This window comes from Catenulispora pinisilvae, assembly GCF_015356865.1.
GTDB classification, from domain to species: domain Bacteria; phylum Actinomycetota; class Actinomycetes; order Streptomycetales; family Catenulisporaceae; genus Catenulispora; species Catenulispora pinisilvae.
This window is the reverse complement of the sequence record NZ_JAAFZA010000016.1, coordinates 1-57,671: the sequence shown is the minus strand read 5'-3', so window position 1 is coordinate 57,671 and position 57,671 is coordinate 1. Positions and strand designations below refer to the sequence as shown.

Here is a 57,671-nt window from a genome sequence, read left to right as displayed (position 1 = left end):
GGCTGCTGACGGAGCCGGTGGCGTGGCCGGCCGGGGAGCGGGTCCGCCGGGCCGGCGTGTCGGCGTTCGGGGTCGGCGGGACGAACGCGCACGTGATCTTGGAGGAGGCGCCGGACGACGTCTCGGTCGCCGGATCTCAGGACACCGCGTCGGCTGGCGGCGAGCAGGCCGTCGCGGAGGCTCAGCCCGCCGTCCCGGTGGTGTCGGGGACCGCGTCGTTGGTGGTGTCGGCGCGATCGGACGCCGCACTGCGCGCCCAGGCCGCCAAGCTGCGCGGCTTCCTGGCGGCCCGGCCGGAGACGGACCTGCGGGATGTGGCATGGTCGCTGGCCGCCACCCGGTCTGCGTTCGAGCACCGGGCGGTGGTGCGGACCACGGACGAACTGGCCGCACTGGCCGAGGGGCGGCTCTCGGCGGAGGCGCCGACGGGAGTGTCCCGGCCGGGGACCCGGGTGGGCTTTGTGTTCGCGGGTCAGGGTTCGCAGCGTGCTGGGATGGCCGCGGGTCTGTATGCGGCGTCTCCGGTGTTCGCCGCGGCCTTCGATGAGGCTTGTGGGTTGATCGAGGGGCATCTCGGTCTGCCGGTGCGTGAGGTGGCGCTGGGTACGGCCGCTGACGCCGAGGAGCTGGCGAATCAGACTGTTTATGCGCAGGCGGCTTTGTTCGCTTTGCAGGTCGGTGTGGTGGCGATGCTCGGCGCTGTCGGTGTTGCGCCTGCTGCTGTTGCCGGTCATTCGATCGGTGAGGTCGCGGCTGCGTATGCCGCCGGGGCGTTGTCTCTGGTCGATGCGTGCGCGTTGGTGGCGGCTCGTGGTCGGTTGATGCAGGCGCTGCCGACCGGCGGTGCGATGACGTCGATCGCGGCGCCGGAAGCGGAGGTCCTGGCGGCGCTCGACGGTGTCGAAGGGGTCTTCGTCGCCGCGGTGAACGGCCCGTCCGCGACCGTGATCTCCGGTGAGAAGGACGCGGTGGACGCCGTCGCGGCGAAGTTCGCCGATCGTGGCAGCCGGGTCCGGTCGCTGCGGGTCAGCCATGCCTTCCATTCACATCGGATGGATGCGGCGCTGCCCGAGCTGTCACAGGCTGCTGATGTCCTGGCCTGGAATGCCACGACCATTCCGTGGGTGAGCACCGCGACCGGCGCTGTCATCGAGTCCTGCGACGGCGCTTACTGGGCCGACCAGGCCCGTGGCGCGGTGCGGTTCGCCGACGCCGTCACGACGATGGCCGGCTTGGACGTCCAAGAGTTCATTGAGATCGGGCCGGACAGCACGCTGTGCGCGTTCGGTACGCAGACTTTGCCGGACGCCGGCTTCACGTCGCTTTTGCGTCCCGGGCACGAGGCTTCGGACACGGTCCTGAACGGTCTGGCGCGCGCCTGGACGTCCGGCGTGCCCGTCGACTGGACCGCGGTCCTCGGTTCCGGGCAGCGGGTGAACCTGCCGACCTATGCCTTCCAGCACCAGCATTACTGGCTCCAGACGTCGGGCTCCGATGAGTCCACGGACGGTGCCCGCGCCGGGTCGCCGGCCGAGGACCGGTTCTGGGCCGCCGTCGAGGACGGCGATCTGGACACCCTGACCGAGACCCTGGCGGTCGGCGAGCAGTGGCCGTTCGGCGATGTCGTGCCGGAGCTGGCCGCGTGGCGGCGCCGGGAGTCGGGCCGGACGGTGACGGACGGCTGGCGCTACCGGCTCGGCTGGTCGCCGGTTGCGGATCCGGAGGCGGCCGGGCTGGCCGGGAACTGGCTTCTGGTGGCCCCGGCCGGGGACGCCGAGGCGGCCGCGACGGTCTCATCGGTCGCGACCGCGTTGTCCGCCCGCGGTGTCCAGGTGGTTCAGGTCGCCGAGGTGGCCGGGGACACCGCGCGCGAGGCGCTGGCCGAGCGGCTGGGACGGGCCCGGGACGAGGCCGGCCAGGTGGCCGGGGTGCTGTCGCTGCTCGCCCTGGACTCCTCGCCGCTGGCGGGGAATCCGGAGGTGACCACGGGTCTGGCCGGGACCCTGAGCCTGGTGCAGGCGCTCGGCGACGCCGGTGTCGAGGCGCCGCTGTGGCTGCTGACCCAAGGGGCGGTCGCGGCCGGCTCCGCCGATGTCCTCTCCGCCCCGCTCCAGGCCCAGGCCTGGGGTCTGGGCCGGGTGGCCGCGCTGGAGCACCCGGACCGCTGGGGCGGTCTGATCGACCTGCCCGCGGTGCTGGACGACCGGGCCGCCGCACGGCTGTGCGGGGTGCTGGCCGGGTGCGGCGAGGACCAGGTCGCCGTGCGCGCCACGGGGATCATGGCCCGCAGGCTGAGCCGGGCCGCGGGGTCCGCCGATACTTCGTGGACGCCGCGCGGCACGGTCCTGATCACCGGCGGCACCGGGGCCGTCGCCGGCCACGTGGCCCGCTGGGCGGTCGACGAAGGGGCCTCGAAGCTGGTGCTGACCAGCCGGTCCGCGGCGGCCGCGGCCGGAGCCGCCGCGCTGGTCGCCGGGCTCGCCGACCGGGGCGCCGAGGTGGAGCTGGTCGCCGCCGACGTCGCCGACCGGGATCAGCTCTCTGAGCTTCTGGCCCGGACCGGCGCGCTGTCCGCGGTCCTGCACACCGCGGGCGTCGTCGACGACGGGCTCCTGGACGGTATGGATTCCGCGAAGCTGGCCCGGGTTCTGGCGGCGAAGGCCGTCGGCGCGGCGAACCTGGACGAGCTGACCGCGGATCAGGACCTGGACGCGTTCGTGTTGTTCTCGTCGTCGGTGGCGACGTTCGGTGGCCCCGGGCAGGGTAACTACGCGGCGGCCAACGCTTATCTGGACGCGCTGGCCCAGGCTCGCCGCGACCGCGGACTGCCGGCGACCTCCGTCGCCTGGGGCCCGTGGGCCGGCGACGGCATGGCGCAGGCCAGCGAGGCGGCACGTCAGCGGGTGCGGCGCAGCGGCCTGCCGGCGATGGCGCCGGACCTGGCGCTGGAAGCACTCGGCCGGGTGGCGGTCGGTCCGCAGGCGCTGGTCGCGGTCATGGACGTGGACTGGGACCGGTTCGGCGACAGCGCGCAGGCCCTGGCCTCCCCGCTGCTGCGTGAGCTCCCCGACATCGCCCGCGCGGCCCGGGTCGTCACCTCGGTCCCGGAGCCGGAGGGCGAACTCGCCCGGCAGCTGGCCGGCCTGTCGCCGGCCGAGCAGGTGCGCGAGCTCACCGACGTGGTGCGCTCGGCGGCGGCCGGGGTGCTCGGGCACGCCACCGCCGACGCCGTCGAGGCCGGGCGGGCCTTCAACGACCTCGGCTTCGACTCGCTGACCTCCCTGGAACTGCGCAACCGGCTGTCGGCGACCTGCGGTCTGAAACTGTCGGCCACCCTGGTCTTCGACTACCCCACCCCGATCCTGCTCGCCCAGCACCTGCGGGCCGAGCTGATCGGGCAACTGCCCTCGGACCCGGCGCGCCCTTCGTCCCGGGGCCCGGCGGCTGCCGACGAGCTGATCGCGATCGTCGGTATGGGCTGCCGGTTCCCCGGCGGCGTCCGCGACCCGCGCGGCCTGTGGGACCTGCTGGCCGCCGGCGGTGACGCCATCTCCGGCTTCCCGACCGACCGCGGCTGGGACATGGACGACATCTACGACCCGGACCCGGACCGGCCCGGGACGTCGTATGTGCGGGCCGGCGGCTTCATCCACGACGTGACCGAGTTCGATCCGGAGTTCTTCGGGATCAGCCCGCGTGAGGCGCTGGCGATGGACCCGCAGCAGCGGCTGCTGCTGGAGGTGTCCTGGGAAGCGCTGGAACAGGCGGGGATCGAACCGAAGACGCTTCAGGGCTCTGCGACCGGGATCTACGCCGGCGCGGCTTTCTCCGGCTACGGGATGAGCCTGGCCGGCGGCTCGACCGAGGGCTACCTGCTGACCGGGATCTCCACGAGTGTCCTGTCCGGCCGGGTCGCCTACACCCTGGGCCTGGAGGGCCCGGCGGTGACGATCGACACCGCGTGCTCGTCCTCGTTGGTGGCGCTGCACCTGGCCTGCCAGGCGCTGCGCACCGGGGAGTGCGACCTGGCGCTGGCCGGCGGCGTGTCGGTGACGGTCACCCCGGCGGTGTTCGTCGGTTTCTCCCGGCAGCGCGGCGTGTCGGAGGACGGCCGCTGCAAGTCCTTCGGCGCCGGGGCCGACGGCTCCGGCTGGGCCGAGGGCGCCGGCATGATCGTGGTGGAGCGGCTGTCGGACGCGGTGCGCAACGGTCACCGCGTGTTGGCTGTGGTGCGGGGCAGTGCGACGAACCAGGACGGTGCGTCGAATGGTCTGACGGCGCCGAACGGTCCCTCGCAGCAGCGGGTGATCCGGGCCGCGCTGCGCAACGCGGGTCTGGGCACCAGCGATGTGGACGTGGTCGAGGCGCACGGCTCTGGTACCTCGCTGGGCGACCCGATCGAAGCCGGCGCGGTGCTGGCGACCTATGGGCAGGGCCGGCCGGAGGATCGGCCGCTGTGGCTGGGTTCGGTGAAGTCGAACATCGGTCACGCCCAGGCCGCGGCCGGTGCCGCCGGTCTGATCAAGATGGTGATGGCGCTGCGCAATGGCGTGCTGCCGCAGACGCTGCACGCCGAGGAGCCGTCGCCGCTGGTCGACTGGTCGGCGGGCGATGTCAGGCTCCTGACCACCGCTATGCCGTGGGACGGGGACGGACGTCCGCGCCGGGCCGGGGTGTCCGGTTTCGGGATCTCCGGGACGAACGCGCACGTGATCTTGGAGGAGGCGCCGGCCGCGGTCGACGGGGCGGCGGATGGCGACGGTGACGGTGACGACGACAGTGACGGCTCGGCCGATGCCGTGGCTGCCATCGCGGCGGCATCGGTTCCGGTGGTGCTTGCCGACGGCGCGCTGCCGTGGGTGGTGTCGGGGCGTTCTGACGCGGCGCTGCGGGCGCAGGCCGGTCGGCTGCGGGAGTTCGTGCTGGCACAGCCGGGGCTGGATCCGGTTGACGTCGCCCATTCGCTGGCGGTCACCCGGTCGGTCTTCGAGCACCGGGCCGTGGTGGTCGGGTCGTATGCGGAGTCGTTGGCGGCGGTGGCGACCGGTCAGGCTGCTGACGCGGTGGTCTCGGGCCTGATGCCGGCAACCGGGACTGGCCGGACGGTGTTCGTCTTCCCGGGGCAGGGTGCGCAGTTCGCCGGTATGGGCCGCGAGCTGCTGAACACGTCCCCGATTTTCGCGGCGCGGATGGCTGAGTGCGGAGCTGCGTTGGCTCCGTTGGTGTCGTGGTCGTTGTTGGATGTGGTGGCCGGGGCCGATGGTGCGCCTTCGCTTGACGCGGCTGAGGTTTTCCAGCCGGTGCTGTGGGCGGTTCTGGTTTCGCTGGCTGCGGTGTGGCAGGCGGCCGGTGTCATACCGGATGCCGTGGTCGGTCATTCGCAGGGCGAGATCGCGGCTGCGACCGTGGCCGGGGCGTTGTCGTTGGAGGATGCGGCGCGGGTCGTCGTTATTCGCTCGCGCGCCCTGTCCTCCTTGAACGCCGCGGGCGCGATGGTGTCCGTCGTCATGCCCGAGGACCGCGTCAGGGAGCTGATTGCCGGTCGCGATGGGCTCGCGGTCGCGGCGGTGAATTCGCCTGCTGCGACGGTGGTGTCCGGTGACCCGGAATCGGTCGCGGCTTTTGAAGCAGAACTGGCCAAGCAGCGGGTGCTTCGGTGGCGGCTGCCGGTGGTGGATTACGTCGCGCATTCGGCTGGCGCCGACGCGCTGGAGAGCGTGCTGGCTGAAGGGCTGGCCGGGATCGAGCCGCAGGCGGCGCGCGTCCCGATGCTGTCGACTGTGACCGGTCAGTGGCTTGCGGGCACTGAGCTGGATGGCGGCTACTGGTTCGCGAACGTCCGGGACACCGTCCGCTTCGCCGACGCGGTCAGGGTTCTGGCTGCCGGAGGCTACGGCTCGTTCATCGAGGTCTCGCCGCAGCCGGTTCTCACCATGGCGATCACCGAGACCACCGAAGCGGCCGGACATGACCTCAACCTGGTCACCGGCACCGTCGAGCGCGAGAACCCCGGTGCCGAACGCCTGATCCGCGCCTTCGCGACCGCGTTCGTCGCCGGAATCGGGATCGACTGGCCGGCGGTGGTCGGCGCGGGCGAGACCGTGGAGCTCCCGACCTACGCCTTCCAGCGTCAGCGTTACTGGCCTGACACCAACCCCGCGATGCCTATGCAGGCCACGGCCGATCCGGCGGACGAGCGGTTCTGGACCGCGGTCGAGAACGAGGACTTCGAGGTCCTGGCCGACGCGCTGGAGATGGCGGACCACGGTCAGCTCAGCACGGTCCTCCCGGCGTTGGCCGCCTGGCGTCGTCGGGAGCGGGATCGCTCCGCGGGCGACGGCTGGCGCTACCGGGTGACGTGGTCGCCGTTCGGCGCGTCGGAGTCGGCGACGCTTTCGGGGACCTGGCTGCTGGTCGCGCCGGCGGATGTCCGGCCGGATCTGGTTGCCGCGACCGGTGCGGCGTTGGCGGGCCGTGGTGCGCAGGTGTCGTCGGTGGCCGTCGATGTGCTCGACGTCCTCGGTGGTGCGGACGCCGGTCGTGCGGCGCTGGGCGGTCTGATCGAGGCGGCGTTGGGCGATCGGTCAGAGGCGATCGCCGGTGTGGTCTCGCTGTTGGCGCTGGACGAGCGCGCGGTGCCGGGGCTGGAGGATGTTCCGGCCGGTCTGGCCGGCACGTTGGGCCTGTTGCAGGCGCTGGGCGATACCGGTGTGCCGGCCCCGCTGTGGGTTCTGACCAGCGGTGCGGTCGCCACGAACGTGGGCGATCAGCTGACCAACCCGGTGCAGGCGCAGGTCTGGGGTCTCGGCCTGGCCGCCGGACCGGAGTATCCGGACCGCTGGGGCGGTTTGGTCGACCTGCCGCCGGTGCTGGACGACCGGGCCGCCGCGCGGCTGTGCGGGGTGCTGGCCGCGACTGACACCGGATCAGGGGTCGAAGACCAGGTCGCCATCCGTGACGGCGTGGTCCTGGGCCGGCGTCTGGTCCGGGCGATGGGATCGCGCGAGCGCGGTCCCTGGGCACCGCGCGGCACCGTGCTGGTGACCGGCGGGTCCGGCGCCATCGCCGGACATCTGGCCGGGTGGCTCGCCGAACGCGAGGCGCCCCGGATCGTGCTGGCCAGCCGGGGCGGCCCCGCCGCCTTCGGCACCGCGGCCCAGGCCGCCGCGCTGGCCGAGGCCGGATCCCGGGTCGACGTCGTGGTCTGCGACGTCTCCCGGCGTGCGGACGCCGCCGGGCTGCTGGCCCGCATCGGCGCCGACGGCCCGGCGCTGTCCACGGTGCTGCACACCGCGGGCGTCCTGGACGACGGCCTGCTCGACGGCCTGGACCCCGGGCGGCTGGCCTCGGTGCTGGCCGCCAAGGCCACCGGCGCCGAGCACCTCGACGAGCTCACCGCCGAGGCGGACCTGGACGCCTTCGTGCTCTTCTCCTCGGCCGCGGCCACCCTCGGCGGCCCGGGGCAGGGCAACTACGGGGCCGCCAACGCCTACCTCGACGCCCTCGCCCGCCGCCGCGCGGCGCGCGGCCTGGCCGCCCTGTCGGTGGCGTGGGGCCCGTGGGCGGTCGGCATGGCCCAGTCCAACGAGGCGGTGCGGCAGCGCATGAGCCGCGGCCCGCTGCCGCCGATGGACCCGCGTCCGGCGCTGGCCGCGCTCGGCCGGGCGCTGGCGACCGGGGACGACCTGGTCGCGGTGATGGACGTGGACTGGACGCAGGTGGTCGCCGATCCGGCCGCCGCCCGGCACCCGTTCTTCCGGGACCTGCCCGACGTGCGCGAGATCGCCGCCCGCCCGGCCGCGGCCGCCGCGCCCGAGCCGCCGGCCGGCGACCTGGCCCGCCGGCTGGCCGTGCTCTCCCGCGCCGACCAGGAGCGGCAACTCGTCGGCCTGGTCCTCGCCGAGGTCATGGCGGTACTCGGACACGACCCGGCGGCCACCGCGATCGATCCCGGGCGGCCGTTCAGCGCCCTCGGCTTCGACTCGCTGACCTCGCTGGAGATGCGGCAGCGGCTCAGTGCCGCGACCGAGCTGCGGCTGACCGCGACCCTGCTGTTCGACTACCCGACCCCGCTGGCGCTGGCCGGCCACCTGCGCGAGGAACTGCTCGGCGCACTCGCCGACGACAGCTCCGGCGCCTCGGTGACCGTGGTCCAGGCGCCGGTGGACGAGCCCATCGCGATCGTCGGTATGGGCTGCCGGTTCCCCGGCGGCGCGGACGGCCCCGAGCGGCTGTGGGAGTTGCTGGCCCAGGGCCGGGACGCGATCGCCGAGTTCCCGACCGACCGCGGCTGGGACCTGGAATCCCTTTACGATCCGGACCCGGACCACGCCGGGACCTCGTACACGCGCTACGGCGGCTTCGTGAACGACGCCGGCGGTTTCGATCCGGCGTTCTTCGGGATCAGCCCGCGCGAGGCGCTGGCGATGGACCCGCAGCAGCGGCTGCTGCTGGAGGTCTGCTGGGAGGCGTTCGAGCACGCCGGCCTGGACCCGGAGGCGATGCGCGGCACCCGCACCGGCGTGTTCGCCGGCGCGACCACCTCGGGCTACGGCGGCCCGCTGGTCGGCGGTTCCTCGGAGGGCTACCTGCTCACCGGCACCGCGACGAGCGTGCTGTCCGGCCGTGTCTCCTACACCCTGGGCCTGGAGGGCCCGGCGGTGACGATCGACACCGCGTGCTCCTCCTCGCTGGTCGCCCTGCACCAAGCCGCGCAGGCGCTGCGTTCGGGCGAATGCACGATGGCACTGGCCGCGGGTGTGTCGATCATGGTGACCCCGGCGGTCTTCGTCGGGTTCTCGCGGCAGCGCGGGATGTCCGAGGACGGCCGCTGCAAGTCGTTCGGTGCGGAGGCGGACGGTTCGGGTTGGGCTGAGGGCGCGGGCGTCGTCGTCCTCGAACGGCTCTCCGAAGCCCGCCGCAACGGGCACCGGGTGCTGGCCGTGGTCGCCGGCAGCGCACTGAATCAGGATGGCGCGTCGAACGGTCTGACCGCGCCGAACGGACCCTCACAGCAGCGCGTCATCCGCGCGGCGTTGCAGAACGCGGGCGTGGACCCGGGCGACGTGGACGTGGTGGAGGCGCACGGTTCGGGCACCTCGCTGGGCGACCCGATCGAGGCACAGGCGCTGCTGGCCACCTACGGCCAGACCCGGACGCCGGAGCGGCCGCTGTGGCTGGGCTCGATCAAGTCGAACTTCGGGCACCCGCAGGCGGCGGCCGGGGTGGCCGGGATCATCAAGATGGTGCTCGCGTTGCAGAACGGCGTGCTGCCCAAGACGCTGCACGCCGAGGAGCAGTCGCCGCACGTGGACTGGACGCCGGGCACCGTCCGGGTCCTGACGGAGGCGCGGGCCTGGCCGGTCGGGGAGCGAGCCCGGCTGGCCGGGGTGTCGGCCTTCGGGATGAGCGGGACCAACGCGCACATCATCATCGGCGACGCGCCGGACGCCGCCGAAGTGGTCGCGGACCCCGCGCTGCCCGCCGACGACCCGGCGGAGCACGACACCGGTGCCAGTGCCGGTGCCGGTGCCTTGACTGCGGATTCCGTGGTTCCGGTGGTAGTCACCGAAGACGTGGTGCCGTGGGTGGTGTCGGGTCGCACCGATGGCGCGCTGCGGGCGCAGGCCGGTCGGTTGCGGGAGTTCGCGCTGGCGCGGCCGGAGCTGGATCCGCGGGACACGGGCCATTCGTTGGCGGTGACGCGGTCGGTGTTCGAGCACCGCGCTGTGGTGCTCGGGTCTTACGCCGAGTCGTTGGCGGCGTTGGCGACCGGTCAGGCTGCTGATGCAGTGGTCTCCGGTGTGGTCTCGGACGCTGGTACGGGTCGGTCGGTGTTCGTGTTCCCGGGTCAGGGTGCGCAGTTCGCCGGTATGGGTCGCGAGTTGTTGGAGTCGTCTCCGGTGTTCGCGGCGCGGATGGCGGAGTGCGGAGCGGCGTTGGCTCCGTTGGTGTCATGGTCGCTGCTGGATGTGGTGCGTGGCGGCCAGGGTGCGCCTTCGCTTGATGCGGCTGAGGTTTTCCAGCCGGTGCTGTGGGCGGTTCTGGTGTCCCTCGCAGCGGTGTGGGAAGCCGCCGGTGTCATACCGGATGCGGTGGTCGGTCATTCGCAGGGCGAGATCGCTGCTGCGACGGTCGCCGGGGCGTTGTCGTTGGAGGACGCGGCACGGGTCGTTGTCATCCGGTCGCGGGCTCTGTCTTCGCTGAACGCGGCAGGCGCGATGGTGTCGGTGGTCATGCCCGAGGATCGTGTCAGGGAACTGATCGCCGGTCGCGAGGGTCTTGCCATCGCAGCGGTGAACTCTCCTGCCGCGACTGTTGTCTCGGGTGATCCGGCGTCGGTGGACGCTTTCGAGGCGGAGCTGGCTAAGAAGCGCGTGCTGCGGTGGCGGCTGCCGGTGGTGGACTACGTCGCGCACTCGGCAGGAGCCGACGCGCTTGAAAGTGTGCTGGCTGAAGGGCTGGCCGGGATCGACCCGCAGGCGGCTCGGATCCCGATGTTGTCGACGGTGACCGGTCAGTGGCTTGCGGGTACTGAGTTGGATGGCGGCTACTGGTTCGCGAACGTCCGCGACACGGTCCGCTTCGCCGACGCGATCAGGGAGCTGACCGCAGACGGCTACGGCTCGTTCATCGAGGTCTCTGCGCAGCCGGTCCTCACCATGGCGATCACTGAGACCGCCGAGGAAGCGGGCCACGACCTCAACCTGGTGACCGGCACCGTCGAGCGCGAGAACCCGGGGGCCGAGCGGCTGATCCGGGCCTTCGCGACCGCGTACGCCGCCGGAATCGGGATCGACTGGCCGGCGGTGATCGGCACCGGCCACAGCATCGACCTCCCGACCTACGCCTTCCAGCGCCAGCGTTACTGGCCGGACGAGGTCGCCGCCGTGGCGCCCGCCGACAGCGCGAACGCGACCGACGATCAGTTCTGGGCGGCCGTGGAGGCCATGGACCTGGAGACGTTGGCCGACACGCTGGCCATCGAAGACTCCGAACGGCTCGGTGCGGTCGTGCCGGCGTTGGCCGCGTGGCGGCGCCGGGAGAACGACCGGTCGGCGACGGCCGGCTGGCGCTATCGGGCCGACTGGGTCGCGGTGCCCGAGCCGCAGGCGTCGGTGCTGTCCGGGACCTGGCTGCTGATCGCCGCGGCGAGCGCCGACCGCGCTCTGGTCGAGGCGACGGCGGCGACCTTGGCCGACCGCGGTGCGCGGGTCGTGCCGCTGGACGTCGACACCGACGGTGTGGACCGCGCGGCGCTGGCCGAGCGGATCAGTGCCCTGCGCGACGCCGCGGACGGACCGCTGTCCGGCGTCCTGTCGCTGCTCGCGCTCGACGAGGGCGACCTGCCGGGCCGGCCCGGTGTGGGCTTCGGGATCGCGGCGTCGCAGGCGCTGGTGCAGGCCCTCGGGGACAGCGCGGTCGAGGCGCCCCTGTGGTTCCTGACGTCCGGCGCCGTCGCGGTCAGCGGCGGCGAGGCACTTACCCGTCCGACGCAGGCCCAGGTCTGGGGTCTGGGCCGGGTCGTGGCGCTGGAGCACCCCGAGCGCTGGGGCGGCGTCATCGACCTGCCCGCGGCGCTCGACGACCGCACCTCCGCGCGGCTGTGCGCGGTGCTGGCCGCGGCCGATCCGGGATCCGGCTTTGAAGACCAGGTCGCGATCCGGGCCGGCGGGACCTACGCGCGCCGGCTGATCCGGGCCGCCCGGCTTCGGGGCGGCCACGCCTGGCAGCCCCGCGGCAGCGTCCTGATCACCGGCGGCACCGGCGCGGCGGCTCAGCACGTCGCGGCCTGGCTCGCCGAGCGCGGCGCCCCGCGGATCGTGTTGGCCGGCCGCACCGGCCCGGCGGCCGGCGCCCTGGCCGGCCCGGTGGCCCGGCTGGCCGCCGCCGGCTCCGGCGTCACCGTCGTGGCCTGCGACACCGCCGACCGGGACCGGGTGTCGGGTCTGCTGGACCGGATCGACGCCGACGGCCCGGAGCTGCGTGCCGTCGTCCACACCGCGGGCGTCGGTCAGGGCACCGCGACCGCCGACACCACCGTCGATGAACTGGCCGCCGTCCTGGGCGGCAAGGCCGCCGGGGCGCGGCATCTGGACGAGCTGACCGCCGACCGCGAGCTGGACGCCTTCATCCTCTTCTCCTCGATCGCCGCCACGTGGGGCAGCGGTTTGCAGCCCGGCTACTCGGCGGCCAACACGTACCTGGACGCCCTCGCCGAGAACCGCCGATCGCGCGGTCTGTCCGCCACCTCGGTGGCCTGGGGTCCGTGGGGCGGCGGCGGGATGACCGACGCCGACGCCGGTCAGCAGCTGGAGCGCCGCGGCCTGCGGACGATGGACCCGCAGCTGCTGGTCCGGGCGCTGGCCGAGGCGGTCGACGGCGGCGAGGGCCCGATCACGGTCGCCGACGTGGACTGGGACCGCTTCGCCCCGCCCTACACGCTGCGCCGGCCCAGCCCGCTGCTGGCCGACCTGCCCGAGGCCCGCCGCGCGCTGGCCGGGGAAGCGGAGCAGGCAGACGGCGCCTCGGACGCCGCCTCGGCGCTGACCGGGCGGCTGGCCGACCTGCCCGCCGCCGAACGCGAACGGCACCTGGTCAACCTGGTCCGCACCGAGGCCGCGGCCGTCCTCGGCCACGACTCGGCCGACGCGGTCGAGGCCGCCCGGGCGTTCAGCGAGCTCGGCTTCGACTCGCTCACGTCGGTGGAGCTGCGCAACCGGGTGAGCGCGGCCACCGGGCTGCGGCTGCCGGCCACGTTGTTGTTCGACTACCCGACGCCGGCCGCGGTCGCGGACTTCGTGCGGGACCAGCTCGGCGGGTCGGCGGCTACCGACGACACGGCCGGGACGGTCGTGGTGGCCGCGGCCGCGGTGCAGGACGACCCGATCGTCATCGTCGCCATGGGCTGCCGGTTCCCCGGCGGGGTGAGCAGCCCGGAAGACCTGTGGGAGCTGGTCGCCTCCGGCTCCGACGCGGTGGGCGAGATCCCGGCCGATCGCGGCTGGGATCTGGACAGCCTCTTCGATCCGGATCCCGACCAGCCCGGCACCATGAACGTGCGGCAGGGGTCGTTCGTCGCCGACGCGGCGGGCTTCGATCCGGCGTTCTTCGGGATCAGCCCGCGTGAGGCGCTGGCGATGGACCCGCAGCAGCGGTTGCTGTTGGAGGTCGCCTGGGAATCGTTGGAGCGGGCCGGTATCGATCCGGATTCGCTGCGCGGCTCGGCTACCGGTGTCTTCGTCGGCGCCTCGCCGTCCGGGTACGGATACGGTCTCCAGGGCGGCCCGGCCGAGGGCTACTTGATGACCGGTACCGCGACCAGCGTGGTCTCCGGCCGGGTGTCCTACGCCCTGGGCCTGGAAGGCCCGGCGGTGACCGTGGACACCGCCTGTTCCTCCTCGCTGGTCGCGCTGCATCAGGCCGCGCAGGCGCTGCGGGCCGGGGAGTGCGAGCTGGCTCTGGTCGGCGGTGCGTGGGTGACCGCGACCCCGGGCGTGTTCCTGGGCTTCGGCCGACAGCACGGCCTCGCCCTCGACGGGCGCAGCAAGGCGTTCGGCGAATCGGCCGACGGCATGGGCGTCGGCGAGGGCGCCGGGATGATTGTGGTGGAGCGGCTGTCCGACGCGCGCCGCAACGGGCATCAGGTCCTTGCGGTGGTGCGGGGCAGCGCGATCAACCAGGACGGTGCGTCCAACGGTCTGACCGCGCCCAACGGTCCCTCGCAGCAGCGGGTGATCCGGGCCGCGCTGGCCAACGCCGGTCTGACCGCCGCCGACATCGACGCCGTGGAGGCACACGGCACCGGGACCCGGCTCGGCGACCCGATCGAGGCACAGGCTCTGCTGGCCACCTATGGACAGCACCGGCCCGAGGACGGCCGTCCGCTGTGGCTGGGGTCGCTGAAGTCGAACATCGGGCACGCCCAGGCCGCCGCCGGGGTGGCCGGCGTGATCAAGATGGTGATGGCGCTGCAACGCCAGGAGCTGCCACGCACGCTGCACTCCGCCGAACCGTCGTCGCACGTGGACTGGACGGCCGGGAACGTCCGGCTCTTGGCGGAGCCGGTGGCGTGGCCGACCGGATCGGAGCGGGTCCGGCGGGCCGGGGTGTCGTCCTTCGGGATGAGCGGCACCAACGTCCACACGATCCTTGAGGAGGCCCCGGTCTTCGGCCCGGAGGCCGATGCCGACGCCGAGGTGGCCACCCCGGACGAAGCCCAGGAGGCGCTACGGCTGCCGGTGCTGTCCGGCGCCGCGACGCCGTGGGTGGTGTCCGGCCGGGGCGCCGACGCGCTGCGGGCGCAGGCCGAGCGCCTGCGGGCGTTCCTGACGGCCGGGCCCGACCTCGACCCGGGCGACGTGGCGTGGTCGCTGGCGACCACCCGCTCCGCGCTCGAAGACCGCGCGGTGGTCTTCGACCTCGACGGCCTGGCCGCGGTGATGGAGGGTCGCACCACGCCGGGTGTTCCGGTGGGCACGGCCCGGCCCGGGACGCGGGTTGGCTTCGTGTTCGCTGGTCAGGGTTCGCAGCGGGCTGGGATGGCGGCCGGGTTGTATGCGGCGTCTCCGGTGTTCGCGGCGGCCTTCGACGAGGCATGCGAGTCGATCGAGGGGCATCTCGGTCTGCCGGTGCGTGAAGTTGCGCTGGGCACGGCCGCCGATGCCGAGGAGCTGGCGAATCAGACTGTTTATGCGCAGTCTGCTTTGTTCGCGCTGCAAGTCGGTGTGGTGGCGATGCTGGCGGCTGTCGGTGTCGCGCCGTCCGCGGTGGCCGGCCATTCGGTGGGTGAGGTCGCCGCGGCGCACGCGGCCGGGGTGTTGTCTCTGGCCGATGCGTCTGCGCTGGTCGCGGCTCGCGGTCGGTTGATGCAGGCGCTGCCGACCGGTGGTGCCATGACGTCGATCGCGGCGCCGGAAGCGGAGGTCCTGACAGCGCTTGATGGCGTCGAAGGCATCTGGATCGCCGCGGTGAACGGTCCTTCGGCGACCGTGATCTCTGGCGAGAAGGACGCGGTGGACGCGGTCGCGGCGGTGTTCGCCGAACGAGGTGTCCGGGTCCGGTCGCTGCGCGTCAGCCATGCCTTCCACTCACATCGGATGGATCCGATGCTGGCCGAGCTGTCACAGGTTGCTGATTCTGTTGACTTCGCCCGGGCTGACGTCTCGTGGGTGAGTACGGCCACCGGCGCCGTCGTCGAGTCCTGCGACGGTTCGTACTGGGCCGACCAGGCCCGGAGTGCGGTGCGCTATGCCGATGCCGTGACGACGATGGCCGGTCTGGACATCGACCTGTTCATCGAGATCGGCCCCGACGGCACGCTGTCCGTCCTCGGGACGGCGACCGCACCGGATGCCGAGTTCGTTCCCTTGCTCCGTCCCGACCACGACGCCGCGACCACCGCCCTGACCGGCCTCGCGCGGGCCTGGGTGCACGGCGCCCCGGTCGACTGGGCCGCGGTCCTGGGCTTCGGCAACCGGGTCGAGCTGCCCACCTACGCCTTCCAGCGTCAGCGCTACTGGCCCTCGGTGACGCTCTCCCGTTCGCTGCTGCTCGGCACCGGGACCCCGAGTGCCGACGACAGCACCCAGTCGGCGATCGACGCCCGGTTCTGGGCCGCCGTCGAGGACGGCGACCTGGGCGCGCTGGCGGAGGGATTCGCCGCCGACGGTGAGCGGCCGTTCGGCGAAGTGCTGGGCGAGTTGGCCACCTGGCGCCGGCGCGAGCGGGACAACGCGCTGACCGACGCCTGGCGCTACCGGGTGACCTGGCCGCTGGTCGCCGAGCCCGCCGCTCCGGCGCTGGCCGGGGACTGGCTGGTGGTGGCGCCCGCGCCCGGTCCGGACGACGCCGGCTCCGACGTGGCCGCCGTCGTCGCGGCCCTGACCGAGCACGGCGCGCAGGTGAGGACCGTCGAGGCCGCCGCCGGGCAGACTTCCCGCGAGGACCTGGCGCGGCTGATCGGTGACCGCTTGCCGTCGGGCGGCCCGGCCGGTGTGGTGTCGCTGCTGGCGTTCGACGAGGGCCCGGTCCCCGGCGCGCCCGAGGTGCCCCGCGGTCTGGCCGCCACCCTGGGCCTGATCCAGGCGCTGGGCGACGTCCGGACGACGGCGCCGCTGTGGGTCCTGACCCGCGGCGCGATCGGCGCGGCCGCCGGCGAGACCGCGAGCCGGCCGCTCCAGGCACAGGCCTGGGGTCTGGGCCGGGTCGCAGCCCTGGAACATCCGGATCGCTGGGGCGGTCTGGTCGACCTGCCGCCGGTGTTGGACGGGCCGGCCGCCGCGCGGCTGTGCGGCGTGCTGGCCGGCCGCGGGGAGAACGAGGTCGCGGTCCGCGCCGACGGCAACCACGCCCGCCGCCTGGAGCACGCCCCGGCCGGGGCCGGGACGCCCTGGACGCCGCACGGCACGGTCCTGGTCACCGGCGGCACCGGCGCCATCGCCGGGCAGGTGGCCGACTGGCTGGCCGGCGGCGGCGCGGACCGGCTGGTGCTGACCAGCCGGTCCGGACCGGACGCGGCCGGCGTCGGACGGCTGGCCGCCGACCTGGCGGCCGGCGGCGCGGAGGTCGACGTCGTGGCCGCCGACATCGTGGACCGGGACCAGACCGCCGGGCTGCTGGCCCGCATCGGCGCGGCCGGGGCGGCGCTGTCCGCGGTCATGCACACCGCCGGGGTGCTGGACGACGGCGTCCTGGACGGCCTGGACACCGGGCGGCTGCGGACCGTGCTTGCGGCGAAGGCTGTGGGCGCGGCGAACCTGGACGAGCTGACCGCGGATCAGGACCTGGACGCGTTCGTGTTGTTCTCCTCGGCGGCGGCGACCTTCGGCGGCCCCGGGCAGGGCAACTACGCGGCGGCCAACGCCTATCTGGACGCGCTGGCCGAGGCCCGCCGCGGCCGCGGACTGCCGGGCCTGTCAGTGGCCTGGGGTCCGTGGGCCGGAGCGGGACTGGCGGCGGCCAGCGATGCGGTGCGGCAGCGGGTGCGGCGCGGCGGGCTGCCGGCGATGGAGCCGGAGCCGGCGGTGCGGGTGCTGAGCCGGGTGGCGGCCGGACCGGACGCGACGGTCGCGGTGATGGACGTGGACTGGACGCACTTCGCGTCCTCGTCGGCACCGTTCCTGCGCGGGGTCCCCGAGATCCGGCAGCTGGCCCCGGAGACCGAGGATGGTGCGGCGCCGGCCGGCGACCGTCTAACCGGTGAGATGGAACGCCGCCTGGCCGGGGTTCCGGCGGCGATGCGGCTGACGGTGCTGACCGATCTGGTCCGGACCGCCGCGGCCGCCGTGCTCGGCTACCCGTCCGTGGACGCGGTCGGCGCCGACCGGGCGTTCAGCGACCTCGGTTTCGACTCACTCACCTCGCTGGAGTTGCGCAACAACCTGGCGGTCGCCTCCGGGCTGCCGCTGTCGGCGACGCTCGTGTTCGACTACCCGACCCCGGCGATCCTCGCCGAGCACCTGCGCTCCGAGGCCTTCGCCGCGGACGAGCCGGACCACCAGCCGATCCTGACCAGCCTCGAGGAGCTGGCCGAGACGCTGGCCGCGGCCGGGCTCGACGGCGCCGGGCGCGGTGACGTACTGGCCCGGCTGGAGGCACTGGCCCGGGACCTGCGGAGCGCGCAGAGCGCCGAGCCGGTCCCCGACCGGGAGCTCCAGACCGCGACCGACGCCGAGATGTTCGAGCTCCTGGAGCGCGAACTCCAAGACCCTGACTTCGACTAGCCGCAGATCCAACACGGTCACACAGAATGGCGATGCAAAGTGACGGATGAGGAAAAACTTCGCGATTACCTCAAGCAGGTGACCGCCAAGCTGCGGCAGACTCGTCAGCGGCTTCGTGAGGAGAAGGAGCGCGCGGCCGAGCCGATCGCGATCGTCTCCATGGGCTGCCGGTACCCCGGCGGGGTGCGCAGCCCGGAGGACCTGTGGCAGCTGCTGTCCGCGGGCGGCGACGCCATCGTGCCGTTCCCCACGGACCGGGGCTGGGACGTCGAGGGACTGTTCGACCCGGACCCCGACAAGCCCGGCACCTCCTACGTCGCCTCAGGCGGCTTCTTGCAGGGCGTTGCGGACTTCGATCCGGCGTTCTTCGGGATCAGCCCGCGCGAGGCGCTGGCCATGGACCCGCAGCAGCGCTTGCTGCTGGAGGTGTCCTGGGAGGCGCTGGAGCGGGCCGGTATCGCCCCGGCCTCGCTGCGCGGCTCGGCCACCGGTGTCTTCGCCGGCGCCTTCGCCTCCGGCTACGGCGCCGACCTCGCGGGCACCGCCTCCGAGGGCTACCTGATGACCGGTGTGTCCACCAGCGTGCTCTCCGGCCGCGTCTCCTACACCCTGGGCCTGGAGGGCCCGGCGGTGACGATCGACACCGCGTGCTCCTCCTCGCTGGTCGCGATGCACCTGGCCTGCCGGGCGCTGCGGGTCGGCGAGTGCGACCTGGCCCTGGCCGGCGGCACGACGGTGCTGTCCACCCCGGCGGTGTTCGTCGGGTTCTCCCGGCAGCGCGGCGTGTCGGCGGACGGCCGCTGCCGGTCGTTCAGTGCGGACGCCGATGGTTCGGGCTGGGCCGAGGGTGCGGGTGTCGTCGTCCTCGAACGGCTCTCGGACGCCCGCCGCAACGGGCACCAGGTGCTCGCCGTGGTCGCCGGCAGCGCACTGAATCAGGACGGCGCGTCCAACGGTCTGACCGCGCCGAACGGCCCCTCGCAGCAGCGGGTCATCCACGCCGCGCTCCAGAACGCCGGGGTCGGTCCCGACGACGTGGACGCGGTGGAGGCGCACGGCTCGGCGACCACCCTCGGCGACCCGATCGAGGCGCAGGCGCTGCTGGCCACCTACGGCCGGCGCCGGAGCGCGGAGCGGCCGCTGTGGCTGGGCGCGGTCAAGTCCAACATCGGGCACTCCCAGTGCGCCGCCGGCGTGGCCGGGATCATCAAGATGGTCCTCGCGCTCCAGAACGAGGAACTGCCGCGCACGCTGCACTCCGAGCAGCCCTCGCACCTGATCGACTGGTCGGCCGGGAACGTCAAGCTGCTGACCGAGGCGCGGCCGTGGCCCGCCGGGGAGAAGCCGCGCCGGGCCGGGGTCTCCTCGTTCGGCATCAGCGGGACCAACGCGCACATCATCCTCGCCGACCCGCCCGCGCCGAGCGCGGCCGAGCCGGATGAGGACCCTGAGAACCCCGGCTCGGCGTCGCTCGCGGCCGCGGAGCCGACCGACGACCGTCCCGCGGTGCTGGCCTCGCCGAGCCCGGTGTGGGTGGTTTCGGGGCGTACCGAGACGGCGTTGCGGGCGCAGGCCGGTCGGCTGCGGGAGTTCGCAGTGGCGCGGCCGGAACTGGACCCGCGGGATGTGGGTTACTCGCTCGCCGCGACGCGGTCGGTGTTCGAGCACCGCGCTGTGGTGCTCGGGTCGTACCCGGAGTCGTTGGCGGCGGTGGCGACTGGTCAGGCTGCTGATGCGGTGGTCTCCGGTGTCGTGTCGGACGCTGGCGCGGGCCGGTCGGTGTTCGTGTTCCCGGGTCAGGGTGCGCAGTTCGCCGGTATGGGTCGTGAGCTGCTGGAGTCGTCTCCGGTCTTTGCGGCGCGGATGGCCGAGTGCGCAGACGCCTTGGCCCCGTTGGTGTCGTGGTCGCTGTTGGATGTGGTGGCCGGGGCCGATGGCGCGCCTTCGCTTGATGCGGCTGAGGTTTTCCAGCCGGTGCTGTGGGCGATTCTTGTGTCCCTGGCTGCGGTCTGGCAGGCGGCCGGGGTGGTTCCGGATGCGGTGATCGGTCATTCGCAGGGCGAGATCGCGGCTGCGACGGTCGCCGGGGCGTTGTCGTTGGAGGACGCGGCGCGGGTTGTCGTCGTCCGGTCGCGAGCCCTGTCCTCGCTGAACGCGACAGGCGCGATGGTTTCCGTCGTCATGCCCGAGGAGCGTGTCAGGGAGCTGATCGCGGGTCGTGAGGGGCTGGCGATCGCGGCGGTGAATTCGCCTGCCGCGACTGTTGTCTCGGGTGATCCGGCGTCGGTGGACGCTTTCGAGGCGGAGCTGGCTAAGAAGCGCGTGCTGCGGTGGCGGCTGCCGGTGGTGGACTATGTCGCGCACTCGGCTGGTGCGGATGCGCTTGAAAGCGTGCTGGCTGAAGGTCTTTCCGGGATCGGGCCGCAGGCGGCTCGGATCCCGATGCTGTCGACGGTGACCGGCAGCTGGATTGAGGGCACTGAGCTCACCGGCGGCTACTGGTTCGCGAACGTCCGCGACACCGTCCGCTTCGCCGACGCCGTCCGGACCTTGGCGGGCAGTGGCTATCGCAACTTCATCGAGGTCTCGGCGCAGCCGGTGCTGACCGCGGCGGTCTCGGAGACCGCCGAGGACGCCGGGCACGACCTCGACCTGGTCACCGGGACCGTCGAGCGGGAAGACCCGGGCGCCGAGCGGCTGATCCGGGCCTTCGCCGCCGCGTTCGCCGCCGGTGTCGGCGTCGACTGGTCCGCGATCGTCCCGGGGCGGCCCGTGGGGCTGCCCACGTATGTCTTCCAGCGGCAGCGGTTCTGGCCGGAGCCGAACCCGGCGTCGGCCCTCGCCGTCCAGTCCGGGGTCGGCCCGGCCGAGACGGTCGACGCGCGGTTCTGGGCCGCCGTCGAGCGCGGGGACCTGGCGGCGCTGGCGGACACCCTCGACGTCGGCGACCGCGACCGGCTCGGCGAGGTCGTGCCCGCCCTGGCCGCGTGGCGCCGCCGCGAGCGGGACCGGGCGGCGACCGAGGCGTGGCGCTACCGGATCGACTGGAAGCTGCTCACCGACCCCGCGTCCTCGATGCTGTCGGGGACCTGGCTGCTCGCCGCGCCGGCGGATGTCCGGCCGGATCTGGTCGCGGCGACCGGGGAGGCGTTGGCTGCCCGTGGCGCCCAGGTGTCGTCGGTGGTCCTCGATGTCCTCGGCGACGCGGGCACCGATCGCGCGGTGCTGGGCGCTCTGATCGAGGCGGCGCTGGGAGATCGTTCTGAGGCGATCGCCGGTGTGGTCTCGTTGTTGGCGCTGGACGAGCGTGCGCTGCCGAGCCGGCAGGATGTCCCGGCCGCTCTGGCCGGAACGCTGGGCTTGGTCCAGGCGCTCGGCGACGTCGGCGTACAGGCTCCGCTGTGGGTCCTGACCAGCGGTGCCGTCGCCACCGGGGCGAACGATCCGCGGACCAGCCCGGTGCAGGCCCAGATCTGGGGCCTCGGCCGGGTCGCAGCCCTCGAACACCCCGAGCGCTGGGGCGGTCTGGTCGACCTGCCCGCGGTGCTCGACGACCGCGCCGCCGCCCGGCTGTGCGGGGTGCTGGCCGCCACCGACACCGGATCGGGCGTCGAGGACCAGGTCGCGATCCGGGCCACCGGGGTCTCCGCCCGCCGCCTGAGCCGCGCCGCCGAGCGCCGGGGCGGCACCGGATCCTGGACGCCGCGCGGCACGATCCTGGTCACCGGCGGCACCGGAGCGGTCGCCGGCCACGTCGCCGGCTGGCTCGCCGAGCGCGGCGCCCCGCGGATCGTGCTGACCGGCCGCACCGGTCCGGCGGCTGCCGGGGTGGCCCGTTCGGCGGCGCTGCTGGCCTCGCGCGGCTCCGCGGTCGAGGTCGTGTCCTGCGATGTCGCCGACCGCGACCGGACCGCCGGGCTGCTGGACCGCATCGCGGCCACCGACTCCGCGCTGAGCGCGGTGGTCCACACCGCGGGCGTCGTCCAGTCGACGGCGCTCGCCGACACCACGACCGACGCCCTGGCCTCCGCGCTGCGCGCCAAGGCGGTCGGCGCGACCGTCCTGGACGAGCTGACCGCCGGGCTGGACCTGGACGCGTTCGTGGTCTTCTCCTCGATCGCCGCGACGTGGGGCAGCGGCACCCAGGCCGGGTACTCGGCGGCCAACGCCCACCTCGACGCGCTGGTCCAGGACCGGCGCTCGCGCGGCCTGGCGGCCACCTCGATGGCCTGGGGCCCGTGGGGCGGCGGCGGCATGACCGAGGCCGAGGGCGCCCGGTACCTGGAGCGCCGCGGACTCCGGCTGATGGAGCCGGCGACGCTGGTCCGGCTGCTGGGCGAGGCCCTGGACGCCGGCGAGGACCTGCTCACCGTGGCCGACGTCGACTGGGCCAAGTTCGCCCCGGCCTTCAGCCTGCGCCGGGTCAGCACCTTGATCGGCGACCTCCCCGAGGTGCGGAGCGCCTTGGCCGCCGACGCCGACGCCGATGCCGAGCGTACCGGTCCGGCCGGTGTTCTTGAGCCGACCGGCCTGGGCCGGCGGTTGGCCGGGCTGTCCCGCGCCGACCAGGACCGGCTGCTGGTCGACCTGGTGCGGACCGAGGCGGCCGGCGTGCTCGGCCACACCTCGACCGAGGCCGTGCCGGCCGGCCGGGCGTTCAGCGATCTCGGCTTCGACTCGCTGACCGCCGTGGAACTGCGGAACCGGCTGAACGCCGAGACCGGTCTGCGGCTGCCCGCCACGCTGCTGTTCGACCATCCGAACCCGGCCGCCGTCGCCGAATTCCTGCGCACGCGGCTCGGCGGCACACCGGCCGCCGATCCGGTGACGCCGGTCCCGCAGCCGTTCGGGGCCGCGGCCGACGACGACCCGATCGTCATCGTGGCGATGGCCTGCCGCTACCCGGGCGGGGTGCGCACTCCGGAAGACCTGTGGCAGCTGGTGGACGCCGGCGCCGACACGGTCGCGGAGTTCCCCCGGGACCGGGGCTGGAACATCGAAGAGATCTACCATCCCGATCCGGCACACCCGGGCACCTCGTATGTGAAGGCCGGCGGTTTCGCCCAGGGAGTCGCCGACTTCGACGCCGCCTTCTACGGGATCAGCCCGCGCGAGGCGATCGCCATGGACCCGCAGCAGCGGCTGCTCCTGGACACCTCCTGGGAGGCGTTCGAACGGGCCGGCCTGGACCCGGTCGCGCTGCGCGGCACCCAGACCGGCGTCTTCGTCGGCGCCTCGCCGTCCGGTTACAGTGCCAGCCTCGGCGACCTGGACGGGCACATGATCACCGGCAACGCCGCCAGCGTGCTGTCCGGCCGGGTGTCCTACGCGCTGGGCCTGGTCGGTCCGGCGGTGACGATCGACACCGCGTGTTCCTCCGCGCTGGTGGCCCTGCACCTGGCCGCGCAGGCCTTGCGCAACGGCGAGTGCGCGCTGGCGCTGGCCGGCGGGGTGTGGGTGACGGCCAACCCGGCCGTGTTCATCGGCTTCAGCCAGACCCAGGGCCTGGCCCCGGACGGCCGCTGCAAGGCGTTCTCCGACTCCGCAGACGGCATGGGTATCGGCGAGGGCGTCGGCATGCTGCTGCTGGAGCGGCTGTCCGACGCCCGCCGCAACGGGCACGAGGTGCTGGCGGTGGTCCGCGGTAGCGCGATCAACCAAGACGGCGCTTCCAACGGTCTGACCGCCCCGAACGGCCCGTCGCAGCAGCGGGTCATCCGCGCCGCGCTGGCCGCCGCCGGGCTGTCCGGGGACGAGGTGGACGCGGTCGAGGCGCACGGCACCGGCACGGTGCTCGGCGACCCGATCGAGGCCCAGGCGCTGCTGGCCACCTACGGCCTGGACCACGAAGCCGACCGGCCGCTGTGGCTGGGCTCGGTGAAGTCGAACATCGGCCACTCCCAGGCCGCCGCCGGCGTCGCCGGGGTGATCAAGATGGTGATGGCGATCCGCAACGGCGTGCTGCCGCGGACCCTGCACGCCCAGACCCCCTCGTCGCACGTGGACTGGACGGCCGGGAACGTCAGGCTGCTGAGCGAGCCGGTCGCCTGGCCGGCCGTGGACCGGCCGCGCCGGGCCGGGGTCTCGGCGTTCGGCATGAGCGGTACGAACGTCCACACCATCATCGAGCAGGCGCCGGCCGAGGAGCCGGCGGCCGAACCGGCCGACCTGGGCATCGGCGGTCCGGCCGAGCCCGCAGGCCCGGCGTCCGCCGCCGTGGTCCCGGCCGAGCCGCTGGTGACCGGGGTGACGCCGTGGCTCGTCTCCTCCCGCACCGCTGACGGCCTGTCGGCGCAGGCGACCCGGCTCGCCCGGTTCCTGGCCGGCGCGGACGGCGCGGACGCGGACCCGCGGGACGTCGGCTGGTCCCTGGCCACCACGAGATCGCTGTTCGAGCACCGCGCCATCGTGCTGGGCGCCGATCGCACCGAGGCACTGGCCGGGCTGGACGCCCTCGCCGAGGGCCGCGGCCTGTCGACTGTCATGACCGGTGTCGCCGGTGATGTCGGGAAGACGGTGTTCGTGTTCCCGGGTCAGGGGGCGCAGTGGGTTGGTATGGGTCGGGAGTTGTTGGTGTCCTGCCCGGTTTTTGCGGCGCGGATGGCGGAGTGTGCGGCGGCGTTGGCTCCTCTGGTGTCGTGGTCGTTGCTGGATGTGGTGAACGGGGTTGAGGGTGCGCCGTCGTTGGATGCGGCTGAGGTTGTGCAGCCGGTGTTGTGGGCGGTGATGGTGTCGTTGGCTGCGATCTGGCAGGCGGCTGGCGTCACACCGGATGCGGTGGTTGGTCACTCGCAGGGCGAGATCGCGGCGGCGACGGTCGCCGGTGCGTTGTCTCTCGCTGATGCGGCGCGGGTGGTCGTGGTGCGGTCTCGGGCCTTGTCCGGCCTGAACACCGCGGGCGCGATGGTCTCGGTGGTGATGGGTGAGGAGCGGGTTCGTGGGCTGATGGAGCCGTGGGGTGAGCGGCTTTCGGTGGCTGCGGTGAATGGTCCGGCGGCGACGGTGGTGTCGGGTGAGCCGGAGGCTGTTTCCGAGTTCGAGGCGGAGTTGGCTGCGCAGCGGATGATGCGCTGGCGCGTTCCGCAGACGGACTTCGTGGCGCATTCGGCCGGGGTCCAGACGCTGGAATCGGCGTTGGCGAGAGACCTGGCCGACGTGGTGCCTGACGCGGGCCGGGTGCCGTTCTTCTCCACGGCCCTGTCCCGGTGGGTCCCCGGTAGCGAGCTGGATGCGGGCTACTGGTTCGCCAACGTCCGCAACACGGTCCGGTTCGCTGACGCGATCCGCGATCTGGCGAACGAAGGCTTCTATTCGTTCATCGAGGTGTCTCCGCATCCGACGCTGGAGGGCGCGGTCGCGGATGTCTTCGAGGAGACCGGTATCGCGGTCACCCCGGTGGTCTCCGGAACTACGCACCAGGACAACAGCGGCGCGGTCCAGATCCTCTCGGTGATGGCGCGGGCCTTCGGCAAGGGCGTCGCCGTGGACTGGGCCAAGGTCCTCGGCGGCGGGCGGCGGATCGCGTTGCCCACCTACGCCTTCCAGGGACGCCGGCTCTGGCCGGCCCCGCTGACGTCGCAGGGCTCTGTCCTCCCGGCTGGAGCCGACGGATCGGGCCTGCCCGCCGAATCCGAGTTCTGGGCCGCCGTCGAAGGCGGCGACCTGCGAGTCCTGGCCGACACCCTGGCCGTGGACGGGACCCGCTCCTTCGACGAGATCGTCCCGGCGCTGGCCGCCTGGCGGCGCCGGGAACGGGAACGGGCCGCCATCGACAACTGGCGGTACCGGGTGTGGTGGTCCCCGGTCGCCGACCCGCAGGACGTGCGCCTGGACGGCCGGTGGCTGATCGTGGCGCCGGAGACCGAAGCGGAGACCGCCGCCGAGACGGCGCGGGCGCTCGCCGGCCATGGTGCGCAGACCGTCGTGATCGACGGCGACACCGACCGCGCGGCGCTGGTGGAGCGGATCACCGAAGCCGAGGCCGGGACTCCGGTGTCCGGCGTGGTATCGCTGCTCGCCCTGGATGAGACGCCGCTGGCCGACCAGCCCGAGGTCTCCCGCGGTCTGGCCGCGACGCTGACCCTGGTCCAGGCGCTCGGCGATATCGGCGCCGACGCCCCGCTGTGGGTGCTGACCCGCGGCGCGGTCGCCACCGGGGCCGGCGAGGCGCTGGCCAACCCGGTCCAGGCCCAGGCTTGGGGCCTGGGCCGGGTGGTGGCCCTGGAGCACCGGGACCGCTGGGGCGGCCTGATCGACCTGCCCGCCGGGCTGGACGACAGGGCCGCGAACCGGCTGTGCGCGGTGCTGGCCGGCTGTGAGGAGGACCAGGTCGCGGTGCGCGGCTCGGGCATCCTGGCCCGGCGGCTGGGGCACGCGCCGCTGGCGCGGACCGTCGCCGACGACTGGTCGCCGCGCGGCAGTGTCCTGATCACCGGCGGCACCGGCGCCCTCGCCGGACACCTGGCCGGCTGGCTGGCCGACCTGGGCGCGCCGCGAGTGGTGCTGACCAGCCGGTCGGGTCCGGTCGCGACCGGGGTCGCGGGCCTGGCCGCGCAGGTGGCCGAGCGCGGCGCGGCGGTGGCGGTCCTGACTGCCGACGTCGGCCGCCGGGAAGCGGTGGCCGGTCTGCTCGCGCGGATCGGCGCGGACGGCCCGGCGCTGTCCACGATCCTGCACACCGCCGGCATCCTGGACGACGGCCTGCTGGACGGCCTGGACGCCGCCCGCCTGGCCTCGGTCCTGACGGCCAAGGCCACCGGCGCGGCGCACCTGCACGAGCTGACCGCCGATCAGGACCTTGACGCCTTCGTGCTGTTCTCGTCCGCCGCCGCCACGCTGGGCGGAGCGGGCCAGGGCAACTACGCCGCCGCGAACGCCTACCTGGACGCGCTGGCCGAACACCGGGCGGCGCAGGGCCTGGCCGCGCTGTCCGTGGCCTACGGCCCCTGGGCCGGCGGCGGTGTCGCCGAGGCCAACGACGCGGTCCGGCAGCGCATGCGGCGCGGCGCGCTGCCGCCGATGGACCCGGAGCCGGCGCTCAAGGCCCTGGGCCAGGCGCTGGCCGAGGGCGACCCGCTGCTGGCGGTGATGGACGTGGACTGGCCGCAGTTCGCCGCCGCGCCCAGCCCGTTCGTCCGGGATCTGCCCGAGGTGGTGGCCGCCCAGCAGGAACAGGGCGCCACCGGCGCGGACTCCGGCCCGCAGACCGCCCTGGACCGCGGTGAACTGGCCGAGCGGCTCGGCGGCCAGCCGGTGGCCGAGCAGGAGCGGGCGCTGATCGACCTGATCCGCACCGGTGTGGCCATCGTCCTGTCCCACGACTCGGCGGACGCCGTCGACGCCGAGCGGGCCTTCGCCGACCTCGGCTTCGACTCGCTGACCACGCTGGAGATGCGCCAGCAGGTCAGCCGGGTGACCGGGCTGCGGCTGCCGGCCACGCTGCTGTTCGACTACCCGACCCCGCTGGTGCTGGCGCGGTATCTGCGCACTGAGATGTTCGGGGCGGCGGAGGCCGAGCCGGCCACGGCCGCGAACCCGCCGGCGGCCCCGGCCGGACCGGCCACGGACCAGGACGTCGACCCGATCGTGATCGTGGCGATGAGCTGCCGGTACCCCGGCGACGTCCGGGACCCGGAGGGCTTCTGGCGGCTGCTGTCCACCGGGACCGACGCGGTCTCGGACCTGCCGCGGGACCGGGAGTGGCCGCTGGACCTGATCTACGACGCCGACTCGACCCGCGAGGGCACCTCCTACGTGCGCGGCGGCGGCTTCGTCGGCGCGGCCACGGACTTCGACGCCGCGTTCTTCGGGATCAGCCCGCGCGAGGCGCTGGCGATGGACCCGCAGCAGCGGATGTTGCTCGAAGTGTCCTGGGAGGCGCTGGAGCGGGCCGGGCTCGATCCCCGCGCCCTGCGGGGCAGCCGGACCGGCGTGTTCGTCGGCGGTGCGACGTCCAACTACGGCGTCGGACTCCAGGCGGCGTTGCAGGGGACCGGCGGGCTGGAAGGCCACCTGATGACCGGCAATGCGACCAGCGTGCTGTCCGGGCGGGTGTCCTACGTGTTCGGGCTCGAAGGCCCGGCCGTGACCGTGGACACCGCCTGCTCGTCCTCGCTGGTCACCATCCACCTCGCGGCCCAGGCGCTGCGCTCCGGCGAATGCGCCCTGGCCCTGGCCGGCGGCGTCACGATCATGGCGACCCCCGGCGACCTGGTGTCGTTCTCCCGGCAGCGGGGCCTGGCCCCCGACGGCCGCAGCAAGGCGTTCTCGGCGACGGCCGACGGCATGGGCATGGCCGAGGGCGTCGGCATGGTGGTGCTGGAGCGGCTGAGCGACGCGCGACGCAACGGGCATCAGGTCCTTGCGGTGGTCCGGGGCAGCGCGATCAACCAGGACGGCGCCTCCAACGGTCTGACCGCCCCGAACGGCCCCTCCCAGCAGCGGGTCATCCGCGCCGCGCTGTCCGTGGCCGGGCTCTCGGTCGCCGACGTGGACGTGGTCGAGGCGCACGGCACCGGGACCGAACTCGGCGACCCGATCGAGGCCGGCGCGCTGATGGCGACCTACGGCCGCGACCGGCCCGAGGACCGGCCGCTGTGGCTGGGCTCGGTGAAGTCGAACATCGGCCACACCCAGGCCGCGGCCGGCGCCGCCGGCGTGATCAAGATGGTCCTGGCGCTCCAGAACCGGACGCTGCCGCAGACCCTGCACATCACCGAGCCCTCGCCGCACATCGACTGGGACGCGGGCAACGTCAGGCTGCTGACCGAGCCGGTGCCGTGGCCGGCGTCCGGGCGTCCGCGGCGGGCCGGGGTGTCCTCGTTCGGGATCAGCGGGACGAACGCGCACGTGATCCTGGAGGAGCCGCCGGTCATCGAGGGTTCGACGGTTGATGCCGGTACCGGGGCTGATCCGGTGGTCGATGGTGTGGTGCCGTGGCTGGTGTCGGGCCGTTCGGATGCGGCGTTGTGTTCGCAGGCTGAGCGGTTGCGGGAGTCGGCTGTGGCGCGCCCTGACATCGACGTGCGCGACGTGGCGTGGTCCTTGGCCGCTACCCGCTCGGTGTTCGAGCACCGGGCAGTGGTGGTCGGATCGGCCCGCCAGGAACTGGCAGCCGGCTTGGCCGCAGTGGCGACCGGCCAGACCGCCGGTTCGGTAGTGGCCGGCTCGACGTCGGTGTCTGGCCGATCGGTGTTCGTGTTCCCGGGCCAGGGCGCGCAGTGGGCCGGTATGGGCCGCGAGCTGGCCCAGTCTTCGCCGGTGTTCGCTGACCGCCTCGCTGAGTGCGGCCGTGCCCTGGCACCATTCGTGGACTGGTCCCTGGACGAGGTTCTGGCTGATCCGGCCGCACTTGAGGCCGTGGATGTCGTGCAGCCGGCCTTGTGGGCGGTGATGGTGTCGCTGGCCGCCGTATGGCAGGCCGCCGGGGTCGTCCCGGATGCGGTGGTCGGCCATTCCCAAGGCGAGATCGCTGCTGCGACTGTCGCCGGTGCGTTGTCTTTGGAAGATGGCGCGCGGGTGGTCGCCCTGCGCAGTCGTGCGCTTCGCGTGTTGGCCGGCGCGGGCGGGATGGTCTCCGTAGCCGAGCCGGTCGAGGCGGTACGAGCTCGTATCGCAGGCTTCGGCGACCGCCTCTCGATCGCCGTGGTCAATGGCCCCTCGGCGACAGTCGTGTCGGGTGAGCCCGAGGCGCTGTCCGAACTCCTCGCGGCTTGTGAGGCCGACGAAGTTCGGGCCCGTCGTATCCCCGTCGACTACGCCTCACACAGCGCCCAGGTCGACCAGCTGCGCGACGAGATCACCGCCGCGCTCGCCCCGATCGCCCCCGGCCGGCTGGCCATTCCGCTGGTCTCGGCCGTCTCCGGCGAGTGGCTTCAGGGCCCTGAGCTGGGCGCCGGTTACTGGTTCGACAGCCTGCGCGCGACGGTCGAGTTCGACCGGGCCGTGCGCGCCCTGGCCGACTCCGGGCACGAGATCTTCCTGGAGATGTCGCCGCATCCGGTGCTCACCGCCCCGGTCACCGAGACGCTGGAACATGCCGGCGCCCCCGACGCGCTGGTCTGCGGCTCGCTGCGGCGCGACGACGGCGGCCCGGAGCGGCTGCTGGCCTCGTTCGCCGAGGCGTGGGTGCGCGGTGTCGACGTCGACTGGCCGGCGGTCGTCGGCGCGAGCCGCCGGGTGCAGCTGCCCACCTACGCGTTCCAGTCGGAGCGCTTCTGGCCGGTGCCGGTGCCACGCCGTCCCGACGCCTCGTCGATCGGCCTGGACACCACGGACCATCCGCTGCTGGCGGCGGCCGTGGACCTGGCCGCCGGCGGTGGCCTGTTGGTGACCGGCCTGCTGGCGCCGAGCTTGCAGCCCTGGCTCGCCGATCACGCCGTGGGCGGCGTGGTGCTGTTGCCCGGAACGGGCTTCGTGGAGATGGCGGTCCGGGCCGGCGACGTCGCGGGCTGCCCCCGGCTGGACGAGCTGACCCTGGAGACCCCGCTGGTGCTGCCGGCCGGGACGGCCGGGGTGCAGGTCCAGGTGCGGGTGGCCGACGCGGACGCCGAGGGCTACCGCACGCTGGAGATCCACTCCCGGCCCGTCGACGCCGACGAGCTGACCGGCTGGACCCGGCACGCCACCGGCCTGCTGGCCCCGGTGGTCGGCCCCGGCACGGTGGAGGGCCTGGCGGCCTGGCCGCCGGCCGACGCCACGCCGGTCCCGGTGGACGGCTTCTACGAGCGGCTGACCGAGTCCGGGTACGGATACGGCCCGGTCTTCCGCGGCCTGCACGCGGTGTGGCGGCGCGGCACCGAGGTGTTCGCCGAGGTCCGGCTGCCGGACCAGGCGGCCGCCGAGGCCGCGGCGTTCGGCCTGCACCCGGCGTTGCTGGACGCCGTCCTGCACGCCTCGATGCTGGCCGGACCCGTGGTCCGGGAAGCCGGCCCGGGGGAGATCCTGCTGCCGTTCGCCTGGCAGGGGGTGACGCTGCACGCCTCCGGCGCCACCGCGCTGCGGGTGCGGCTCGGCGTGGACGCCAAGGGAACCGGGCTGACGCTGGCGGTCGCCGACGACACCGGGCTGCCGGTGCTGTCGGTGGAGTCGATGGTGTCGCTGCCGGTGCCGGCGGCGCGGCTGGGCGCGGCCACCGGCCCGACCCGGGACGGGCTGTTCAGCCTGGACTGGACCCCGGTCGCCGAGGACGCCCCGGCCGGGCGCATGGTCCTGGTCGGTCCGGACCGGCACCACCTGGCCGCCGACATCCCGTTCACCGGGACGTTCCCGGACCTGGCCGCGCTGGTCGCGGCGATCCGGGACGGCGCGCCGGTGCCCGACACCGTGCTGGCCGCGGTCGGCAGCCAGAGCGGCGGCCAGAGCGACAACCCGGCCGACGAAGCCGCCGCCGCCCGCCGGGCCACCACCGACGCCCTGGCCCTGGCCCAGCATTGGCTCACCGCCGACGAACTGCTGTCGGCCCGCCTGGTCCTGGTGACCCGCGGCGCGGTCGCGACCGGCCCCGGCGATTTCGTCGGCGACCTGGGCGGCGCCGCCCTGTGGGGCCTGATCCGCTCGGCGCAGTCCGAGAACCCGGACCGACTGGTCCTGGCCGACCTGCCGAACGAAGGCTCGGACGGGGTCTGCACGCTCCTGGCGGCGCTCGGTTCGGTTGAACCGGAGCTGGCCGTGCGGGCCGGGATCGTGCTGGCCCGGCGGCTGTCCCGGCCGTTCGGCACGCTGGTGCCGCCGGCCGCCGGGCCCTGGCGCCTGGCGGTGCTCAACCGCGGCACCCTGGACGGCCTGGGCCTGGTCGAACACCCGGCGGCGCTGGAACCGCTGGGCCCGGGCCGGATCCGGGTCGCGGTCCGCGCGGCCGGGGTGAACTTCCGCGACGTCATGGCCACGCTCGACCTGCTGCCGCTGGAGCTGGACCCGGACCGCGGGCAGCTGGGCAGCGAGGTCGCCGGGGTGGTCACCGAGATCGGTGGCGCGGTGACCGGGATCGCGGTCGGTGACCGGGTGCTCGGCATGGCGACCGGTGCCGTCGGGCCGGTGGCCGTGCTCGACGCGCGGCTGGTGGCCCCCGTCCCGGCAGGGCTCACCCACGCCCAGGCCGCGGCCGTCCCGGTCGCCTACGTGACCGCCCGGTACGGCCTGGTCGACCTGGCCGGGGCCCGGGCCGGTCAGCGGATCCTGATCCACGCCGCGGCCGGCGGGGTCGGGATGGCCGCGGTCCACCTGGCCCGGCATCTGGGCCTGGAGGTGTTCGCCACCGCCAGCCCGGCCAAGTGGGACGCGTTGCGGGCTCTGGGCCTGGACGACGATCACCTCGCGTCCTCCCGGGACGCCGGCTTCCAGGAGAAGTTCGCGGCCGTCACCGCGGATCAGGGCATGGACATCGTCCTGAACGCTCTGGCCGGTGAGCTGACCGACGCCTCGCTGCGGCTGCTGCCGCGCGGCGGCGCGTTCATCGAGATGGGCAAGACCGACATCCGGGACGCCGAGCAGGTGGCCGCCGACCATCCCGGCGTCCGTTACCGGGCCTTCTCCACCGCCGAGGCCGGACCGGACCGGCTGGGCGAGCTGCTGGCCGAGATCACCTCTTTGCTGGCGGCCGGGAGCCTGACGGCTCTGCCGGTGCGGTGCTGGGATGTGCGCCGCGCGCCCGACGCGCTGCGTTTCATGAGCCAGGCCCGGCAGATCGGCAAGATCGTGCTGACGGTGCCGACCACGCCGCGCCGCGACGGCACGGTCCTGCTCACCGGTGGCACCGGGACGCTGGCGGCTCTGGTCGCCGGGCACCTGGCCGGCTCCGGCCGGGCCGGCCGGCTGGTCCTGGCCAGCCGCTCGGGCCCGGCGGCTCCGGCGGTCGCGGCGCTGGCCGCGCGGCTGGCCGACAGCGGGGCCGCGGCCTCGGTGGTGTCCTGCGACACCGCCGATCGCGACGCGCTGGCCGCCGTGCTGGCCGCGGTGCCCGCCGACCGGCCGCTGACCTCGGTGGTGCACCTGGCCGGCGTCCTGGACGACGGCGTGGTCACCTCGCTGACCGAGGACCGGGTGGCGGCGGTGATGCGGCCCAAGGCCGACGCCGCCTGGCACCTGCACGAGCTGACGGCGGGCCTGGACCTGGACGCCTTCGTGATGTTCTCCTCGGCGGCGGCCGCGTTCGGCGGCTCGGGCCAGGGCAACTACGCCGCGGCCAACGCCTTCCTGGACGGCCTGGCCGCGCGCCGCCGCAGCTCCGGTCTGGCCGCCGTGGCCCTGGACTGGGGGCTGTGGGCCCAGGCCAGTGCCCTGACCGGCGATCTGAGTGCCGAACAGCGGAGCCGGATGAACCGCGGCGGGATGACCGCCCTGGACGCCGCGCAGGGCCTGGCCCTGTTCGACGCCGCGCTGGAGCGGGACGAGGCGCTGTTGGTGACGGCGCTGCTGGACGTGCCCGGCATGCGGGCCCGGGCCGGCCGCGGCGAGCCGGTGCCGGCGCTGTGGCGGGGCCTGGCCGGCGGCCCGGCGCGGCCGGCGGCCGGCGGCGCCCCGGTGGCCGCGGACCGCTCGATCGTGCAGCAGCTCGGCGGCATGGCCCGGGCCGAGCGCGACCGGATGCTGCTGGAGCTGGTGCGGGCGCACGTCGCCGACGTGCTCGGCCACTCCTCGCGCGAGGCGGTGGAACCGGCGCGGGCGTTCAAGGAGCTCGGCTTCGACTCGCTGACCGCCGTGGAACTGCGCAACCGGCTCAACGCCGCGACCGGGCTGCGGCTGCCCTCGACGCTGGTCTTCGACTGGCCGAGCTCGGCGGCGGTGGCCGAGTACCTGCGGACCCTGATGTTCGACGACGACGATGTCGTCCCGGCCCAGGCGCCCGCGCCGATCTTCGAGGAGCTGGCCCGTCTGGAGACCAGCCTGGCCGGCCTGACCGCCGACTCCGGGACCCGCGACGACGTCACGCGGCGGATCCAGGCCCTGCTGTCCCGCTGGCTCGGGGACCAGGGCGCCCAGCAGGTCCACGAGGCGGTGGTCGATCTCGGCTCCGCCACCCCGGACGAGGTCTTCGACTTCCTGGACCGGGAGTTCGGTGAAAACTAATGGGAGACAGTGCTATGGAGAATCAGGACAAGCTCTTCGAGTACTTGAAGAGAACTGCCGCCGAACTTCAGGAGACCCGCAAGCGCCTGCGCCGGATCGAGGCCGGTGACTCCGAGCCGCTGGCGATCGTGGCCATGGGGTGCCGGTTTCCCGGCGGGATCCGCGCTCCGCGTGACCTGTGGCGGCTGCTGGAACGCGGGGGCGATGCCATCGGGCCGTTCCCGACCGACCGCGGCTGGGACCTGAGCCAGATCTACGACCCGGACCCGGACCACAGCGGCACCTCCTACGTGGCCGAGGGCGGCTTCCTGGACGAGGTGGCGGCCTTCGACCCGGGGTTCTTCGGGATCAGCCCGCGCGAGGCGCTGGCCATGGACCCGCAGCAGCGGCTGCTGCTGGAGATCTCCTGGGAGGCCTTCGAGAACGCCGGGATCGACCCGGCGGCCATGCGCGGCAGCGCGACCGGGGTGTTCGTCGGCGCCGGCGCCTCGGGCTACGAGGTGACCTCCGAGGAGGCCTCCGGCTACCAGATCACCGGCAGCGCCACCAGCATCATCTCCGGCCGCGTCGCCTACACCCTGGGCTTGGAAGGGCCGTCGGTGACGATCGACACGGCCTGCTCCTCCTCGCTGGTCGCGATGCACCTGGCGGCCAAGGCGCTGCGCTCGGGCGAGTGCTCGATGGCGCTGGCCGGCGGGGTCACGGTGATGCCGCGCCCCGGCACCTTCGTCGACTTCTCCCGGCAGCAGGGGCTGGCCGCCGACGGCCGGTGCAAGCCCTATGCCGAGGCCGCCGACGGCACCGGCTGGAGCGAAGGCGCCGGCGTGCTCCTGTTGGAGCGGCTCTCCGACGCGCGCCGCCGGGGACACCCGGTGCTGGCCGTGATCACCGGCAGCGCCACCAACGGCGACGGCGCCTCGAACGGTCTGACCGCCCCGAACGGCCCGGCCCAGCAGCGGGTGATCCGCGCCGCGCTGGCCGGGGCCGGGCTCACCCCCTCGGACGTGGACATGGTGGAGGGGCACGGCACCGGGACCCGGCTCGGCGACCCGATCGAGGCCGGGGCGCTGCTGGCGACCTACGGCCAGGACCGGCCCGAGGGCCGGCCGCTGCGGCTGGGCTCGGTGAAGTCGAACTTCGGCCACACCCAGGCCGCGGCCGGGGCCGCCGGGGTCATCAAGGTCGTGCTCGCCATGCAGCACGGCGTCATGCCCCGCACCCTGCACGTGGACCGGCCCTCGGGCCAGGTGGAATGGGCGACCGGGGAGATCGAGCTGCTGACCCGGGCGCAGTCCTGGCCGGCCGGCGACCGGCCGCGCCGGGCCGGGGTCTCGGCGTTCGGGATCAGCGGGACGAACGCGCACGTGATCGTCGAGGAGCCGCCCGCATCGGTGCCGGCTCACAGTGCTGAGGAACTGACTGACCAGGGGCCGGCCCCGGCGCCGTTGACCGGTGTGGTGCCGCTGGTGCTGTCCGCCCGGGGCCCGGAGGCGCTCAGTGGTCAGGCCGCCGGACTGCGCGAACTGCTGGACGGCGAAGCCGGGCCCGCGCTGGCCGATGTGGCGTGGTCGGCGGCCACCACCCGGTCGGTGTTCGAGAACCGGGCGGTGGTGCTCGGCGCTGCGGACAGCGCGGCCGACGCGGTGCGGGAACTGGCCGCGCTCCAGGACGGCACGCCGGCCGAGCACACCGTGAGCGGTGTGGCGCGGACCGGCACCCGGGTGGGCTTCCTCTTCGCGGGTCAAGGTTCGCAGCGGGCTGGGATGGCCGCGGGTCTGTATGCGGCCTCGCCGGTGTTCGCGGCGGCTTTCGATGAGGCTTGCGCTCTGATCGAGGGTCATCTCGCTCTGCCGGTGCGTGATGTGGCACTCGGCACGGCCGCCGATGCCGGGGAGTTGGCGAATCAGACTGTTTATGCGCAGTCTGCCTTGTTCGCCTTGCAGGTCGGCGTGGTGGCGATGCTGGCAGCGGTGGGGGTCGCGCCGGCCGCCGTGGCGGGGCACTCGGTGGGCGAGGTCGCGGCCGCTCATGCGGTCGGGGCGCTCCCGTTGGCCCAGGCGTGTGCGTTGGTGGCGGCTCGGGGCCGGCTGATGCAGGCGCTGCCCACCGGTGGCGCCATGACGTCGATCGCGGCGCCGGAAGCGGAGGTCCTGGCGGCGCTTGACGGCGTTGAAGGCGTTCACATCGCCGCGGTGAACGGTCCGTCGGCGACCGTGGTCTCCGGGGAGAAGGACGCGGTGGACGCGGTCGCGGCGGTGTTCGCCGACCGGGGCACCCGGGTCCGCTCGCTGCGGGTCAGCCACGCGTTCCACTCCCATCGGATGGACCCGATGCTGGCCGAGCTGACGCAGGTCGCCGGAGCCATCGGCTTCGCCGGGACCCAGGTTCCGTGGGTGAGCACGGCCACCGGGGCGGTCGTGGAGTCCTGCGATGGTGCCTATTGGGCCGGTCAGGCCCGGGGCGCGGTCCGGTTCGCCGATGCCGTGAGCACCATGGCCGGTCTGGACATCGACCTGTTCGTCGAGATCGGCCCGGACGGCACGCTGTCGGCCCTCGGCGCCGGAGCCGTGCCGGACGCCGAGTTCGTCTCCTTGCTCCGTCCCGACCACGACGCCGCGACCACGACCGTGACCGGGCTGGCCCGGGCCTGGGTGCACGGCGCCGGGGTGGACTGGGCCGCGGTCCTGGGCTCCGGGAACCGGGTGGAGCTGCCCACCTACGCCTTCCAGCGTCAGCGGTTCTGGCCCACCGGTGTGCTCGGCGAGGCGGACATGGCCGCCTCGGGCCTGAACGCCATGGGCCACCCGCTGCTGCTGGCGTCGGTGGAACTGGCCGGCGCCGGCGGCGTGGTGCTCACCGGCCGGCTCTCGCCCCGGGTGCAGCCCTGGCTGGCCGACCACGCGGTCGGCGGGACGGTGATCCTGCCCGGCACCGCGTTCGTGGAGATGGCGGTCCGGGCCGGCGAGGCGGTCGGCTGCGGGTGGGTCGACGAGCTCACCCTGGAAGCGCCGCTGATCCTGGCCGACGACGGCCCGCTGACCCAGGTCCAGGTGACCGTGGGCGCCGCCGAGGACGGCCTGCGCCCGGTGTGGATCCACGCCCGCCCGGCTCTGGACGCGCCGTGGACCCGGCACGCCAGCGGGACGCTGGCGCCCGGCGGCGGCGCGATGGCGGCCGGGGACCTGGCGCTCTGGCCGCCGGCCGAGGCCACCCCGGTCGATCTGGACGGCTGGTACGAGCGGATGGCCGCCGGCGGCAACGGCTACGGCCCGGCGTTCCAGGGCCTGCACGCGGCCTGGCGCCGGGGCGAGGAGGTGTTCGCCGAGGTGCGGCTGCCGGACCAGGCGGCCTCCGAGGCCGGCTGGTTCGGCCTGCACCCGGCGCTGCTGGACGCCGCACTGCACGTCTCCGGCCTGGTGCTGCCGGCCGGGCGCCCCGGCGAGATCCCGCTGCCGTTCGCCTGGCGCGGGGTCGGCCTGCACGCCTCCGGCGCCTCGCAGCTGCGAGTCCGCCTGGCCCCGGACGGGGGCGGCGGCCTGACCCTGACCGCCGTCGACGGCCGGGGCGCCCCGGTGATCTCGGTCGACTCGCTGGTGATGCGGGCGATCACGGCCGGGCACGGCGGCGGGGCCGTGGTGCGCGACGGGCTGTTCGCGGTGGACTGGACCCCGGTGCCGGCCGGCGAGCCGGCCGGGCGGATCGTGGCGCTGGGCGGCGGGGACCTCACCGGGCTGCCGGTGGACGGCGCGTTCGCCGATGTGGCGGCTTTGGCCCAGGCGGTGCGGGCCGGTGAGCCGGTTCCGGACCAGGTGTTGCTCGCGGTGGGTGCCCCTGCTGGTTCGTCTTCGGCGACCGCGATCGCGAAGGACACCGCGGCTCGCGCTCGCGATGCCGTCTGCGACGTCCTCGCCGTGGTGCGGCAGTGGCTGGCCGCCGAGGAGTTGGCGGCGGCCCGCCTGGTGGTGCTGACTCGCGGGGCGATCTCCACCTCCGGGGAGGACGTGGCCGATCTTTCCGGCGCCGCTGTCTGGGGCCTGATTCGCACCGCGCAGACCGAGAACCCCGACCGCTTCGTCCTGCTGGACGTCCCGGGCCAGGGTTCTGACCTGCTGCCCGGCGCCCTGGCCTGCGGCGAGCCGGAATTGGCGGTCCGCGCCGGGGCCGTCCTGGCCCGCCGCCTGGTCCGTCCGGCCCCGCCGCTGGCCCTGCCGGCCGGTCCCTGGCGGGCCGAGGTCGCGCGCGCCGGCACCCTGGACGGCGTGGCCTTCGTGGAGTATCCGGAGGCGCTGGACCCGCTTGGTCCGGGGCAGGTCCGGATCGCGGTCCGCGCCGCCGGTGTGAACTTCCGCGACGTGCTGACCGCCCTGGGGATGTATCCGGGGGAGCCGTTGCTGGGCAACGAGGTCGCCGGGGTGGTGGCCGAGGTCGGTCCCGGGGTTCGGCACCTGTCGCCCGGCGACCGGGTGATGGCGATGGCCGGCGGCGGCTTCGGCCCGTTCACGGTCGTGGACGCGCGGACCGCGGTGCCGCTGCCGACCGGCTGGTCCTTCGCCCGGGGTGCGGCGATACCGGTGGCGTTCACGACGGCCTGGTACGGCCTGGTCGATCTGGCCCAGGCCGCGCCCGGTCAGCGGATCCTGATCCACGCCGCGACCGGCGGTGTCGGCTCGGCGGCGGTACAGGTCGCCCGACATCTGGGCCTGGAGGTGTTCGCCACCGCCAGCCCGGCCAAGTGGGGCGCGTTGCGCGCGATGGGCCTGGATGAGGACCACATCGCCTCCTCCCGGGACGCCGGCTTCGAGGAGAAGTTCGCCGCCGTCACCGCGGATCAGGGCATGGACATCGTCTTGAACGCGCTGGCCGGCGAGCTGACCGACGCCTCACTGCGGCTGCTGCCGCGCGGCGGGGCCTTCATCGAGATGGGCAAGACCGACGCCCGCGATCCCGACCAGATCGCCGCCGCCCACCCGGGCGTGCGCTACCGCACCTTCGCCACCAGCGAGACGGCGGGCCCGGACCGGCTGGGCGAGATGCTGACCGAGGTCAGGACCCTGATCGAGGACGGGGTGTTCACCGCCGCGCCGATCCGGTGCTGGGACGTGCGCCGGATCGGCGACGCCCTGCGGTTCATGAGCCAGGCCAAGCACATCGGCAAGATCGTGCTGACCATCCCGGTGCCCGCCCCGGCCGCCGGTACCGCGCTGGTCACCGGCGGCACCGGGACGCTGGCCGGGCTGGCGGCCCGGCATCTGGTGCGGACCGGCCGCGCCGGGAACGTCATCCTGGCCGGCCGCTCCGGCCCGGCCGCCGCCGGGGTCGCGGCGCTGGCCGCCGACCTGGCGCAGTCCGGCGCCGACACCCGGGTGGTGTCCTGCGACGCCGCCGAATACGACGCCCTGGCCGCGCTGGCCGGGACGATCCCGGCGGACCGCCCGCTGTCAGTGGTCGTCCACGCCGCCGGTGTCCTGGACGACGGCGTGCTCACCTCGCTCACCCCCGAGCGGATCGCCGCCGCCCTGCGCCCCAAGGCCGACGCGGCCTGGAACCTGCACCGGCTGACCGCCGACCGCGACCTGTCGGCGTTCGTCCTGTACTCCTCGGCCTCCGCCCTGTTCGGCGGTGCGGGCCAGGGCAACTACGCCGCGGGCAACGCCTTCCTGGACGGTCTGGCCGCGCACCGCAGGGCCGCCGGACTCCCGGCGGTCGCGCTCCAGTGGGGCCTGTGGGCCACCGGCGGCATGGGCGGCACCCTGGACGAGGGCCAGCGCACCCGGGCCGCCCGCGGCATGGCCGCGCTCCCGGCCGCCGACGGTCTGGCGCTGTTCGACGCCGCGCTGGCCCGGGACGAGGCGGTGCTGGTCCCGGCCCTGCTCGACGTCGCCGGCCAGCGGGCGGCGGCGGCGCGCGGCGAGGCGGTCCCGGCCCTGTGGCGCACCCTGGTCGGCATCTCGGCCCGGCCGTCCGCCGCGGCCGCGCCGGCGGCCGGCGGCGCCGGCGGTTCGCTGCGGGACCGGCTGGGCACCCTGCCCGCCGACGACCGCGCCCACGCCCTGGTCGACCTGGTCCAGGCCAGCGCGGCCGCGGTGCTCGGCCACGCCTCGACCGGCGCGGTGGACGCCCAGCGGGCGTTCAAGGACCTCGGCTTCGACTCGCTGACCGCGGTGGACCTGCGCAACCGGATCAACGGGGCCACCGGGCTGCGGCTGTCCTCGACCCTGATCTTCGACTACCCGACGCCGGCCCTGTTGGCCGCGCACCTGGACAGCGAACTGTTCGCGGGGATCGCGGACCCCGCGGCCGGCGCACCGTCGGCCGGCGGGTCCGGCGCGGCGGCCCAGGACCCCATCGTGATCGTCGGGATGAGCTGCCGCTTCCCCGGCGGCATCGGCAGCCCCGAGGACCTGTGGGAGGTGCTCGACACCGGCCGGGACTGCATCGGGGAGTTCCCGACCGACCGGGGCTGGAACATCGACGGGATCTACGACCCGTCCGGGCGGGCCGGCACCTCCTACGTCAACGAGGGCGGGTTCCTGTACGAGGCCGGTGAGTTCGACCCCGGATTCTTCGGCATCGGCCCGCGCGAGGCGGTGGCGATGGACCCGCAGCAGCGGCTGTTGCTGGAGACGTCGTGGGAGGCGTTCGAGCGGGCCGGCATCGACCCGGTGGCGCTGCGGGGCACGGACACCGGCGTCTTCGTCGGCGCCGCGATCTCCGGCTACGGCCCGGGCCTGGCCATCGACGAGGGTGCCGAGGGCTACCTGATGATCGGCACCACCGCCAGCGTCGCCTCCGGCCGGCTCTCCTACACCTTCGGGCTGGAGGGCCCGGCGATGACCATCGAGACGGCGTGCTCCTCCTCGCTGGTCGGCATGCACCTGGCGGCGCAGTCCCTGCGGGCCCGGGAGTGCTCGCTGGCCCTGGCCGGCGGGGTGACGGTGATGGCGACCCTGGAGCGGTTCGTCGACTTCTCCCGTCAGCAGGGGCTGGCGCACGACGGCCGCAGCAAGGCGTACTCCGACAGCGCCGACGGCGCCAACTGGAGCGAGGGCGTCGGCGTGGTCGTGCTGGAGCGGCTCTCCGACGCGCGCCGCAACGGCCACCCGGTGCTGGCGGTACTCGCCGGCAGCGCGGTGAACCAGGACGGCGCCTCCAACGGCCTGACCGCCCCGAACGGTCCCTCGCAGCAGCGGGTGATCAAGACGGCGCTGGCCGGCGCCGGTCTGCGCGGTACCGACGTCGATGTGGTGGAGGGCCACGGCACCGGCACCACACTCGGCGACCCGATCGAGGCCGGGGCGCTGCTGGCGACCTACGGCCAGGACCGGCCCGAGGGCCGGCCGCTGTGGCTGGGCTCGATCAAGTCGAACTTCGGCCACACCCAGTGGGCCGCCGGCGTGGCCGGGGTCATGAAGATGGTGCTGGCCATGCAGCACGAGCGGCTGCCCCGGACGCTGCACGTGGACCGGCCCTCGTCCAAGGTGGACTGGACCGCCGGGGACATCAAGCTGCTGACGGAGCCGGCGGCCTGGCCGGCCGGCCCGGACCGGGTCCGGCGGGCCGGGGTGTCCTCGTTCGCGATCAGCGGCACGAACGCGCACGTGATCCTGGCTGAGCCGCCGGCCGAGCCGGGGACGCAGACCGGGGCGGAGCGACCGGAACCGGCGGCCGGTGCCGCCGGTCCCGCCGATGCCGCCGGTCCCGTTCTGGTCGGTGCCCTCGGCTGGCCGGTGTCGGGGCGGACCGAGGAAGCCCTGTGCTCACAGGCCGGCCGGCTGCGCGAGTTCGTGCTGGCACACCCGGAGATCCAGGCGCGGGACGTCGCGTGGTCGCTGGCCACCACCCGGTCGGTCTTCGAGCACCGCGCGGTGGTCCTGGACACGTCCGCGCAGACGCTGGCCTCGGTGGCGACCGGACAGTTCGCCGCCGCGGCGATCAGCGGTGTCACCGGCGGCGAGCGGATGGGATTCCTGTTCGCGGGTCAGGGTTCGCAGCGTGCTGGGATGGCGGCCGGGCTGTATGCGGCCTCTCCGGTGTTCGCGGCAGCCTTCGACCAGGCGTGCGGGCTGCTGGAAGGCCACCTCGGTCTGCCGGTGCGGGACGTGGCGCTGGGTACCGCCGCCGATGCCGGGGAGCTGGCGAATCAGACTGTTTATGCGCAGTCTGCTCTGTTCGCCTTGCAGATCGGTGTGGTCGCGATGCTGGCGGCGGTCGGGGTGAAGCCCTGGGCGGTCGCCGGTCACTCGGTGGGCGAGGTCGCCGCGGCGTACGCGGCCGGTGCGTTGTCCTTGGCCGACGCGGCGGCGTTGGTGGCTGCCCGGGGCCGGTTGATGCAGGCCCTGCCGACCGGCGGGGCGATGACCTCGATCGCGGCGCCGGAAGCGGAGGTGCTGGCGGCGCTGGAGGGGGTCGAAGGCGTCTGGATCGCCGCCGTGAACGGTCCGTCCGCGACCGTGATCTCCGGGGAGAAGGACGCGGTGAACGCGGTCGCGGCGGTGTTCGCCGAGCGCGAGGTGCGGGTCCGGTCGCTGCGGGTCAGCCACGCGTTCCACTCCCACCGCATGGATCCGATGCTGGCCGAGCTGTCGCGGACTGCTGACGGTCTGGGCTGGAAGGCCACGACGATTCCGTGGGTGAGCACGGCCACCGGGGCGGTCGTGGAGTCCTGCGATGGTGCCTACTGGGCCGGCCAGGCCCGGGGCGCGGTCCGGTTCGCCGACGCCGTGAGCACCATGGCCGGGCAGGACATCGACCTGTTCCTGGAGATCGGCCCGGACGGCACGTTGTCCGCCCTGGGCACGGCGGCGGCGCCGGACGGGGAGTTCGTCTCCTTGCTCCGTCCCGACCACGATGCCGCGACCACCGCCCTGAACGGGCTGGCCCGGGCCTGGGTGCACGGCGCCGGGGTGGACTGGGCCGCGGTCCTGGGCTCCGGGACCCGGGTGGACCTGCCCACCTACGCCTTCCAGCACCAGCACTTCTGGCCGAACTCCAAGCCCGGCGCGAAGGATCTGGCGCAGGCCGGCCTCGGCGCGATGAGCCACCCGTTGCTGCTGGCGTCGGTGGAACTGGCCGGAGACAGCGTGGTGCTCTCCGGGCGGCTGTCGACCCAGGCGCAGCCCTGGCTCGCCGACCACGCGATCGGCGGGACCGTCCTGCTGCCCGGCACCGCGTTCGTCGAGCTGGCGGTCCGCACCGGCGACGCGGTCGGCTGCGGCCGGCTGGAGGAGCTGACGCTGGAGGCACCGCTGGTGCTGCCGGCGGACGGCTCACCGATGCGGGTCCAGGTCAGGGTCGGCGGCGACGCCGACGGAGTGCGTCCGGTCACGATCCACACCCGGTCCGTCGCCGGCGGCGCCGACGCGCCCTGGACCCGGAACGCCAGCGGCACGCTGACCGTGTTGCCGGAGCGCACCCAGGTCGGTGATCTGGTGGTGTGGCCGCCCCGGGGCGCCGAACCGCTGCCGGTCGACGGCCTGTACGAGCGCATGGCCGAAGAGGGCTATCACTACGGCCCGGCTTTCCAGGGCCTGCGCGCCGCCTGGCGCCGCGACGGCGAAGTGTTCGCCGAAGTGGTCCTGCCGGAGATCGTCGCTGATGAAGCCGCCAGCTTCGGTCTGCACCCGGCGCTGCTGGACGCGGCCCTGCACCTGGGCGGTCTGGTCCTGCCGGAGTCCGGCCCGGGCGAGGTGCGGCTGCCGTTCGCCTGGACCGGCGTGACCCTGCACGCGATCGGCGCGGCCGCGCTGCGGGTCCGGCTGACTCCGGACGGCTCCGGCGGCCTCACCCTGATCGCCGCGGATCACGGCGGCACCCCGGTGGTGTCGGTGGAATCGCTGGCCCTGCGCGCGATCCCCGCGGCGGATCAGGACACTGTGAACCCGGTGGTCCGCGAAGGCCTGTACGCGGTCGGCTGGACGCCGGTCGCGGCCGGCGAGCCGGCCGGGCGGATCGCGGCGCTGGGGGCCGGCGTCCCCGGGGTTTGGGCCGATGCCGTGTTCGCGGATGTGGCCGCCTTGGTCGAGGCGGCGCGGGCCGGTGAGCCGGTTCCGGACTTGGTGTTGGCCGCTACGGGGGCCGACGCCGATGCCGGTTGCGCGGCGGGGGCCGGGGCTTGCGCTCGCGGCGCGGTATCCGATGTGCTCGCCGTGGTCCAGCAATGGCTGGCCGCCGATGAACTCGCGGCGTCCCGCCTGGTCGTCGTGACCCGCGGTGCGGTCGCCACCGCCCCCGGCGAGAGCGTCACCGATCTGAGCGCCGGCGCGGTCTGGGGCCTGGTCCGCACCGCCCAATCCGAGAACCCCGACCGGGTCATCCTCCTGGACCTCCCGGACCAGGGTTCTGATCTCCTGGCCTGCGCCCTGGCCTGCGGCGAGCCGGAGCTGGCCATCCGCGGCGAGGCCATCCTGGCCCGCCGCCTGACCCGCCCCACCGCCGGGCTCCGGCTCCCCACCGACGGCACGCCCTGGCGGATCGAGGTCGACCGCGCTGGCACGCTCGACGGCCTGGCCGCCGTCCCGGTCCCGGCCACCCCGCTGGAACCCGGTCAGGTGCTGGTCGCGACCCGCACCGCCGGGGTGAACTTCCGCGACGTCCTGATCACCCTGGGCATGTACCCGGGCCAGGCCCTGCTGGGCAGCGAGGTCGCCGGGGTGGTGGCCGAGGTCGGCCCGGGCGTGACCGGACTGGTGCCCGGCGACCGGGTGATGGCCACGGCCGTCGGCGGGTTCGGCCCGTTCACGGTGGTGGACGCGCGCACCACGGTGCCGCTGCCCTCGGGCTGGTCGTTCGCTCAGGGCGCGGCGATACCGGTGGCGTTCACCACGGCCTGGTACGGCCTGCTGGATCTGGCGCAGGCCGCGCCCGGTCAGCGGATCCTGATCCACGCCGCGACCGGCGGTGTCGGCTCGGCGGCGGTGCAGGTCGCCCGGCACCGGGGCCTGGAGGTGTTCGCCACCGCCAGCCCCGGCAAGTGGGACACGCTGCGCGCGATGGGCCTGGATGAGGACCACATCGCCTCCTCCCGCGACGCCGGCTTCGAGCAGAAGTTCGCCGCCGTCACCGCGGATCAGGGTATGGACATCGTCCTGAACGCGCTGGCCGGCGAGCTGACCGACGCCTCGCTGCGGCTGCTGCCGCGCGGCGGCGTCTTCATCGAGATGGGCAAGACCGACGCCCGCGACCCCGAGCAGGTCGCGGCCGGCCATCCGGGCGTGCGCTACCAGATGTTCGAGACCGGCGAAGCCGGCCTGGACCGGCTGGGCGAGATCATGACCGAGGTCAGGGCCCTGATCGAGGACGGCGTGTTCACCGGCATGCCGGTCCAGTGCTGGGACGTCCGCCGGATCAGCGACGCCTTCCGGTTCATGAGCCAGGCCAAGCACATCGGCAAGGTGGTGCTGACCCTTCCGCGCAAGCCGCGGGCCGCGGGCACGGTCCTGGTCACCGGCGGTACCGGCATGATCGGCGGCCGGGTCGCCCGGCATCTGGCCCAGACCGGCCGGGCCGGCCAGGTGGTGCTGACCGGCCGCTCCGGCCCGGTGGCCGGCGGCGTGCCGGCGCTGGCCGCGGACCTGGCCGGCTCCGGGGCCGGGGTCCGGGTCGTGTCCTGCGACGCCGCCGACCGGGAGGCGCTGGCCGGACTGCTGGCCTCGGTGCCGGTGTCCTCGGTGTTCCACTCGGTCGGAGTCCTGGACGACGGTGTGTTCACGTCCATGACCGCCGAGCGGGTGGACACCGTGATGCGGCCCAAGGCCGACGCGGCGTGGCACCTGCACGATCTGACCGCCGACCGCGATCTGGACGCCTTCGTCCTGTTCTCCTCGGCCGCGGCGACCTTCGGCGGCGCCGGGCAGGCGAACTACGCCGCGGCCAACGCGTTCCTGGACGCTCTGGCCGCGCACCGCCAGTCCGCCGGACTCCCGGCCACTGCCCTGGCCTGGGGCCTGTGGTCCGAAGCCAGCACCATGACCGGGCACCTGGGCGGCGACCAGAAGTCCCGCATCAGCCGGGACGGCGGCGACGCCCTGACCGCCGAGGACGGTCTGGCGCTGCTGGAGGCCGCCCTGGGCCGGGACGAGGCGATGCTGGTCCCGGCGCTGCTCGACCTGCCCGGCGTGCGGGCCCGCGCGGCCCGCGGCGAGCAGGTCCCGGCGTTGTGGCGGGGTCTGGCCGGCGCGGCCCGGCCGAAGGCCGCCGGCGCGGCGGCGGCCGGCGGGGACTCGGTACAGTCCCGGCTGGCCGGGCTGGCGCCGCAGGAACGTGACCGGGCTCTGACCGACATGGTCCGCGCCTACACCGCCGCGGTCCTCGGATACACCTCGGCGGACTCGGCTCCGGCGGACCGGACCTTCAAGGAACTCGGCTTCGACTCGCTGGCGGCCGTCGAGCTCCGCAACCGGCTCGGCGGGGCCACCGGGCTGCGCCTGGCGGCGACCGTGGTCTTCGACTACCCGACTCCGGCGGCGCTGGCCGCGCATCTGTCCGAGCGCCTGCGGCCCGACGAGGTGGCCGCCCAGGCCGCCGACGCCGACGCCGACGTGGAGTCCAGGCTGCGGGCGATCCTGGCCGCGGTCCCGCTGGCCCGGCTCCGGGACGCCGGGCTGCTGGAGCCGTTGCTCGGGCTGGCCGACGTCCGGGACGAGGCGGTCCTGGCGGTGGCGGCGGCCGAACCGGAGGCCGACGCCGGGCTCATCGACTCGCTGGACGCCGAGGCGCTGGTGCGGATCGCGATGGAAGCCGAAGGAACCGAACGTTGATGCCCGGTCACGCTTTGACCCCGACCACGCTACGGAGCGCCCGATGAACATGCCCGCGGACAAAGTCGTCGAAGCGCTGCGCGCCTCGCTGAAGGAGAACGAGCGGCTGCGCCAGCGCAACCGCCAGCTCGTCTCGGCGTCCCGCGCGCCCATCGCCATCGTGGCGATGAGCTGTCGCTTCGCCGGCGGTGTCCACAGCCCCGAGACCTTGTGGGACCTGCTGGCCGGCGGCCACGACGCCGTCGGCCCGCTCCCGCAGAACCGGGGCTGGGCATTGGAGGAGTTCTTCGACCCGGACCCGGATCACCCGGGGACCTCGTACGCGAGCGAGGGCGGATTCCTCGCCGACGCGCCGGACTTCGACTCGGCGTTCTTCGGGATCAGTCCGCGTGAGGCGCTGGCGATGGATCCGCAGCAGCGGCTGTTGCTGGAGACGTCGTGGGAGACGCTGGAACGGGCCGGCATCACCCCGGCGTCGCTGCGCGGTTCGGACACCGGGGTCTTCGTCGGGGCGACCTCGGGCGGCTATGAATCCGAGGGCGGCGGTTCCGAGGGCTACCTGCTCACCGGCACCACCACCAGCGTGATCTCCGGCCGGGTGGCCTACGTGCTCGGTCTGGAGGGGCCGACGGTGACCGTGGACACCGCCTGCTCCTCCTCACTGGTGAGCCTGCACCTGGCGGCCCAGGCCCTGCGCAACGACGAGTGCTCGTTGGCCCTGGCCGGCGGCGTGACGGTGATGGCCACCCCGTGGGCGCTCGGGGAGTTCTCCCGGCAGCGGGGCCTGGCCCCGGACGGCCGCAGCAAGGCGTTCTCGGCGGCGGCCGACGGCATGGGCATGGCCGAGGGAGTCGGCATGCTGCTGCTGGAACGGCTCTCCGACGCGCAGCGCAACGGGCACCGGGTGCTCGCCGTGATCCGGGGCAGCGCGATCAACCAGGACGGTGCCTCCAACGGCCTGACCGCCCCGAACGGCCCTTCGCAGCAGCGGGTCATCCGGGCCGCGCTGGCCGACGCGCAGGTGTCGGCCGACCAGGTGGACGCCGTCGAGGCGCACGGCACCGGCACCGAGTTGGGCGACCCGATCGAGGCCGGGGCGCTGATGGCGGTCTACGGCCGGGACCGGCCCGAGGACCGGCCGCTGTGGCTGGGGTCGGTGAAGTCCAACATCGGGCACACCCAGTGTGCCGCCGGGGTGGCCGGCGTGATCAAGATGGTGCTGGCCCTGCAGCACCAGGAACTGCCGCGCACGCTGCACGTGGACGAGCCGTCCCCGCACATCGACTGGAACGCCGGCGACGTCCGGCTGCTCAGCGCGCCGGTGCCGTGGCCGGCCGGGGAGCGGACCCGGCGGGTCGGGGTGTCCTCGTTCGGGATCAGCGGCACCAACGCCCACCTGATCCTCTCCGACGCGCCGGACCCGGTGCCGGCCGAGGCGCCGAAGGGTGCTGACGAGCCCGGTGCCGCCGACGGGGCCGGCGCGCCGGCGTCGGTGTCAGCGGTGGCATCGGTGGTGGCGAACGGCGCGCAGCCCTGGATCGTGTCCGGCCTCGGTGCCGAGGCGCTGCGGGACCAGGCCGCGCGGTTGCGGGAGTTCGCCGTGGCCCACCCGGGCACCGACGTGCGGGACGTGGCGTGGTCGCTGGCGACGGCGCGGTCGGTGTTCCCCGACCGCGCGGTGGTGATCGGCGCGGCCGGGCAGGAGCTGGCGGCCGGGCTGGCGGTGGTGGCGACCGGGCAGGCCGCCGGGTCGGTGGCGGTGGGCTCGGCCTGCGCGCTCGGTCGGAAGGTCTTCGTGTTCCCGGGCCAGGGGGCGCAGTGGGCTGGGATGGGTCTGGATCTGGTGCGGGCCTCACCGGTGTTCGCCGAGCGTCTGGCCGAGTGCGGCCGGGCCTTGGCGCCCTTCGTCGACTGGTCGTTGGCCGACGTCCTGGCTGATCCGGCCGCGCTGGAGAAGGTGGATGTGGTCCAGCCGGCTCTGTGGGCGGTGATGGTCTCGCTGGCTGCCCTCTGGCAGGCCGCCGGTGTCACGCCCGATGCGGTCGTGGGCCACTCCCAGGGCGAGATCGCCGCGGCGACGGTTGCCGGTGCGCTGTCCTTGGCGGACGGCGCGCGGGTTGTCGCTCTTCGCAGTCGCGCGATCAAGGCATTGGCCGGCGCCGGTGGCATGGTTTCCGTGGCCGAGCCGGTCGATGCGGTGCGTACCCGCATCGCGGAGTTCGGTGATCGCCTTTCCATCGCCGCGGTCAACGGCCCGTCCGCGACGGTCGTCTCCGGCGAGCCCGACGCTCTGTCCGAACTTCTCGCCGGTTGCGAAGCCGAGGAAGTCCGCGCGCGCCGGATCCCCGTCGACTACGCCTCGCACAGCGCTCAGGTCGACCAGCTGCGCGCCGAGCTCGCCGATGCCCTGGCACCCGTCGCTGCCGGCGAACTGGCGATCCCCATGGTCTCGGCGGTGTCGGGGCAGTGGCTTCAGGGCCCTGAGCTCGGTGCCGGCTACTGGTTCGACAGCCTGCGGGCCACGGTCGAGTTCGACCGGGCGGTCCGTGCCCTGGCCGACTCCGGGCACGGCGCCTTCCTGGAGATGTCGCCGCACCCGGTCCTCACCGCCCCGGTCACCGAGACGCTGGACCACGCCGGGGTGCTCGACGTCCTGGTCTGCGGCTCTGTGCGGCGCGACGACGGCGGCGCGGCGCGGCTGCTGACCTCGTTCGCCGAAGCGTGGGTGCGCGGCGTCGGCGTCGACTGGCAGGCCGTCATCGGCACCGCCGGACCGGTGGACCTTCCCACGTATGCCTTCCAGCGTCAGCACTACTGGCCGCGCCGGGTGTTCGGCCGGAACGACGCGACGGCGGCCGGGCTCGATGTGCTCGGGCACCCGTTCCTGACAGCGTCGGTGGAGCTGGCGTCCGGCGCCGGGCTGGTCCTGACCGGATCGCTGTCGCTGCGGACGCATCCCTGGCTGGCCGATCACGCGGTCGGCGGCACGGTGCTGCTGCCGGGCACGGCGTTCGTCGAGATGGCGGTCCGGGCCGGTGACGCGGTCCAGTGCGCGCTGCTGGACGAGCTGACGCTGGAGGCACCGCTGGTCGTGCCGGACTCCGGCGTCCAGGTGCAACTGGTGGTCGGCCCGGAGACGGACGGGTTCCGCAGCATCGAGATCCACAGCCGCCCGGCCGATCCGGGCGCCCAGGCCCCGTGGACCCGCCACGCCGGCGGCCGGGTCGCCGCCTCCTCCGGCGTGGCCCCGGCCGAGGAGCTGGTGCTGTGGCCGCCCCGCGACGCCGAACCGCTCCCGGTCCAGGACCTGTACGGGCAGCTGGCCGCCGGCGGCTACGGCTACGGCCCGGCCTTCCAGGGACTGCGCGCGGCCTGGAGCCGCGCCGACGAGGTCTACGCCGAGGTGGTCCTGCCCCCGGAGGCCGCCGCCCCCGGCTTCGGCCTGCACCCGGCCCTCCTGGACGCGGCACTGCACGTGTCCGGCTCCGTGCTGCCGCAGGCGGCACCGGGCGAGGTGCGGCTGCCCTTCACCTGGACCGGCGTCCGCCTGCACGCGACCGGCGCCGCCACCTTGCGGGTCCGCCTGACCCCGGACGGCTCCGGCGGCCTGTCGCTGCTGGCCGCGGACGGCGCCGGCCTGCCGGTGGTGTCGGTGGACTCGCTGGTCCTGCGCGCGATCCCGGCCGATGGCCCGGCTCCGGCGGCCACCGTGCCGGACGGGCTGTTCGCGGTGGACTGGACCCCGGTGCCGGCGGGCGAGCCGGCCGGACCAGTGGTGGCGCTCGGCGCCACCGGGGTTGCCGCCGACGGCGTGTTCGCGGATGTCGCGGCGCTGGTGGAGGCGGTGCGGGCCGGTGAGCCGGTTCCGGATGTGGTGCTGGTCGCGGCGGGCGGGGGCGCCGGCTCGGCGAGGACACCCGCGGCTTCGAGGGCTGCTTCGGTCGCGGAGGCGGCCGGGGTCCAGACTGGGAGTTCGGCCGAGGCGGCGGCCGGCGCCGGCACCGGGACTTCGGCTTCGGCCGGGGCTCGCGCTCGCGGCGCGGTGTCCGATGTCCTCGCCGTGGCGCAGCAGTGGCTGGCCGCCGAGGAACTGGCCGCGTCCCGCCTGGTCGTGCTGACCCGCGGCGCGGTCGCCACCGCCGCCGGCGAGAGCGTCGCCGATCTGCCCGGTGCCGCTGTCTGGGGCCTGATCCGGTCGGCCCAGTCGGAGGACCCCGACCGCTTCGTCCTGCTGGACCTGCCGAGCCAGACTTCTGAGCTCCTGCCCGGCGCCCTCGCCTCCGGCGAGCCCGAGCTGGCGATCCGCGGCGAGTCCATCCTGGCCCGCCGCCTCACGCGCCCCTCCGGTGGCCTCTCGCTCCCCGCCGATGGCACACCCTGGCGCATCGAGGCCGAACGCCCGGGCACCCTCGACGGCCTGGCCGCCGCGCCGCTCCAGCCCTCAGCCCTGGCACCCGGTCAGGTCCGCATCGCGGTCCGCGCCGCCGGAGTGAACGTTCGCGACGTCCAGATTGCTCTGGGCGTATACCCGGGCCAAGTACAGCTCGGCAGCGAGGTGGCAGGCGTGGTCGCCGAGGTCGGCTCCGCAGTGCGGCACCTGTCACCCGGCGACCGCGTGATGGCCCTGGCCGCCGGTGGCTTCGGCCCCTTCGCCGTCGTGGACGCGCGCACCACTGTCCTGCTCCCGTCGGGCCGGTCCTTCGCCGAAGCCGCCGCCCTGCCGGTGGCGTTCACCACAGCCTGGTACGCCCTGGTGGACCTGGCTCAGGCCGCACCCGGGCAGCGCATCCTGATCCACCTCGCGCCCGACGGCGTCGGTTTGGCGGCGGTGCAGATCGCCCGGCACCTGGGTCTGGAAGTGTTCGCCACGGCCGCCCCGGCCGAGTGGGACACGCTGCGTGCCACCGGCTTGGACGACGCCCACATAGCCCTGGCGAACGACTTCGCCTTCGAGCAGGAGTTCGCCGCTCACAGCACAGACATCGTCTTCGACGCCCCGGCCGGTCAGTTCCAGGCCGCCGCGCCCGGCCCCGACCGGCTGGGCGCCATCCTGACCGAGGTCAGAGCCTTGATCGAGGACGGCGTGTTGACCGGCCTGCCGGTCCGTTGCTGGGACGTCCGCCGGATCGCCGCCGCGTTCGGGTACCTGAGCCAGGCCGAGCCCATCGGCAAGGTCGTCCTCACTCTGCCCCGTGCCCCTCGCCCGGCGGGCACGGTCCTGGTCACCGGCGGCACCGGCATGATCGGCGCTCGCCTGGCCCGGCACCTGGCCGAGACCGGCCGCGCCGCCGAGCTGGTCCTGACCGGCCGCTCCGGTCCGGCCGCGACCGGTGTCCCCTCGCTGACCGCGGCGTTGGCGGGCTCCGGTGCCGGGGTCAGCGTCGTGTCCTGCGACGCCGCCGACCGCGAGGCGCTGGCCGGGCTGCTGTCCCACGTCCCGGTGTCGTCTGTGTTCCACTCGGTCGGCGTGCTCGACGACGGTGTGCTCACCTCGCTGACGCCCGAGCGCGTCGACGCCGTCATGCGCCCGAAGGCGGACGCCGCCTGGCATCTGCACGAGCTGACCGCCGACCGCGACCTGGACACCTTCACCCTGTTCTCCTCGGCGGCGGCCACCTTCGGGACCCCGGGCCAGGGCAACTACGCCGCGGCCAACGCCTTCCTGGACGGCCTGGCCGCCCACCGCCGCTCGGCCGGCCTGGCGGCGACCACCCTGGCCTGGGGCCTGTGGGCCGACGCCAGCGCCATGACCGGCCACCTGGGCACCGGCGACACCTCCCGGCTGAGCCGGGGCGGCGTCACGGCGCTGACCGCCGCCCAGGGCCTGGCCCTGCTGGACGCGGCCCTGGCCCGGGACGAGGCCCTGCTGGTCCCGGCGCTGCTCGACGTCCCCGGACTGCGGGCCCGCGCCGCCCGGGGCGAACCGGTCCCGGCACTGTGGCGCGGCCTGGCCGGCACCGTCCGGCCCCGGGCCGCCGAAGCCGGGGCCGGGGCCGGCTCGCTGGCCCGTCAGCTCGCGGCGCTCGCGCCGGCCGACCGCGAACGGACCCTGCTGGACCTGGTCCGCTCGCACGCCGCCGCCGTTCTCGGGCACGCGGTGGCCGACGCCGTGGAGCCGGACCGGGCGTTCAAGGAACTCGGCTTCGACTCGCTCACCGCGGTCGAACTGCGCAAGCGCCTCGGTGCGGCGACCGGCCTGCGGCTGTCCACGACGCTGGTCTTCGACCACCCGACGCCGCTGGTGCTGGCCCGCTACCTGGGCACCGAACTGCTTGCCGATGACGGGCGACTCACCACCTCCGGCTCCGGCGCCGGATCGGCCGCCGCCGATCTGACCGACCCCGTCGCCGTCGTCGCGATCGGCTGCCGGTTCCCCGGCGGCGTGCGCGGCCCCGAAGACCTGTGGCGGGTCCTGGCCCAGGGGCGGGACACGATCACGGAGCTCCCGCTGGACCGCGGCTGGCGGATCGAGGAACGCTACGAACGCGACCCCGACTCCCCGGCCGTGATCCACGCGCGCCAGGGCGGATTCGTCGATGACGCCGTGGCCTTCGACGCCGGCTTCTTCGGCATCAGCCCGCGCGAGGCCCTGGGCATGGACCCGCAGCAGCGGGTGCTGCTGGAGGTCGCCTGGGAGGCGGTCGAGCGGGCCGGGATCGACCCGGTGACGTTGCGCGGCTCGCAGACCGGCGTGTTCGTCGGGGGCTGGTCGCAGCACTACGAGAGCGTGCTGCGCGAGGACGAGGAAGCGGCGCAGGGCTACGTTCCGACCAGCGACGTCGGCAGCGTTATGTCCGGCCGGCTGTCTTACTCGTTCGGCTTCGAAGGCCCGGCGCTCACCGTGGACACCGCGTGTTCGTCCTCGCTGTTGGCGGTCCACCTGGCCGGCCAGGCGCTGCGCGCCGGGGAGTGCACGCTCGCGCTGGCCGGCGGAGTGACGATCCTGCCCAGCCCCGGCTCGTTCGGGTTCGGCAAGCACCTGGGCCTGTCGACGGCCGGCCGCAGCAAGGCGTTCTCGGCGGCGGCCGACGGCATGGGCATGGCCGAGGGCGCCGGGATGGTGGTCCTGGAGCGGCTGTCCGACGCACGCCGCAACGGGCACCCGGTGCTGGCGATCGTCCGGGGCAGCGCGGTCAACCAGGACGGCGCGTCCAACGGTCTGACCTCCCCGAACGGCCCTGCGCAGCAGCGGGTCATCCGCGCCGCGCTGGCCGTGGCCGCTCTGGCCCCCTCCGATGTGGACGCGGTCGAGGCGCACGGCTCCGGCACGGTGCTCGGCGACCCGATCGAGGGCCAGGCCCTGCTGGCCACCTACGGCCGCGGGCGCCCGGCGGAGCGGCCGCTGTGGCTGGGTTCGGTGAAGTCGAACCTCGGCCACACCCAGGGCGCGGCCGGGGTGGCGGGGCTGATCAAGATGGTGCTGGCGCTGCGCAACGGGACGTTGCCGCCGACCCTGCACGTCGCCGAGCCCTCGCCGCACATCGACTGGTCCAGCGGCGCGGTGCGGCTGGTGACCGAGCCGGTGCCGTGGCCGGGCGGGGGCCGGCCACGCCGGGCCGGGGTGTCCTCATTCGGGATCAGCGGCACCAATGTGCACACGATCCTGGAGGAGGCGCCGCCGGAGCCGACGGCTGACGGTGCCCTGGTGCCCGCCGTGGACGGAGCGCTCGCGCTGTTCACCGGCGAGGCCACCGCGTGGCTGGTCTCCGGCCGGACCGGCGAGGCGCTGCGGGCGCAGGCCGAGCGGTTGGGGGCGCACCTGGCCGCCGACGCCGCTGATGCCGCTGATGTCGCCGAAGTCGCTGACGCCACCGACATCGCCCTGGCCCTGGCCGGCACCCGCTCCGTCTTCGCCCACCGCGCCGTGGTGACCGGCACCGGCCCGGCCGCACTGGGCACCGGCCTGGCCGCTGTGGCCGCCGGCCGGCCGGCCTCCGGCGTCGCGGTCGGCACCGCCTCCGCCTCCGGCCCCGGCCGCCTGGTCTTCGTGTTCTCCGGACACGGCGCGCAGTGGGCCGGCATGGGTGTGGAACTGGCCGAGTCCTCGCCGGTGTTCGCCGCCAAACTCGCAGAATGCGAAGAAGCGCTGGCGCCCTACGTCGACTGGTCCCTGCGCGAGGTGCTGGCCGGGACGCCCGGCGCGCCGCCCTTGGTCGCGGCCTCGGTGGTGCAGCCGGCGCAGTGGGCGGTGATGGTCTCGCTGGCCGCGCTGTGGCAGGCGGCGGGCGTGATACCGGACGCCGTCGTCGGGCATTCGCAAGGGGAGATCGCCGCCGCGCACGTGGCCGGGATCCTGACCCTGGCCGAGGCCGCCGAGGTGGTGGCGCTGCGCAGCAGGGCTCTGACCGAGCTGGCCGGGAGCAGCGGCATGATGTCGGTGGTCCTGGACGCCGAACAGGTCGCCGCCCGGCTCGCGCCGTGGACCGGCCGGCTCTGGATCGCGGCGGTCAACTCGCCCACGGCGACCGTGGTCTGCGGCGATCCGGCCGCGCTGGAGGAGTTCGAGGCCGAGCTGGCCGCCGGCCGGATCATGCGCTGGCGGCTGCCGGCGCAGGACTTCGTCGCCCACTCGGCTCAGGTCGAGGTGCTGGCCGAGCCGCTGCGCGCGGCCCTGGCCGGGCTGCGGCCGCGGCCGGCGGCGATCCCGTTCCTGTCCACGGTCGGCGCGGCCTGGCTCACCGGCCCGGAACTCGACGCCGACTACTGGTACGCCAACGTCCGGCAGACCGTGCGGTTCGCCGACGCGGTCCGGGTGCTGGCCGAGTCCGGGCACCGGATGTTCGTCGAGGTCGGCCCGCACCCGGTGCTGGGCACCGCGGTCGAGGACACCTTCGAGGCCGTGGATCCGGAGCTGGTGCCGGCCGTCGTCGGGACGCTGGTCCGGGACGACGGCGGTGCCGGTCGGTTCTTGTCGGCGCTCGGCGAGGTGCACGTGCGCGGCGGCCGGGTCGATTGGCCCACGGTGCTGGGCGGCGCTGTGCCGGGCCGCGGCCGGCGCCGGGTCGAGCTGCCGACGTACGCCTTCCAAAGGCAGCGGTACTGGCCCAAGGCCTCGGCCGGCCGGACCGGCGACGTGACCTCGGTCGGCCTGGATCCGGCCGGGCACCCGCTGCTCGGCGCGACCGTGGAGCGGGCCGAGGACGGCTCGCTGCTCTACACCGGCCGGCTGTCCCCGGCCTTGCAGACCTGGCTTGCCGACCACACCGCCGGCGGTGTGGTGTTGCTGCCCGGCACCGCGTTCGTGGAGCTGGCGGTGTGGGCCGGACAGCAGGTCGGCTGCGACCGGATCGAGGACCTGACCCTGCCGGCGCCGCTGCCGCTGCCGGACCGCGAACCGGTGCGCATCCAGGTCGCGGTCGGCCCGGCCGACCAGACCGGGGCCCGGGAGATCGCGATCTGGTCCCGGCCGGAGACGGCGGCCGGGACGGCCTGGACCCGCCATGCCAGTGCTCTGGTGGCACCGCGTGCCGATGACCGGGACCCGGACTGGGCCGACGCTTTCACCGCCTGGCCCCCGGCCGGTGCCCAGAGGCTGCCCACCGAAGGTCTCTACGAAATGCTGACCGCGGCAGGGCACGGATACGGTCCGGCCTTCCGCGGGCTGGCCGCGGCGTGGCGGGTCGGCGAGGACCTGTACGCCGAGATCCAGCCGCCGGCCGACATCGTCGCGGAGTCCGATCGCTTCGTCCTGCACCCGGCTCTGCTGGACGCCGGTCTGCATCCGGCGCTGCTCGACGCGCGGTTGCGGGCGGCGGCCTCCGGCCCGGACCTGGACGCCGCCGAGACGATCCACCTTCCGTTCGCCTGGAACGGGGTCACAGTGTTCGCCACCGGCGCGTCGGCGCTGCGGGTGCGGATCACCCGCTCGGCCGACGGCACGCTGAGGCTGCACGCCGCCGATCCGTCGGGGGCGCCGGTGGCCGAGGTGAGCGCGTTGGTGGTGCGGCCGGTCCCGGCTGGCGCGTTCGACGCGCTGCGGGTCGGTGCCCTGAGCCACCCGGTGTATGAGACCCGGTGGATCCAGGCACCGCTCGGCGCCACGATCGGCTCGGGGCAGGCCGCCGTCCTCGGTGCGGCCGGTACCTCGCAGGCACCGACCGCGGGTATCCCAGAGGACCTGACCGCCGGGCTGCGCGCGGCGGACGTCGAGGTGTGGTCGCATCCGGACCTGGCCGCGCTCCTGGCCGCGATCCAGGCCGGGCAGCCGGCCCCGCAGGTGGTGTTCGCCCCGGTCGAATTCGCCGGGGCCGATGCCCGGGCGGCGGGCGAAGCGGTCGAGGCGGCCTTGGCCCTGGCTCAGGACTGGCTGCGGGCGACCGCGCTGGAGGGCTCGCGGCTGGTGGTGCTGACCCGCGGCGCGATCAGCGCCGGGTCGCAGGACCCGGCGGCGGATCTGAGTGGCCGGGCGGTCTGGGGACTGCTGCGAGCCACCCGCGCCGAGAACCCCGGCCGCCTCCAGCTGATCGACCTGCCCGGGTCGGCGGAACAGACTCCTGATGGTCTGGCCCGCACCGTCCTGGCCGCGCTGGCGATCGCAGAGCCGGAGCTCGCGATCCGCGACGGTGCGGTGCTCACGCCCCGGCTGGCCCCGCCGGCCGAAGGCCTGGTGCCGCCCGCGGACGGCACACCGTGGCACCTGGTGGCCGTCGACGGCGACCGCCTGGCCTTGGTCCCCGCCCCGGACGCGGCCGCGCCGCTGTCGGCCGGGCAGATCCGCATCGCGGTTCGGGCAGCCGAGCTGGATGCCCACGGCGAATCGCTGACCGGCCAGTTCGCGGGCGTGGTCCTGGAAGTCGCCGACGATGCCGCGGACTTCGCGGTCGGCGATCGGGTCTGCGCGGTGGCGCCGGGCGCATGTGCGACGGTGCTGGTGGCCCAAGCGCGGGCGCTGGCGCGGATCCCACAGGATCTGACCTTCGCCGAGGCGGCGGTCGCGACCGCAAGCGTGGTCCCGGACTTCCGGGCCTTCGACATCCGGCGCGCACCCGATGCCCTGCGGTACTTGCCAGGCCACAGCAGCAGCAGCGGTCGGCCGGTCGCACTGATCGACCCCACTGATGACGCCGACCCGACCCAGACCCCTGAGCCCGGCAAGGCATCCGGTCCCCGCCCCCGCGTCGTCCTGACC

At 74.5% G+C, this 57,671-nt stretch carries 4 protein-coding genes (1 of these 4 running past the window's edge); all 4 read left to right on the top strand.

Annotated features, from left to right (window positions below; translation table 11 throughout):
• A protein-coding gene (locus tag IZR01_RS07065) for a type I polyketide synthase (protein ID WP_438939688.1) crosses the window boundary here: on the top strand, nucleotides 1-17,723 show its 3' portion. The gene continues 1,303 nt to the left of window position 1, outside the view; 17,723 of the gene's 19,026 nt are visible here — the last part of the coding sequence; its start codon lies beyond the left edge, outside the window; it ends in the stop codon at nucleotides 17,721-17,723.
• A 39-nt stretch (nucleotides 17,724-17,762) separates the two neighbouring features.
• Nucleotides 17,763-33,788 (top strand): type I polyketide synthase, encoded by a 16,026-nt coding sequence (locus IZR01_RS52140; protein WP_194923337.1) that lies wholly within the window; start codon nucleotides 17,763-17,765, stop codon nucleotides 33,786-33,788.
• Between the two features lie 14 nt (nucleotides 33,789-33,802).
• Nucleotides 33,803-46,543, top strand: a complete 12,741-nt coding sequence (locus IZR01_RS07055; RefSeq protein WP_194923336.1) for a type I polyketide synthase — start codon at nucleotides 33,803-33,805, stop codon at nucleotides 46,541-46,543.
• Nucleotides 46,544-46,586: 43 nt separating this feature from the next.
• A partial coding sequence (locus tag IZR01_RS50080) for a type I polyketide synthase (RefSeq protein ID WP_228558999.1) occupies nucleotides 46,587-57,671 on the top strand: 11,085 nt, incomplete at its 3' end.

Bases quoted from the DNA above. Each gene is read 5' to 3' on its own strand.
- IZR01_RS07055 (WP_194923336.1), top strand. From the start codon at position 33,803: ATGGAGAATCAGGACAAGCTCTTCGAGTACTTGAAGAGAACTGCCGCC.